At 54.7% G+C, this 57671-nt stretch carries 36 protein-coding genes (1 of these 36 only partly in view); 23 read left to right on the top strand and 13 right to left on the bottom strand.

Translation table 11 applies throughout. The annotated features are described in order from the left end of the window. From OSO_RS0124005 to OSO_RS48470, 5 genes are all read right to left on the bottom strand, one after another. A protein-coding gene (locus tag OSO_RS0124005) for an efflux RND transporter permease subunit (protein ID WP_010585617.1) crosses the window boundary here: on the bottom strand, positions 1-1232 show its 5' portion. The gene continues 1939 nt to the left of window position 1, outside the view; the window shows 1232 of its 3171 coding nt (coding positions 1-1232); it begins with the start codon at positions 1230-1232; its stop codon lies beyond the left edge, outside the window. Beyond that, entirely contained in the window at positions 1233-2162 is a 930-nt protein-coding gene (locus OSO_RS44885) for a cation diffusion facilitator family transporter (protein ID WP_050986183.1), read from the bottom strand. Positions 2163-2324: 162 nt separating this feature from the next. Next, positions 2325-3779 (bottom strand): efflux RND transporter periplasmic adaptor subunit, encoded by a 1455-nt coding sequence (locus tag OSO_RS0123995; protein ID WP_010585615.1) that lies wholly within the window; start codon positions 3777-3779, stop codon positions 2325-2327. Positions 3780-4796: 1017 nt separating this feature from the next. Then, entirely contained in the window at positions 4797-5633 is an 837-nt protein-coding gene (locus OSO_RS0123985; protein ID WP_010585613.1) for a tetratricopeptide repeat protein, read from the bottom strand. Positions 5634-5867: 234 nt separating this feature from the next. Next, the gene (locus tag OSO_RS48470) at positions 5868-6953 is read right to left on the bottom strand and encodes a DNA polymerase III subunit (RefSeq protein ID WP_010585612.1); all 1086 of its coding nucleotides are present in this window, start codon (positions 6951-6953) and stop codon (positions 5868-5870) included. Between the two features lie 579 nt (positions 6954-7532). On the opposite strand from OSO_RS48470, the gene OSO_RS0123970 reads away from it, so the two are divergent. From OSO_RS0123970 to OSO_RS0123945, 4 genes are all read left to right on the top strand, one after another. Then, a complete protein-coding gene (locus tag OSO_RS0123970; protein WP_029247402.1) occupies positions 7533-10883 on the top strand; it encodes a DEAD/DEAH box helicase in 3351 nt (1116 codons plus the stop codon). Between the two features lie 515 nt (positions 10884-11398). Then, positions 11399-11638, top strand: coding sequence for a hypothetical protein (locus OSO_RS50950; protein ID WP_157605416.1), 240 nt, complete (start codon positions 11399-11401; stop codon positions 11636-11638). Between the two features lie 332 nt (positions 11639-11970). Then, entirely contained in the window at positions 11971-12969 is a 999-nt protein-coding gene (locus tag OSO_RS0123950) for a hypothetical protein (protein WP_010585607.1), read from the top strand. A 136-nt stretch (positions 12970-13105) separates the two neighbouring features. Then, positions 13106-14074, top strand: a complete 969-nt coding sequence (locus tag OSO_RS0123945; protein ID WP_010585606.1) for an aldo/keto reductase — start codon at positions 13106-13108, stop codon at positions 14072-14074. Positions 14075-14249: 175 nt separating this feature from the next. Here the strand turns inward: OSO_RS0123945 and OSO_RS0123940 are convergent, their stop codons facing one another. Together OSO_RS0123940 and OSO_RS44875 are read right to left on the bottom strand one after the other, a co-directional pair. Further along, positions 14250-16583: an HD family phosphohydrolase gene (locus OSO_RS0123940; RefSeq protein WP_010585605.1), complete on the bottom strand. Its 2334-nt coding sequence runs from the start codon at positions 16581-16583 to the stop codon at positions 14250-14252. A 79-nt stretch (positions 16584-16662) separates the two neighbouring features. Then, complete coding sequence (locus tag OSO_RS44875; RefSeq protein WP_010585604.1) at positions 16663-17859, bottom strand: PhoH family protein; 1197 nt, start codon at positions 17857-17859, stop codon at positions 16663-16665. A gap of 417 nt (positions 17860-18276) precedes the next feature. On the opposite strand from OSO_RS44875, the gene OSO_RS0123930 reads away from it, so the two are divergent. Then, entirely contained in the window at positions 18277-20403 is a 2127-nt protein-coding gene (locus OSO_RS0123930) for an ExeA family protein (protein WP_010585603.1), read from the top strand. A 2292-nt stretch (positions 20404-22695) separates the two neighbouring features. Here OSO_RS0123930 and OSO_RS50945 read toward each other — a convergent pair. After that, positions 22696-23094 carry a hypothetical protein gene (locus OSO_RS50945; RefSeq protein ID WP_157605415.1) on the bottom strand — a complete coding sequence of 133 codons (399 nt, stop codon included), beginning with the start codon at positions 23092-23094 and terminating at the stop codon, positions 22696-22698. Between the two features lies 1 nt (position 23095). Between OSO_RS50945 and OSO_RS44860 the strand changes: the two genes are divergently transcribed. The 16 genes from OSO_RS44860 to OSO_RS44840 all read left to right on the top strand — a co-directional run bounded on the left by OSO_RS44860 (position 23096) and on the right by OSO_RS44840 (position 45860). Then, positions 23096-28987, top strand: coding sequence for an RHS repeat-associated core domain-containing protein (locus tag OSO_RS44860; protein ID WP_157605414.1), 5892 nt, complete (start codon positions 23096-23098; stop codon positions 28985-28987). Between the two features lie 4 nt (positions 28988-28991). Further along, positions 28992-29597 carry a hypothetical protein gene (locus tag OSO_RS0123915; protein WP_010585599.1) on the top strand — a complete coding sequence of 202 codons (606 nt, stop codon included), beginning with the start codon at positions 28992-28994 and terminating at the stop codon, positions 29595-29597. 174 nt (positions 29598-29771) lie between these two features. Continuing rightward, complete coding sequence (locus OSO_RS44855; RefSeq protein ID WP_010585598.1) at positions 29772-30533, top strand: hypothetical protein; 762 nt, start codon at positions 29772-29774, stop codon at positions 30531-30533. 1165 nt (positions 30534-31698) lie between these two features. Beyond that, complete coding sequence (locus tag OSO_RS0123895) at positions 31699-32328, top strand: hypothetical protein (protein WP_157605413.1); 630 nt, start codon at positions 31699-31701, stop codon at positions 32326-32328. 238 nt (positions 32329-32566) lie between these two features. Further along, positions 32567-34057 (top strand): autotransporter outer membrane beta-barrel domain-containing protein, encoded by a 1491-nt coding sequence (locus OSO_RS0123890; RefSeq protein ID WP_010585594.1) that lies wholly within the window; start codon positions 32567-32569, stop codon positions 34055-34057. Between the two features lie 1033 nt (positions 34058-35090). Then, on the top strand, positions 35091-35732 hold the full coding sequence (locus tag OSO_RS0123885) for a hypothetical protein (protein ID WP_157605412.1): 642 nt from the start codon (positions 35091-35093) through the stop codon (positions 35730-35732). A gap of 192 nt (positions 35733-35924) precedes the next feature. Continuing rightward, a complete protein-coding gene (locus OSO_RS0123880) occupies positions 35925-36479 on the top strand; it encodes a hypothetical protein (protein WP_157605411.1) in 555 nt (184 codons plus the stop codon). Positions 36480-36574: 95 nt separating this feature from the next. Then, positions 36575-37315, top strand: coding sequence for a hypothetical protein (locus OSO_RS0123875; protein WP_010585591.1), 741 nt, complete (start codon positions 36575-36577; stop codon positions 37313-37315). A gap of 346 nt (positions 37316-37661) precedes the next feature. After that, positions 37662-38423: a hypothetical protein gene (locus OSO_RS0123870; protein WP_010585590.1), complete on the top strand. Its 762-nt coding sequence runs from the start codon at positions 37662-37664 to the stop codon at positions 38421-38423. Between the two features lie 181 nt (positions 38424-38604). Next, complete coding sequence (locus tag OSO_RS0123865) at positions 38605-39243, top strand: hypothetical protein (protein WP_010585589.1); 639 nt, start codon at positions 38605-38607, stop codon at positions 39241-39243. Positions 39244-40130: 887 nt separating this feature from the next. Beyond that, positions 40131-41162, top strand: a complete 1032-nt coding sequence (locus OSO_RS0123855) for a glycosyltransferase family 9 protein (protein WP_040592613.1) — start codon at positions 40131-40133, stop codon at positions 41160-41162. A 180-nt stretch (positions 41163-41342) separates the two neighbouring features. Continuing rightward, the gene (locus OSO_RS44850; RefSeq protein WP_010585587.1) at positions 41343-41837 is read left to right on the top strand and encodes a class I SAM-dependent methyltransferase; all 495 of its coding nucleotides are present in this window, start codon (positions 41343-41345) and stop codon (positions 41835-41837) included. Between the two features lie 161 nt (positions 41838-41998). After that, positions 41999-44011, top strand: coding sequence for a glycosyltransferase (locus OSO_RS0123840; protein WP_010585586.1), 2013 nt, complete (start codon positions 41999-42001; stop codon positions 44009-44011). Positions 44012-44388: 377 nt separating this feature from the next. Continuing rightward, positions 44389-44583 carry a hypothetical protein gene (locus tag OSO_RS50020; protein WP_010585585.1) on the top strand — a complete coding sequence of 65 codons (195 nt, stop codon included), beginning with the start codon at positions 44389-44391 and terminating at the stop codon, positions 44581-44583. 81 nt (positions 44584-44664) lie between these two features. Beyond that, a complete protein-coding gene (locus OSO_RS48465; RefSeq protein WP_157605410.1) occupies positions 44665-45474 on the top strand; it encodes a hypothetical protein in 810 nt (269 codons plus the stop codon). A gap of 176 nt (positions 45475-45650) precedes the next feature. Further along, entirely contained in the window at positions 45651-45860 is a 210-nt protein-coding gene (locus tag OSO_RS44840) for a hypothetical protein (protein ID WP_010585583.1), read from the top strand. Positions 45861-45963: 103 nt separating this feature from the next. Here the strand turns inward: OSO_RS44840 and OSO_RS0123820 are convergent, their stop codons facing one another. From OSO_RS0123820 to OSO_RS0123800, 4 genes are all read right to left on the bottom strand, one after another. After that, the gene (locus OSO_RS0123820) at positions 45964-47466 is read right to left on the bottom strand and encodes a sulfatase family protein (RefSeq protein ID WP_010585582.1); all 1503 of its coding nucleotides are present in this window, start codon (positions 47464-47466) and stop codon (positions 45964-45966) included. A 436-nt stretch (positions 47467-47902) separates the two neighbouring features. Beyond that, the gene (locus tag OSO_RS0123815; RefSeq protein WP_010585581.1) at positions 47903-49696 is read right to left on the bottom strand and encodes an arylsulfatase; all 1794 of its coding nucleotides are present in this window, start codon (positions 49694-49696) and stop codon (positions 47903-47905) included. 197 nt (positions 49697-49893) lie between these two features. Next, positions 49894-50334 carry a hypothetical protein gene (locus OSO_RS44835; RefSeq protein WP_010585579.1) on the bottom strand — a complete coding sequence of 147 codons (441 nt, stop codon included), beginning with the start codon at positions 50332-50334 and terminating at the stop codon, positions 49894-49896. 91 nt (positions 50335-50425) lie between these two features. Then, positions 50426-51517: a DUF1559 domain-containing protein gene (locus OSO_RS0123800; RefSeq protein WP_010585578.1), complete on the bottom strand. Its 1092-nt coding sequence runs from the start codon at positions 51515-51517 to the stop codon at positions 50426-50428. Between the two features lie 1113 nt (positions 51518-52630). Between OSO_RS0123800 and OSO_RS0123785 the strand changes: the two genes are divergently transcribed. Further along, positions 52631-53029, top strand: coding sequence for a hypothetical protein (locus tag OSO_RS0123785; RefSeq protein WP_029247393.1), 399 nt, complete (start codon positions 52631-52633; stop codon positions 53027-53029). A gap of 156 nt (positions 53030-53185) precedes the next feature. Here OSO_RS0123785 and thrS read toward each other — a convergent pair whose 3' ends face one another. After that, complete coding sequence (gene thrS, locus OSO_RS44830; protein WP_010585576.1) at positions 53186-55387, bottom strand: threonine--tRNA ligase; 2202 nt, start codon at positions 55385-55387, stop codon at positions 53186-53188. Positions 55388-55751: 364 nt separating this feature from the next. On the opposite strand from thrS, the gene cobA reads away from it, so the two are divergent. Next, on the top strand, positions 55752-57290 hold the full coding sequence (gene cobA / locus OSO_RS0123770; RefSeq protein ID WP_010585574.1) for a uroporphyrinogen-III C-methyltransferase: 1539 nt from the start codon (positions 55752-55754) through the stop codon (positions 57288-57290). Positions 57291-57671: the final 381 nt, after the last annotated feature.

The raw sequence follows: 57671 nt of genomic DNA, 5'->3' as shown, positions 1-57671 counted from the left end.
TTTTCGATGTCGACAATGGCGTCGTCGACCAGCTCGCCCATTGCGACGGCCAGTCCGCCCAAGGTCATGACGTTGATGGACAACCCGGTCCAGTGGAACACAAGACCTGTGATGACGAAGGACAGCGGGATTGCGGTCAGCGTGATGAACGTCGTTCGAAAGTTCATCAAGAATAAAAACAGGATGATGAAAACCAGAATTGCCCCGTCGCGCAGGGCCTCGAGCACATTATGGATCCCCAGGTCGATGAATCGCCGCTGTTGGAAGATTGTAGGGTCGATCTCGACATCGGCAGGTAACGATTGTTTCAAGTCTTCAAGGGCCTGCTCAATCTGTGCCGTCAAGTCGCGCGTGTCGGCATTCGGTTGCTTGCCGATGGTCAGCACAACCGACGGATGCCCGTTGACGGACGAGTCACCACGTTTGATCTGCGGTCCTTCGACGATTCGAGCGACATCGTGTAGTAGAACCGACCGAGCGTCGGTGGTCTTCACGACCGTGCTGGCAAGATCATCCACGCTACGGATCCGGCCGATGCCTCGGACCAGGAACTCCATCGAGCCTTGTTCGAGAAATCCGCCTGTCGCATTCTGATTGGATTCTCGCAGTGCCGTTTCCACGTCCTCGAGTGTTACACCGTAAGCCAACAATGATTCCGGATTGACGAGGACTTGAAACTGTTTTCGTCCACCCCCCATCGTGACGACTTGCGAGACACCGGGAATGGTCAATAGGCGTCGACGAACCACCCAGTCGGCCAGCGTCCGGACTTCCATCGGTTTGGTTGTCCCGTCACGGCTGTACATTCCGACCATCATGATCTGGCCCATGATCGAACTGACGGGGGCGAGTTCAGGTTTGATGCCAGCTGGAAGGCTGCCCGTGACCGTCGCGAGACGCTCGGTCACGATTTGCCGAGCGACGTAGATGTTGGAATTCCAGTCGAATTCGACATAAATCACCGACAGGCCAATTCCCGAAGTGCTGCGCACGGTCTGTACGCCTGACGCACCGTTGAGCGCGGTCTCCATCGGAAGTGTGACAAGTGTTTCGACTTCCTCGGGCGCCAACCCCAGGCATTCCGTCATCACGACGACGCGGGGCTTGGTCAGGCTGGGAAAGATATCGATCGGCAGCCTGGCCATTGTGATCGAACCAAGCACGAGCGTCACAAGCGACAGGCAGACGATCAACAGGCGGTTATGCAGCGAAAAGCGGATTAATGCATTCATCTAGTGGGCTCTATCTGGAGGGTGATCAGCGGTCGATGTCGTGATGCTGCACGGGTGGTGACAGTCACAGGCTTCGAGCTGGATGGAGGCATGTTCAATGTGGAACTGGTCGTGTAGTTCGTGCCGGATTCGGTCGAGCAGCGCGTCGTCCAACTGACCATCGGGTTTAACGAGATGGACCGTCAATGCCGCTTCTGTCGAGCTAAGCGCCCAAATGTGAAGATCGTGAAAGTTGGTAATTCCCGGAATGGAACGGAAATAATCCGTCACTTTCGAGGAATCGATTTCCTTTGGAACTCCGTCCAGGGCGAGATGGACTGATTCCAGAAGCAGGTCCCAAGTGCTGATGGCGATCGTCACGGCAATCAGCAGGCTGACAACGGGGTCGACCCACGTCCAACCGGTATAGAGGTAGATGACGCCGGTCAGGACCACCCCAAAAGAGATCGCTGTGTCGGCGAGCATATGCAGAAAGGCACTTCGCACGTTCAGATCGTGATGGTTGCCGGCAAGTATGAAGGCGGTGATCCCGTTGACGATCATGCCAATCAATGCGACGACAATCACGGTCATGCCGCTGATCGGAGTCGGCGTCATGATCTTGTGAATCGCCTCGACGCCAATCGCGCCGACGGCAACGAGTAGCAGGATGGCATTGAGCAGTGACGAAAGGATCGTCGACCGCCGCATCCCGTACGTCTTCCGTTCCGTCGCCGATGATTGCGACAGACGCACGGCACCCCAAGCGAGCAGTAACCCCAACACATCGCTGAAATTGTGGCTGGCGTCCGCGACGAGCGACATTGATCCGATGGCGAGCCCGAACGCACCTTCAACAATCACATACAACATGTTGAGGATCGAGCCCGCTGCGAGTAGTCCTGAGAGACGGCCAGAAGTGGGGGCATGATGGTGATGATGATGTGACATGGTATTTGTGACTCGTAGGACTGACTTTCACTTCCGCCGCACAATGAAGGTCGACTCGTGGTACTTCAAAGCGGAGTCGACACGTCGATGACCTCGTCGCGAGCAGGGCCGCAAACCTGCAGGCGATGCTCGCGAATATGCCCGTTCAGAGTGGCTGTGGCACTAATGATTGTGTCCTTCATGGCTATGGCCGCCGCCTCCGCCACCCTGGCTTTTCTTCAGCGCCAGGTTGAGTTGATACGCCTGATTGAACGCGACGAAATCGCCCGGTGCGAGTGACCTGTCACGTTTGAGCACCGCTTCGCGCGAGTCGAGGAATTCAAGCTGAACTGGGACTCGTTCCAGCAATTTGCCGTTGACGCGGAACACGTATGCGTCGGCGCCTTCCTTCACCACGGCATCTGCGGGAAGCACGATCTGTTGTTTCAAGTGCTCGAGCGGAACCATCAAGCGGACCTTCTGGCCAGGTTTGAAACGCCACGATCGATAAACGATTCCGTGGTCACCTTCTTGATCGCCCATCACTTCGTTGACCAGAGGAATATGAAACCGCAAGGTTCGCGTCACCGTATCGATGGTGTTCTCGGCGAATCGAATCTTCAGGTCCTCCCGAATCAGAGGATCACCGGCCGTCACTTCGAAGATGGCACGCACCGGCCAGCGTTCCTGAATCGCATGGGCGATGATCGGCGCTTCCTTTTCGAATGCGTTTCCGACAATGTCGAGTTTGGTATGCAGGGCAAGATCGCACAATTCGTCGCCGGGCTGAACGAGCTTCCCAGGAAAGGTTCCGATCGCTTCAATCGTGTAGACGAGTTTCGACTCGTCCGTGCTTTCCTGGTCCGGTAGATGCTTCAGCAGGCCAATCGGAATCACAGAACTTCGACTGCCGGGACTGAATTCTCGCGCTTCTGCGTCGATTGTCTGTCCGCCGGGAACACGGATTGTAAATTCGCGGATCAGTGTTTTTGTTTCGATGATGTGTGTGATCTGTTCGGGGGCCAGTCCCCGAACAAGCAGTTCTTGCATCTGGATCAATCGCTGTGACTCTAGCCGCTTCTTTTCGTAGTCTTTTTCCAGTTTCGCTTTGGCCGGCAAGGCGTTGCTTTCGACCAGCGGGGTGATCCGCTTCATTTCGATTTCAAGCAGTTCCAGTTCCTGCAGTGTTCTCAGGAGTGATGCCTGGGTCGTTGTCAGTAGTTCTCCGGTCAACTGCAACGAGAATAACGGGTCTCCCGGGTGAACCGTTTGTCCTGGAAAGACAAATACCTTTCCAATGATCCCATTCAACGAGGTTGTAATCCGACGTTCACTGTGTCCTGGTTGCTCGCTCACAATTCCTGGAATGGGAATCGATCGCCACCAGTCTTGCAGCTCGATTTTGCCCGTTTCGAGGCCTAGGTTCGTTCGTGCCTGTTCCGATAGGGAAAGACTGCTCTTCTCGTGATCATGATGGTCGTGCCCCTCGTGATCGTGAGCGTGTCCGTCGTTTGATGACGCGGTTGCGGCAGCAGAATGATTCAGCAGTGGAAGCCACGAATCACGTGTCGCGGCAGCAACGCCGCCCACGACAAGGATTCCGGTCGCGACCGCCGCGAGCTTGAGTTTGTGTGACATGAGGGCGAGTCTCACTAATTTAGATTCGAACAAGAAAAGTCTGTATTGGCGATGGTCAACGGTGTTTGTCGTCACGGAAGCCTGTTAGATCGAGGGATGATCGAACGATCGCCGCCAAATAAACCTGTCAACCTGGTGGCAAAGCGAGCCGTCAGAACCTTTGGGTAGTGTCACACGGAGATCGCGCGATGGTGTGTCGCTCGCGATGTCCGTGTTGTATTCAGAAACGTGTCGTCCTGGATAACACGACAATTTGTACGGTCGAAACGGGTCCGATCGCCCATTAAAGGGAGCTCAACACCTCAATTGACACGTCGAGGAAACTCGTCGAGAGCAGATCCGCGAGCGCCATCGGCGTGACTCGCGAACCAGTCAGGACAGAGTGGCTGCGCCACTAGATGCGGTAGACACCGAGCAGCGAACGCTCGTGGCAGTGGGAACTCACGTGATCCATGTCGACCAAATCTCGACAGGATGCAACAGACTTCAGCAGTTTCCGACAGCGTCCGTCGGGAGGCAGAATGAGTTCGCCGCTCGAGAGTTCAGACGGTGTGACCATTGCCCTCGAGGTTGCGTTGAAGACAATATGGCTCGCGAAGCACAAATGGTGCTGCGAACCTTCCTGCGAGTGATCGCCGCGATTGCGTGAGGGTGCGGCAGTGTTTTTTGACTGCGCCTGTGTGTGTCGATCTCGATGCTGCTGGCAACAGTGTCGACGCGGACACGGAACGTTGTCGGTCCTGGAAACATTCGTGGCCGCAACCGGTTTTTGAGGCGCATTGCCACAGCCGGTGCAACAACACGCAAAGTGCTGTGCCACGAATTGGATGAGCATCAAAATCGCGAACAAACGATTCACTGGCATTTCCCGTTAGACACGATTCAGGATTGTGTCGGATTACTCGGGAGTGTCAATCGCAAGTTCGCCAGCAGCCCCTTCCGTAGTATCGATCCGGACCCCGTTTTTGTCCTCATTCTTCGGAGGCGCGCAAGGGAAATCGGGTGCGATCCTGCGATTCAGGCTCGCAGAGCAGCGGCTGAGGTCGCCTGCCGCAGACCGTCTGTTTCGAGCAAATACTCTTGGATCAAGAAAGACGACGAAAATCGTGCTGTGGGGCGCTCGTTGACGGAATGGCGATCGATCCAGACTCGACAGGCATGTGCGCGGACCCAGTCATTCCCCGATTCGAAAAGGCGAGCGAGTCGTTCGAGGCAACACGGGCAGGTCAATTGCTCGATCTGTCGAGCGGACAATCCTTGAATCCAGGCAAACGCGGCGCTGCGGTCTCCCGTACTCAACAACAAATCCGCAAGGCCCAATCGATACGAAACCTGGTCGGGTGCGAGTGAAATGGCCTGCTTCATGACGGCTGCGACGAGCTGTGATGCGGTGCCGAAGCGACTCAAATAGTAGCCGAATTCAAAGATGGATTGCGCGTTCTCGGGTTGCGCGGCCGCGACTCGACGGGCGGCATCGACCGCTTGGGCGACAGCCCCGATTTCATCTAGACGCAGAGCACAGTATTGCCAGAGCCGTATCGAGCTTTGATCAAGCGTCACAACGTGCGCGTACAAATCCTTCGCGAGTGCGTTTCTTCCGAAGTGCCGATACGCGTCCGCGAGGCCACATGATGCGGCCGGGCGCAGGGGAGTGAGCGTTTGAGCCGTTTCCAGTCGGCGCTCGCACGAGTCCGGATCACCCTTGGCATGATCCAGCAGGCCCGCAATTTCCCACAAGCGACCATCGTCGGGGAATTTCACAAGCGATTCAGCAGCGAGTTCCCGTGCAGCCTGTAGCGCGCCGCGAGAGGTCATGGTTGAGAGTTGTTGCACAATCTCGATTTGTGTTGCCATCCCGATTCACCTTTTGTCCGAATGGTGCTTGAGGGTTTCTCGTCGTGCCTTCTTCGTCGAGGCATCCCGAAATCGCGTTGAAGCTGGCTGGCGTCGCCTGTGCTGGCTTGCTTTTGTTGACACTGAGACTCAGTCTCAGTTTTGTGATGGTAGTCGGGGGCCTGCTGATTTGCAAGTCCTGCGATCCGCGTGAAAACGGCTTCGCTAACCCAGAATCCGTTCGCAAGCCCAGAATCAGACTGGGGATCGAGTGGGTTGCGAGCGGCGGCTCAGGCGGGCCAAATCGTCGAACAGGCTGTCCAAGCTTAAGGCGACGGGTACGTTGGAATCGATGTTGAGCGACGCGTCGACGGCACGATCGATCGAGGCCCCCAATAATTCCCAGGCGTTCGATTGCTCGCTCAGGCGTTTCGCGAATTTGGCGATTTCTGGATCAGTCGGCGCTGAAGAGGACTCAACCGCTTGCAACTGCCAAAGTGCCGTACGGAAAAACTCGACCGCAAATCGGATGAGCCACTGACCGTTTCGTCGTTGTTCGGCCGTGTCGCTGCTGATTTCAGACAGCCCTTCTTGAAGCTGTTTGGAAAGTCCCAGCCCGCTGAAGTCCGTTTTCGCGAGTTGAGCAAACAGGAGAGTTCTGAGTTTTCGCAATTCAGGTTCAATTAACTGCCGTGCCGTGAACAGGCTGCCTTCGCTCAGTTCGGCGGCGAACCGGGCGTCTTCCATAGATTGAACCAGGTCCTGCTCAAGCAGCAGTGCCTGGACATCTTCCGTTGTCAGCGGTGAGAAGCGGACCAATTGACAGCGCGAGCGGATCGTGGGCAGCAGCGCATCCAGGTTTGAAGCGATCAAGAGCAGGATCGCGCGATCGGGCGGCTCTTCAAGCGTCTTCAGGAACGCATTGGCACTGGACTCGTTCATGGTGTCTGCGTCATCAACGATCGCGACTTTGCGTGACCCCGGTAGCGGCGCCAACGAGATGTCGTGGCAAAGCCCTTCCTTACCCCGGCGCTCTTCGGGACCGACGAGTTGAGCAATAGGGAACTCGCGCTTTCCTTCGGGGCAGCCCACGTACAGAAAGTCGGGATTCGCCCCCGCAAGAAATGGTTTGCAGCCGGCGCATTGCCCACATGGTTCCAAGGGATCCTCGCCACGCCGAAGGCAAAGCAGTGCGTGCGCCAGTCGTCGTGCAAATTGGTGTTTGCCGACCCCGGCTGGTCCCACGAACAGGTATGCTTGTGACAATCGCCGACGTTCGATGGTCCGGCGAAACATGTCTCGCTGTTCGTCATGCCCGCGTAGTGAAGACCAGATCGACATTGATGTTTCCGAGTCGTGTCAAAGGGAAGCCGTTCCGTTCGAGTTCCATTGCCAATTAGGAAATCGATATGCATCTTGGACTGGCACAGAACAAGGTCTGACGATCGTAATCTGTGAAGAAATCAACACGCCACACACATGCCGAATTCCTGCACGATCTGCGATCCGTCGAAACGATATGATACAATAACGGTTCAGGAAAATGGCTGGACAAAGATGTGCGACAGCTTTCGTGATCGGAATCGGCGTTGAATGGGAAGAGATCTTCCCTGAATGGGCCGGATTCAGGAAGTTGCTTCACGCAAACGAGGCCGAACATTTTCCTGACGCATTTTCGGTCGCTCGTGGCGAGCCGAAGTGCAAAAATTGGCACCTTATTTTCGTCCCGCACCGACAATTGGGCTTGCCAGAATTCGCGAATTGAGTCAGCGGACCTGATCACACGTTTCCAGCGTGGTGTCATGACTACCCACGTTTGACCGGATCGGTTAAGTTGCCTTGCTCGCGCGAATTGTTGACGCCGAGCGCCAGCGTGCGAAACGGACACTCGTATACTTTGATCGGGACAGGGACGCGTTCATGACGTTGTCGGAACTGCTGGAAGGCAAGTTTCGCGGAGATATTCGTTTCCGAGGGGCTGCATATATTCAGGCGGAACGAGTTGCTGTCATCCGCGTGACAAGCGACCATCTGTTTGCAGTTGTTCGGGACGGAGTTGAGTATCAAACACAGCTCAGTCGCGACAATGGCGCACTCAAGATGTCGTGCAACTGCGTGGGGACAGACGCCAATAAGAGTGGCAACCCGCACTGCAAGCATCTTTGGGCGACAATTCTTGCGGCGGACGCGGGGCACTACATCGGCGGGGCGGCCAAGCAGGGATACATTCCCCCGTTTGCCGTTGAAGAAGACCCGCTCGATTTCGGTCTCGATGACTGGGACGAAGACGACGAAGAAGCGTACACGTCGAATGGATCGGGCAACAGTCGTTCGCAGAAACGTGCCGAGCGTGAATCCATTCGTGCCGAACTCGAAGCCGCGGCCGTGCCGCGCCTCCGCGAGTGGGAATCACGGCTCAGCGAACTACGCAAGGCCATGCAAGGCGAAGACGCCGCCAGCACGTCTGTCTCCGCCGGTCGCGAACGGCAGATTTTTTATGAGATTGACGCCGTCGCCAGCGAAGAGGCGGGTCTGGTCATTATTCAAACCTCACATCGTCAGCGCCGATCGAACGGTGAATGGGGCAAGCTAAAGCCACTCAAGCTGAAGCCCGGCAAGTTCGAAGATATCGATGACGATGAAGATCGCCGAATTCTCGCTCACCTGGTTGGTGGGACACCGGACCGCAGCACGATGACGGGGCCCGTGACGGACAGTCTCGCGGCGCATCGCTATCGGCTGCCTCATGATCTGTGCCAATTGCTTCTTCCCGCGATCTGTGCGACCGGACGTATTCGGCTGCTTGGTGATGACGAACGCGTGACCGAGACGCTCTCCTGGGACGAAGGCGGCTTGTGGGAACTGTGCCTCACAGTGGCATTTGAACCCGTCGAGAATGTGTGGAAACTTCGTGGCTCGCTGCGCCGCGGTGAAGAACACTTGTCTCTGAAAGACCCCGCGCTGGTTGTACCTGGCGGTTTGGCGATTACGCCGACATTGGTTCATCCATTTCAGGATTTCGACGCGTATCCATGGGTCGCGTTGCTGCGCCGCTCGGATGACTTGAAAGTTCCTGCGGGGGAAGAGCACGAGTTGGTGGACCGTTTGCTGGACATGCCGGCCCTGCCCCGCCTGGAATTGCCGCCGGAACTGAAGCTGACCGAAGTCATCCTCGAACCAAAGCCGATATTGATCGTTCATGCGCCAGGAAAATCACGGTGGCACAGCGATCGCCTGAAGGCCGAAGTGCAATTCGATTACGACGGGCTTCCCATCCGGGCCTCGAGCAGCCAATGGGCCATCGTTCAGCGGTCGGCCAGCCGCTGTCTCGTGCGTGACAAAGTGCGCGAGTCAGAAGCGTGGTCACAATTGATGGACTATGGATTCCGGCGTTTGCTGGATCAGAAACGCGGCGCGCACGATGCCGAAATCGCAGCTCGCGATCTTGCGCCGGCGGTCCGTCGCCTGATGGCTGAAGGCTGGCAGGTGCGTGCGGATGGAAAACAGGTCCGTCAGGCAGGCGACTTGAAGTTCCAGATCAAATCCGGGATCGACTGGTTCGAACTGCACGGCAACGTCAATTTCGATGGAGCCAGCGTCACGTTTCCAGAATTGCTGGCGGCGCTGGCACGTGGTGACGGTACGATCGTGCTGGACGATGGGTCGCTGGGGATTCTTCCCGAAGACTGGCTCGAGAAGTACGGTCTGCTGGCAGGACTGGGCGTCGCGGAAGGCGAGCATCTCCGATTCGGCGCCGTTCAAGTCAGCATCATTGATGCATTGCTTTCGTCGCGAGAATCTGTCGATTACGACACGAAGTTTCTCGAGACGCGTGAGCGCCTGGCGGCATTCGACGGGATCAAGACCGAACGTGAACCACCGACATTCCAGGGTGAGCTGCGTCCCTATCAGCGTGAAGGGATTGGCTGGCTGAAGTTCCTCGAAGAATTTGATTTCGGCGGATGTCTCGCGGATGACATGGGTCTCGGTAAGACCATTCAAATGCTGGCATTCCTCGAAGATCGTCGACTGCGCGTCAAGCGGCGAAATCCGTCACTGGTTGTTGTGCCGAAGTCGCTGTTGTTTAACTGGAAGCACGAGGCCGAACGCTTCACGCCTGGAATCAAAGTCTTGGAGTACGCGGGGCTGGATCGTGCCAAGTTCCGTGATGACTTCACGAAGTACGATCTCATTTTGACAACGTACGGAACGCTGCGGCGCGATGTGTTGTTGCTCAAGGAATTGTCGTTTGACTACGTCATTCTCGACGAAGCTCAGGCGATCAAGAATTCAACGTCCCAGGTGGCGAAGGCCGTGCGTTTGCTTCAAGCCAAACATCGCGTTGGCTTAAGCGGTACACCCATCGAAAACCATCTGGGAGACCTGTGTTCGATCTTCGAATTCTTGAATCCCGGGATGCTCGGACGCAGTTCTGCCTTCAAACAGCACGCCGCCGATCCGACCAATCAGGAAACGCGACGTGTGCTTGCCGAAGGTTTGCGGCCGCTGATCCTGCGACGTACCAAGCAGAGTGTGGCCAGTGAATTGCCAGAAAAGCTGGAACAGACCATCTTCTGCGAAATGGGCGACGAACAGCAGCGGTTGTACAACGAATTGCGAGATCACTATCGCGAATCGCTGCTGGGACTGGTTCAAGAACAGGGGATCGCGAAGACACGCATGCATGTGCTCGAAGCGTTGCTTCGACTCCGTCAAGCGGCGTGCCATCCCGCCCTGCTCAATCGTTCGATGCCCGAAGATGCCAGTGCCAAGCTGGACGTTCTGATTCCGCACATCGAAGAATTGCTCGAAGAAAAGCACAAAACGCTCGTCTTCTCGCAGTTCACCAGTATGTTGTCGATTGTCAGACATCATCTGGACAAAAAAGGAATCGTCTACGAATACCTCGATGGTCAGACACGCGATCGTAAAGAACGCGTCGAGCGATTCCAGGCGGACGAGAACTGCGGTGTGTTCCTGATCAGCTTGAAGGCGGGCGGACTGGGTTTGAACCTGACCGCGGCCGACTACGTCTTCATTCTTGATCCGTGGTGGAATCCGGCTGTCGAAACGCAGGCGATCGACCGAGCACACCGTGTCGGACAGACAAGACAGGTCTTTGCCTACCGCTTGATCTGTAAAAATACGGTGGAAGAAAAGATCGCTGAGCTGCAGCAGGCCAAACGAGAACTGGCCGATGCGATTCTGGAACAAGACAACTCAATCATGCAGAATCTGACGACAGACGATCTGCGTTTGCTGTTGTCGTAACTTCACACGATTCAAGGGAATCGCGGATAAGGTCCAGGCCGTGACCCGCTGGCGTAATGGATAGAGACTCGATCGGGGCTTGCGAAGCATTCGCAAGTGCCCGGTTCGCAGTCTGCAAGTGCGTCGTTCACAGATGTGCGGTGCCGCAAATGCAATCAAGGTGTCGACTCCCAACGGGCGTCGCCACCTTAATTATGTCAATCAGAGAAGCGAGCGACGACAGAGAGGATTCAAGCTCTGAATCACTGTCGTCGCGAGAGTCAAGTCGAGGGAAGTGGTCAGCTTCCCTCGACAAGGTCTCACGGTCCCGCAACCGACGCCATCAGCACTGAAGTCTAATTTTGTCATGCGGCGGGGATTCGATCGTCAATCAGTTGCAGCAGCTGGTCGCAGGAGCGGCACAGCTAGGAGCACAAGGTGCTGCACAGCTAGGAGCACAGCTCGAGGTGCCACAGAGTGAACCGCAACGTGGTCGGTGCAGGCGAATCTTGGGGCAGCAGAGCTTTGGCATACGGATGCGATGGCAACGTGGCTTGCAGCAGCTGTTGCAGCTGTTGCAGCTCGAAGCGACTGGAGCACAGCACGAAACAGGAGCTGGAGCAGCACAAGCTGGAGCACAGGTCGTGGCAGGAGCTGCACACGTTGGAGCACAAGCAGCAGGAGCGGCACAAGCAGGAGCACAGGCTGGAGCAGCACAGCTTGGAGCACAAGCAGGAGCGGCACAGCTAGGGGCAGCGGAACAACAGCTGTTGTAGTGATGGAACAGGCCAGCTTGAGCGCTGTTCATGCTGGACAAGGCGACCAGCGCGGCGGAAATCCAAACAAACTTCATTGCATTCTCCAGGTACATCATGGCCGAGGGAACGTGAGGAACTGTGGTAACTCCGATCAAACACCACGTCTGGCGGACGCCACAGTTCAGGGGAGCGAATTCGCGTCACACCCTTTTTTTCGACTTTCATCGTTTCCCGAACGCACCCAAACGTCCCTCGTTTTTGAATCTGCCGATGACCGTCGACCAAGATGCCAGATACGATGACTCTGCGGAAGATGAGGGGGATGATAGACTGTTCGCGGGCGACGACTTGTGACGTTTCTGCTGGGTAAACACGCCTTGAACAGCTATTGGCACATCACGATTTCGCTGGGTTTGCTGCTTGCTTGGCGTTACGTCTACCACGGACGCCACTGGATTCGTGGAACCACACTGCGCGGCGCCTGGTCGTGGAGCCTGCTCGTAGCGACTTTATGGGTTGTGACGTGGTTCGCCGATCAATGCCTCGCTGCGATCTCGTCTGAGGCCGCAGATCATGCCTGGTATGCCATTTCGGTTTTATCCCTATGTCCTGCAATGACTGTTTTGGGGGCCAGGCGTCCAGGGACGCGTGTCTGGAACGGATTTATCATCCTTCCCATGCTTCTGGTGCTTGGTTGGCCCGTCATCACGCTGTGGACTCAAGGAAGCGAATTGCACGGATTGCACCTGGAAACACCGCAGGTGGCGGCGTTTTGTCTGGTGCTCGTCATGGGGCTTGGGAATTATTGCGGTACTCGCCAGACGCTTCCCGCGATTCTGTACGGATGCTCGCTGTGCGCCTTGGTTCTGTGCAGTTCGTCCTCAAGTCCGAATTGGCTCTCGAATCGAACGGCGACACGTTTTTATTGCACCCTCCTGATGGTCGTGTCGGTCGCGATCATCAGGTTTTCTGGTCGTTCGGTCGCGAAAACGGGATTTGACCAGGTCTGGATCGATTTCTTCGATACATTCGGAATTGTCTGGGCTCGCCGAATCCAGGATCGCGTGAACTTCATGCTGGCAAAAGAGCGGCTTCCGGTAAGACTGCGTCTTGAAGGATTCGTCTGGGGTAAGGACGCATGTCAACCAGTCGGCGGCACCGCGAGCGCGGATGTGACTGGAGACGACCTGGCTTTCGACGCGCAATCGCGTGACGCCGCATTTGTTACAGCGCGCGTCGAACAGGTTTTGCGCTGGTTACTTCGTCGCTTTGTCGATCCCGAATGGATCGATCAACGATTGGGAAATTCGTCGCCGCAAGAAACCGCGAGTTTGCCCGTTGATTCCTGAATGTCGCCAGGCGATTACACGCGTCGAATCTCATCGGGAATACTGTGGACGTTGAACGGCGACCGTCGTTGCCACCCGGCAACTTGAGTGTCCGCCACGGAGTCGAATCAAGTCTTCACTTTGGAAGGGAATTTTAATGGAGTTCGCGCTGCGAGAAATTGGTCGAACCGGGATCCAGGTGACACCCCTGGCAATGGGGTGCTGGCCCATTGCCGGAATTACCAGCATCAATGTCACGGAACAGGACAGCCTCGCGACGCTCCAGGCGGCCGCTGATTGTGGTCTCAATTTCTTCGACACGGCTTACTGCTACGGCTATCACGGTGAGAGTGAGTCCATGATTGCGAAAGTCCTGGGGCCGCGTCGCGATCAATTGGTGATCGCGACGAAAGGGGGAATTCACTACGAAGGGTCGGTTCAAGCAAAAGATGCTCGACCCGCGACCTTGTTTCGTGAGTGTGATGAGAGCTTGCGGCGGTTGCAGACGGATCGGATTGACCTGTATTACCTGCATGCGCCGGACCCGAAGACACCGCTCGCCGAATCGGCCGGTGCCTTTAGGAAGCTGCTCGAGTCCGGAAAGATCCGCAGCGTCGGTGTCTCGAATTTCACTCGTGACCAGCTCGTCGAATTCCATGCGGTTTGCCCGATCTCGGCCTATCAACCGCTCTACAACATGCTGCAGCGTGAAATCGAAGCGTCGCAGTTGCCCTGGTGTGTTGAGAACGGCGTCTCGGTGATTGTGTACTGGCCGCTGATGAAAGGATTGCTGGCCGGTCAACTTGATCGTCGATTCGAGTTCGATCCCAAAGACGGTCGCCGCAAGTATCCGATGTTCTCGGGAGAGGAATGGGAACAGAATCAGGATTTCATCGATCGGTTGCGGCCCATTGCCGTGGACTGTGGGAAAAGCGTCGCGCAAGTCGTTCTCAATTGGACGATTCAAAGGCCGGGCATCACTGTCGCTCTGTGCGGTGCCAAGAGAACGGAGCAGATTCGTGACAATGCGGGCACTCTCGATTGGAAATTGACGACTGGTCAAATCGACCAGATCAATCAGGCCATTGTGGATCGAGGTCCCATCGTGTCGCGATCAGCGGTTTAAGGAAGCAAAACCGGAACCGTTCACAGGTCGGGGACTGGCGCATTTTCCCGCGGCAAACGGAAGGGGTTGCTTCGGTCGACGCACTGCGGATTCCAATGGACCGGGGAATTGTGCCTGTCCCCGTCTCTTCAAACAGCAAACGCGATCGGAAGTCCAATCGCGTTTGCGGATGCCGTCAAGCCGTTTTCTGTTCCGGATACTTGATACGTCCGTGATGGATGCCGATCAGAGATTTCGTCAGTGAATCTTCGATCGTCGCCAGTTCGCTGAGCGTCAACGAGCTCTCTTCAAACTGTCCGTCAAGTAATCGCTTCATTGCGATTTCGTGAACGAGAGTTTCGAGTCGCTTCGGGGTCGGTTCGGCGAGCGTGCGGCTGGCTCCCTCAACGGCATCGGCCACCATCAGCACGGCCGCTTCACGTGTTTGCGGCTTTCGACCGGGATAACGAAATGCCGATTCTTCGACATCGAACCGATGATCAGGCTGCGATTCTGCTTGTTTCGTTGCCGCGTGGAAAAAGTATTCGACCAGCGTTGTTCCGTGGTGCTGCTCGATGAAGTCGATCAGCGGTTCGGGCAAGTTGTGTTGGTGTGCCAGTTCGACACCATCCTTGACGTGGCCGATGATGACCAGGGCACTCATGGCGGGATTGAGGGATTCGTGTCGACTGGTTTGCCCCGCCGTCATATTCTCGACGAAATAGTGGGGCTTCATGATCTTACCGATGTCGTGGTAGTAGGCACCGACGCGACAAAGCAGGCCATTTGCGCCAATGGCATCGGCCGCAGTCTCCGCGATTGTGGCGACACCGTTGGAATGGCTGTAGGTCCCAGGGGCCTTCTGAATCAATTCTTGCAGTAACGGGTGCGAGACATCGCTCAGTTCCAACAAGCTGATATCGGTGACAACCCCGAACAGGCTCTCAATGAACGGCAGACTTCCCGAGACCAGAAATCCGGACAGGAAGCACCACCCTGCCCCGCGGAGAATATTCAGCAGGAATCGCTGGTCCGGATCGGACCAAAGACGACTGAGCTGCTGAGTTTCAATGATGCCCGTGCCCAGCGAAACAAACAGAAACGTGATGGCCGCACCAAATCCCACACGAACCAGCTTCATGCGGTTGGAAACCTGATTCAGCGGCACGACGGACGCCGCAATCGCACTCATCAGCACCACGAACTGACCAAGCCCGCCGCCAATGGCGAGCGTGAGCACCAGCGTCATCGAGAATCCAGTCAGCGCGGCGAGCACTTGATTGTACGCGATCGCCAAGACCATCACGGTGCACAGCAGGGGGACGACCTGGGCTCGCCATGGATCGAATGACAGCAACCGGCTTAGTGCGATCGACGTGGTGATTGCGAGCAGGTAGACGGTCAGCCGGCCGACACTGGCGGCCAGTCGTCGCTCGTTTCGAACCAGATAAAAGCCGTTCAATCCGGCCAGGACGGTCAGCAACAGGAAGACCGAAACCATTCGAACGATGCGTTCCGAGAACGTGACTTTGCTCTCGAGCTCATCGTACTGAGCGTGCAACACATTGAGCTCTTCGCTCTTAATGATACTGCCTGGGGCGATCAACAGTTGTCCGCGCTTATACTCATCTTCGACGGGCTCGGTTTTCTCGTTCGCTTCGGCGATCTTGATGTTCGTTGCCGCCTGGTCAAACTCCAGCGACGGGATTGCTCGATTCTTGAACCATCGCTCAAGAATTGGCTGCAAGGGAAGCAGCGATGGAAAGGATTTCCACTGACTGCCCAAGATCCCCGTGGCCTTCAACAGTTCGTCGAGTACGGCATCGGACGCGGAACGTGTCAGCGGTTTATCCGTTTCGTTTTCCACGATGTTGATTTCATCGTCCAGGCGGATTTTCTGCAGCGGTCGCGCCAGCTCCGAAATATCCAGGATCCCGACTTTCTTGACGGGAGTTGTCAGTTGCGAGAACTCACCGACCAGTTCGTCGATTTTTCGTTCGGCGGATGCAATCGGCCCAATCGCTTCGCGGAGTGTGTTCCATTCCGCCTCAAACTTTTGAGTCAACGGATCGATGGCACTGGGCCCAGGAGCAACCCAGCCGAACGCAGCCCGCGTCTCGGCGGACAATTCGCTGAATTTGTTGACTTCGACCAGTTCAAACAGATGCCGCCGTAGATCGTTCGGCAGGTTTCGCAATCGTTCTACGCCTGCGGGCAGAACGCGAAACACGGGCGGAACACGACTGACCGCTTCAATGCGCGCGACGTCGGTCTTGCCTTGATTGACGCGCTTGAAGTCGACGCGCGCCACCATACCGTTGGGAAAGTCGTCTCCCAGGCGATACGGGAATGGAGCCTGCCAGGACTGCAGCGACAGCATCAATCCGGCCAGCACCACAAAGCAGATCGACAAACGCAGGGACACGTCGGTGCGACTGAGTTGATCACCGAGACGCCCCGACCATGACGTGCCGACCTTGTGGACCGACAGTCTTTGAAATCGACTTCGACGAGGAGAAAAAAAGATCATAGGAAGGTTTCTGAGACTCGATTCGCGACAGACCACAGATTCCGGCAGTTGCATGTGCCGCTAAGAATTCTGTTTGAGATCATGGCGAAGGGAAATTCCTGTCTCCCGTGGTTGTGGAATCGGAATCAATGGCGGGCCGTGGCGCCCCAAACGAACCATTCCCGCTTTGGGATGTTTCTTCCGCGTCGGACGCCTCGTTTTGCGAGACACTCCCAGTGTTGGCGGAATTCTCGAGAGCTGTTGGTCCGTTGTTGTCCCCCTCGGTCAGGTGGCCGTGAACCGGATGCCCCCCGTTCACGGAATGACCGTTGTGAGGCTCATGGCCGCTTACGTTTCGTTCCAGCCGACGGTCGTCGTAAGCGGCGACGATTCGACGGACCAATGGATGGCGAACAATGTCTTCGCCGGAAAGTGTCACGGTTGCGATACCTTCCACATTCCTCAAACGGACAATCGCGTCATTCAGGCCACTTTCGACGCGATCAGGCAAGTCGGTTTGCGTCCCGTCCCCCGTCACCACGATCTTGGAGTGATGACCCATGCGGGTCAAAAACATCTTCATCTGCGTGACGGTGGTGTTCTGAGCTTCGTCCAGAATCATGAACGTGTTGTTCAGGGTCCGTCCGCGCATGTAGGCCAGCGGAATGATTTCGATCACATCCTTGTCCAGATAACGCTGGACCTGGTCAAAATCGATGAGGTCGCCCAGAGCGTCCAGCAGCGGACGCAGATATGGATTCACCTTGGCGAGCATATCGCCAGGCAGAAAACCGAGCTTCTCGCCCGCTTCCACGGCGGGACGAACCAGCACGATCTTACGAACCTGCTCCAGACGCAGGGCGTTGATCGCCATCGCGACTGCGAGATAGGTTTTTCCCGAACCGGCGGGCCCCTCGCAAATCACCAGATCGTGTTCGCGGATGGCCTTGATGTAATGCCGCTGTCCCGAGCCCATGGGCCGAATCTTGCGGGCTTTGTGAAAGACGTCGATGATTTCGTCAGACGTCGCGTCGATCGGATAGTGGCCACGCTGCAAGACACGATCAAATTCGTGCTCGTCCAGCAGCCCCTTCCGTTCGATGATCGAACGAAGCTCCGAAACGATTTCGGTGCCAAGTTCGACTTGAGACGGATCACCGTGTAAATGCAGTTCATCTCCACGAAGAACCACATCGAGATGCAGAACATCCCGCAATCGACGTAAGTTCTTATCACGAGACCCAAACAATGTTCGAACGTCATCGTGATTGCGGAACGTAACTCGTCCTTCGGACATAACCTTTTCCTGCGATCACCAGTCGCAAATCGCCTTGGCGAACCAAAGCGTCCATTCGAAAATGGACTCTGACCGACTGGAAGTCTGCGCCACCGACGGTCGCGCAACTAAATTTAATCTAACGTGTTCCCTGCCCGCCCGCAAAACAACGGCCCCGCATTCTTCCATTCTGGCCTGCAAGCGTAGCCCAAACTGCCGATAGTGTGAAAATTCGCTGGCTTAACCGATTTCGTTCTCGCTACGGTTAATACCGGTTGTGCTCAAGCCAACGACCTTAATCGTTCGATCAAGTAATGAAGAAGTCAAATTCTGCATCGGTGTGGGCATGCCGTTTCGCCGTGATTTGACGTTCTGGGGGGAGTCGGGCACCTGGTCCTGCGATTTGCCTAACGTGGGCCGGAATACGGAAGTTCACCGATGTATGAAGCCAGTTTTGGATTAAAGCGACGTCCTTTTGCGGCGACACCCGATGCATCTTGCTTTTTGTCGGCCGGACCCATTCAAGGAGCCTTGGATGAACTGGTCGTCTGTGTCGAGCAAGGACAAGGAATCGCAGTCCTGACCGCTCCCGCTGGAACTGGTAAAACATTACTGTGCGAGCGGTTGCGATCAGAGCTTGACGAACGCTACGAAACCGTTTTCCTGCGGCATGCCAGTTTCCTGACCCGTCGTGCCCTGTTGCAAACCGTTCTCTGTGAACTGAATCACGCCTATCATCATCCCAGCGAACAAGAACTTCGCCTGGAGCTCTTCCCGGCCATTCGGGCCTTACAGCCCAAGCGTGAAGCTCTCGTCCTGATTTGCGATGAAGCGCATCAGTTGACCGACAGTCTGCTGGAAGAATTACGGATTCTCGCGGATTTCGCCGAGCATGGTCGTCCCCTGGTGCGGTTGGTGCTTGTCGGACAACTGTCGCTGGAAGAAAAATTGGCCCAGCCCAGTATGGAGGCCATCAATCAGCGCATTCGTGCACATGTCAGTGTTTCGCCTTTCGATCATGCCGGTTCATTGGACTACATTGATTACCGCCTGACCTGGGCGGGCGGACGCACCGAAGAAGTCTTCACTCCCGAAGCACTCGATTTGATTGCGCGCGCCAGCGATGGAATTCCCCGTTGCATTAATCAATTGGCCGATCATTCACTGCTGCTCGCCTTCGTCGCCGAACAACATCCCGCCGAGGCGGACCTCGTACGCGAAGCGCTCAACGATCTTCGCCAATTGCCATTGCACTGGAACGAAGTTCCGCAGTCGTTGGGCTCGGCCGATCACGTGGAGCGAATCGACCATTCCAGCGAATTCCAACCCGCCCCCTATTCAATCAGTCGCGAATCGACGGGGTATCTGGCCGATTCGACGTCCAACCCCATGACCTATTCGTACGAACCCGAATTCAACGGTTCGTCGACGTCCGAGACTCACGAGCACGAGACTCCAGTTCCTCGACCGGTTCCAGAAGCTCTGGAGATTCTGGAGAGTCTTGCTGCGCATGAGATCAGTTCGGTCGAAGTGGGCAGTGAAGATTGGCGTCAGACGATAGAGGCCTTCACGCCTCGAACTACCGACATGGACCTGGACGATATGCTGGCGGAACTGGCATCGTCCGAGCCGGACGGCGAAATCGACGAAGAGTTTGAGGCGAAATTGTCACGTCGGCTGCAGTTTCATGATCTACTCCAAGATGCATACGAGGCCGCAGCGGAAGCCAAAATGAAATCGTCTTCCGCTGACATTGATTCGGTTGTCGAGTTCGTCGAAAGCGTGGATCACTCGCCGATTTCGCAATCCGAGCAAACCCGCGAAGTGGCTCATGCCAGTATCGGGCAAACGCCAGCCGCCCCGGTCAACATCGCCCCGCCCACTTCCAGTTTTCAGGAAGAAATGATCGTCGATCGTTACGCTTCGATCGACGCGGGATTCGCACCGCCGCCGGTTTCGTTTCCTGACACACCTTCCTTGGCCGATGTTCGCACAGAACCGGTGTTTTCTAAGGAAGTTTCGCAGTTCGAACGACCCGCGGCCGAACCTGTGAATCAACTGCATCTCGCGGAAGAATCGTCGACGGCCATTACGGGCGCTGAAGAGGTGGATGCTGAACCGCAGTTCGTCGATCACGAGTTCGCGGCTGAGGCTGCGGACATCGAAAGTTCCTTCGAACTTGCAGAAGCAGCCATGGTGGACTCTGAGCCCGCAGCACCGATCGCAACCTATGAAACCCCCGTCGCGTACCCTGCGATGGGACGACGCGATACGCTTTCTGCTGACGTCAACGAAGTGGCGAGCGAAGTCTATTCACTCGGCCAGTCTTTGCGACCGACCGGTGTCCTGAGCGCAAACAGCGCGGCGATTCTCCATTCGCTCGGCTATGAAATCGGCGAAGTGGTGATTCCAGGACAAAAGGTCAATCCCCCCGTTGCCGAGATTACGCCGGAACCAGTCTGGGAATCGACCGAAACCCCCGCCGTGGCCCCACCAGCAACCGAACAAAGGCCGCTGCGGTTTCTGTTCAGTATGCTCCGCCGCAAACAACAGGGGCTTTCCTGACCCGTCGCGTCCTCCCGTAGTCTGTTGACATAACGGGGGCGGGCTCTCACCAGCTTAAAAAACGGCGCGACATCGTCAACGCCAAGGTGCCTGTCCCCCTGACTTCAGCAGGTTGCTATGCGCGCTCGATCACAGTAAGCGGCGGCTCTCATGCGTCTTTGATCGTACAAACGCCGTGAATCATCCGGCTCGGTACTCGAATCCGGTGCAGTGGAAAGCATGATGGCGCTGCGTGTCGGGCTTGATCGCCTTGAGTCAGCGGCCAATCTCGCTTTGCCCAGAGAAGCCTACAGCCTGTTGGAATAGCCCGTAACCGTTCACAGACCGGGGACTGGCTCATTTTCCCGCGGTAAAGGGAAAGCTCACCCTTGTCGATGCACTGGGAATTCCAATGGAACCGGGAAAATGTGCCTGTCCCCCTCTCTTCAGTCTGTGAACGGTTACGAATAGCCCTCGTTGGCTCCGTTCCTGACGCAATGAGTCCCAGGGCCTCGTGAACGCCGGGCGGTTTCACACACAGACACACGCGCACACACACACTCTCTCTCTCATATCAACAAGTTGCTCAGAAACGATCGTTGATAGATATACAAAAATGTTCATATACACGCCGTTGCATCGGTGTGTATACATTGGTGCATGTCGCGACAGTGTTGTGAGTGAGTGCCCAACGCTCGCCACCCGTAAGTCTCTTCGCTGCAAATCTCGATAAGTCCTTCAGGCATGGATTGCTGCGTAAAAAGAGCCGTGTTTTCGAAGAGTCTCGGGCTTCCTGGTGGATTCTGTCGAGTCGTCATTCGGATGGTGATGCGAAATCGCATTGATTCTGTTTGATTCGAAACATTGGGGTAAAAACATGCATGTTGCGACTTGACAGAAAAGACGACAGACGGTTGAATCGTCCTCACAAGTGACGTCAAATCTGTAATAAAACATGTTAATAATCGACGTCATGAATTGCTGCAGACAGATGTTTGCACTTCGTGTTTCACTTTGCGTTTTCGCGACGGAGTTTTGTAACCGTTCACAGTTCGGGGACTGGCTCATTTTCCCGCGGTAAAGGGACGTCTTACCTTTGTCGGTGTACTGTGAGTTCCCGTTGAATCGGGAAAATGTGCCTGTACCCTTCTCTTCGGGCTGTGAACGGTTAACTGAGTTTTGTTCTCGGCGTTTTTCTTTGTGGTTGTGGTTCTCGTCATTGCGAGGACTCTCTTTCTTGTTTCGCTACCTATTGAAATCGCGAGATCTGGCACTGTGCAGATTTGATCGCGGCTTGACAGCGTGTTTAAGTGGCTGCGCGGGCTTTGTTCTGATGAATAAACGCCAAAAAGTCCTGGCGGCCAAGGTGCATGTCCTCCTGGCTTCAGCGGTTTGCGTAACGTTGTCGTTACAGCGTTGACTGTTCTTGTTGTTTCAATGTGTGTTTATCTGCTCCGTGGCTTGCCTTGTCGTTGCTACCGTTTGTTGCTGTCGATTGTGGTATGCAAATGGACTGCGCGAACGTTGCGGTGCACGGGTGTTGGCTTGTTCGTTGAGTGATTCGTTTGCAGTGCGTGCGTTTAGCAGCCTGCTGAAGTAACGGGGGCTGGCTCCGATCGGATTGAAAACCGACATGACATGGTGAACGCCAAGGTGCCTGTCCCCCTTACTTCAACAGGCTGTTAGGGTCGTAGAGGCCAGATATTCGTGCGTCAGTTGGGCGGGATTCTATCGCAGCGAGTCAAGTGGATCGTTGGTGAGATTGTCACTGGTGTGATGTTCCGGTGGCGCGTGAGTCATTGCGTTCGGTGTCAAGGAGGACGGGTTAATGGCGAGTCAATTGGGAAATCCGGGCAGTGTTTCGAATCAGGGTTCAGGTTCGGTTGCCTGGGATATCACTCTTGCGCCCTCGTTTGTCGATGCCGGGGCAACGTTCAGCGGCAGCTCGGATACACGATTTCTGACATTTACGGGATTCGGATTTTCGATTCCACTCAATGCGACAATCACCGGGATTCAGGTCGCGATGCGACGTGATGGCATGGATGGCGTAACGCAATATGTGCTCGACAAATCGGTGAAACTGACGAAGGATGGGACGTCGTTTACCGGATCTGAGCATGCCAGCGGCACGAAATGGCGTGACCGCCCCACGAATGTCACCTACGGAGGGGACGGTGATACGTGGGGCGCAGGTTTAACGCCTGCGGAAGCGAATGATCCCTTGTTCGGAATGGGGATTCAGGCTGCATACACATCCGACACATCTGGGGCATTCACGGCGTACGTCGTGAGTCTGCAGATGACGATCTACTACGTCATCGGCTCGTCATCGAGTAGTTCATCGTCCGGTCCGTCGGCGTCCAGCGCGAGCAGCGGCAGCTCATCACAAGGCGGTGGGTCTTCGAGCAGCTCGTCATCAAGCAGTTCATCCTCCGGAATAAGGCCATCCAGTAGTTCCTCGTCGTCGAGTCGTTCGTCATCCGGCGTCAGATCGTCGAGCAGTTCCTCCTTCGGCAGTCTCCCACCAAGCAGTTCCTCCTCGAGTGGCCGTGTTCCGAGTAGTTCCTCGTCGTTGAGCGGTACGTCGGGAAGTAGCCGTTCGTCGTCCTCAAGCGGTGGCTCTGGAGGCGCGGGGTCAAGTTCTTCTTCGGGGGCGAATCCCAAGCAGCCGACCGTGCATGGGCCGTGTGAGACGTGTGGGGATGGCAATGTGTCGTCAACGGGGGTGCGCTATTCGAATGGCGAGGTCGTCCAATCTGGGATGGATGTTTCCTCGGGTGGCTACGGCATGCCTTGGGGACACACGCGAACTTACACAAATCAGACGGTCGGCGATTTTGACGTCGGCAATGGCTGGAACTGGAATAGCCAGGATTGGCCGTATTTGCTGAAAACGACCTTTACGGGCGGCCCGATCGCACTGTTAGGAGCCTACGGAAAGACCTGGTTCCAATATAACTCGGGAACCGGCCAGTACAGCTCCGAATTCGGTTCGCTGTCGACGCTGACGCACGATTCAGGCAATCAGAAATTTGTGTTGAGTGACGCGGATGGCACCGTTACGACATTCAACGATTTTACGGTCACGTCCAGTCCCGGATCGTTCCTGAGCCAAACAACCCCAGGCGGCACGACGACGCAGGTGACAAGCCAGACCGGGGCATTGATTCAGGAAGTTCAGCGCGCCTACACCTCCGGGGCAGACACGATCACTGAAGCGTATCAGTATTCCTATTTCACCTCGGGCAATCACGCCAATCATTTGCAGAGCTGCACGCTTCGGCGAAACACAAACGGAGGGAACTGGCTGCCTGTATTGAGGGCGGACTACACCTACTACGACGTCGGCTCCAGCTTCGGTAGCTTGAATGACCTGCAGTCGGTCACGCGATCGGCCTGGACGGGGCTCTCATGGAATACCCTGTCCGTGGACGAATGGAATGCTTTAAGCGTCGGCGACTGGGATCTTTTAAGCGTGGACAATTGGTACTCCCTGGGGACCACCGTCTATCGCTATTGGCAGACGGGCGCGACGAACGGCTTCGCGCATGGCTTGCAGTACATTGTTCGTCCCGAATCGTATGCCAAGATGCTGGCAGCCTCGATTGATCCGCTCACGGCCGCCAATTCGGTTGTCGCCCAGTTTGCCGACTTCTATTACGAATACGATTCGAAGCGACGGGTGACGAAGGAATCGATCAACGGTGCTTCGCGAACATTTACATATGCGTATTCTGACAACCCCAACTACACGAATCAGCAGGACTATAACTTCTGGATGCGGAAAACGGTCGAAACGCTTCCAGATTCGACGCAGAACGTGGTTTACAACAACCCATTCGGGCAACCGATGCTGTACAACGTGGTGTCCGGCACAAGCACCTGGTCGAACTTCACGCGGTACGACGCGGCGGGGCGTGCGATTCTCGAGGCCAACCCGTCGGCCGTCAGTGGCTTCAGCGAAACGTACAATGACCTGCTGAATTACAACTCCGGAACTGGCCAGTTCCAGTACCTCAAGAATTCCAGCGGCTTGATCACGTTGCACGAATTCTACGCGACCACAGGTGGGGTTGGCGCGGCGGGGTACCCGCAATATCAGAAGATTCAACAGGGACAGACAGGAACAAAAATCCTGCTTCGCGAATGGCAGTATGCCAATTCTCATACGGCCGGGGGTGTGACCGTCTACCCGATGTCGGCGGAGATCTCGTACCCGGACGGCAGCAATGCGGCCATCAAAATCCAAACCTCCTTCGCCTACACCTACTTCTCGGGCACCAATCAGGTCAATCAGCAAACGACCACGCTGCCCGTCATTTCGACCAGCCAGAATGGATCGAATTCGGCCAACAGCTTTGCACAGACCTATGATGCGTTTGGGTATCCGTTTTGGCGGAAGGACGAACGCGGCTTCTTGACGAGGACGACATACGATCCCACCACGGGCACGTTGACCCAGCGGATCGAAGACGTCGACACGACGGTCGTGTCTGGGGCTCCTTCTGGTTGGACGACCCCTTCAGGCGGCGGCTTGAATCTGACAACCGACTATACCTACGACGATCGAGGCCGGATCACTCAGCAGCTCGGCCCGGCACACACGATCGATCTAAATGGTGTCGCGACTGTCGTTCGCCGGGCAACCTGGACAGTCTATGCCGAAGATGTGTCGACCAACACGGTTCGTACAGGGCAAGGTTATCAGAAAGTGTCAGACGGCACCTTCACGCTGATCAATCCAGTGGCGATCACGATTTCTGACAAAATAGGGAACACGCTGGAACAAATCAGCGCCACGCGAAGTTCGACGGCGGGGCGTTTGCTGCCCACCGACTCGTTCACTCAGTCCAGCTATGTGCGTTGGACAACCACTCAGTATCTGGACTGCTGCAAAGCAGTTTCGCAGCGTACATATAAGCTGATTCCCCCATCAGGCGTTGGGACGCGCGGTACCAACTACGACGAAACAGATTACGGCTACGACCTTCGGGATCGGCTGAATCGAGTCCAGTCGCCGGGCGGGACGATTATCGTGACCACGTTCGACGCCAGAAGTCTGGCGACGCAGATCCAAATCGGCACCGACGATTCTGGGTCTGGCACGGATAATATGGTGACCGTCACAACCAACGTGTATGACGGTGGTGTTGCTGGTGGCGACGGCAATCCCACTCAAGTCACGCAGTCAGTGGATGCAATAACGAATCGCGACACTGTCTATGTATACGATTTCCGAAATCGTCGAATAACCACGGACGGCGAGGTCGATTTTTTTCAATCTCTGACTTATGACAATTTGGATCGCGTTACGAAAGTTCAACGATATGACACGACCGCGTCCGGCAACTTGATTGCACAGTTGGTGACAAAATATGACGATCTAAGCCGTGTTTATCAGTCCATCACCTACGCGGTCGACCCCAGCACGGGGACTGTCGGCAACAGCTTGACAGACAACAACTGGTACGACGCCTCAGGAAACTTGATCAAATCGTTCCCTGCCGGATCACAACTGTTCACCAAGATGCGTTACGACGGAGTGGGGCGTTCGATGGTCCAGTATTCGGCGTATGGACCGGATTCGACCTACGCCGACGCGTCGAGTGTTGTCAACAACACGGTCCTTGAACAGGCGGAAACGGCGTACGATCCGGCCGGGAATGTGATCCAGTCCACAACGCGGCAACGTTACCACAACGCCGTCGCAACACAGACCGGCGCCCTGCAGGATCCGAACTCCAATCCCAAGGCACGTGTCTCCTACGTGGCTCAATACCCCGACGCACTTGGTCGGACAATTTCAAACGCGAACTACGGGACGAACGGTGGCAGTGCATTGAGTCGTCCCGCCACGGCCCCTGCCCGGTCGGATACCGTGCTTGTCGCAACAATGGTGTACGATGCCGCCGGGAATGTTCTGCAGACGACCGACCCTGCAGCGATGGCCACTCGCTTTACCTATGACGACCTGGGGCGAAAACTGTCGGTCACCGAGAACTATATCCCAAGTAGCAGTTCGTCCTCTTCGTCGAGCAGTTCATCGTCTGGAGGAGGAGCCTGCGCGGCATCGGACGACAAGAATCGAGTGACGCAGTACACGTTTTCCGCCGATGGGCAGATCGCAGCCCTCACGGCTCAAAACGTGCGAACAGGCCCGCAGGTCACGACCTATACTTATGGCACGACATTGGCGGACTCTCAAATTGCCACGTCGAATCTGCTTCGCTACGTCGACTATCCCGGCTCGGTCAGCGGTTCGGATCGGGTGGCGTACACCTATAACCGGCAACAACAGCAGGCGTCATTGACCGATCAGCGGGGCTGCGTGCATCAGAATGTCTACGACCTGCTTGGCCGTTTGACGAATGATTGCGTGACGACCCTTGGGGCGGGTGTGGATGGAGCGGTTCTTCGGCTATCGATGGCGTATGAAGTGCGAGGAATGGTGACGCGCCTCACCAGCTACGACAATGCGACGGTGGGAGCGGGAAGTATCGTCAACGACGTGGCGTTGGCGTACAATTCGTTCGGACAACTGGTCTCAGACGCGCAGTCTCATAGCGGCGCGGTTGGAGGCAGCACCCCGAAGGTCCAGTACGCGTACACAAATGGGTCGACGAACATGATTCGCCCCACCACGTTGACATACCCTAATGGACGCGCAATCACGATCGGCTACGGCACGTCCGGCGGGATCAATGATTCGGCCAGCCGTGTGGACGGCCTGATCGATGGTGGCACGACGACTCTGGTCAATTACTCGTACTTGGGAATGGCATCTGCTGTTCAGGTCACTTATCCCGAGCCCAGCATCCAATACACGTTGCTGGGATCGTCGAGCGGCAATAGTCCAACGACCGGGGATATCTATTGGGGGCTGGATCTGTTTGGGCGAATTGTCGATTCCCGGTGGTACAACACAGGGACCAATGCCGATGTGGATCGCATCCAGTACGGATATGACCGAGCCAGCAACCGCATCTGGCGAAAAAACCTGGTTGCGACCGCCGCTGGAAAGCCGTTCGATGAGTTCTATCACAACGACGGCTTGCAGCGCCTGAAGGACATGCAGAGGGGAACGTTGAACGGCTCCAACACGGCGATCGGAACCGCAACCTTCGGTCAATGCTGGACTCTCGACCCCACGGGGAACTGGCGTGGCTTCAATGAAGCCTCCACAGGTGGCGCCTGGACGACAGTGCAGACCCGATCGGCCAACACTGTCAACGAAATCACGGGGATTTCGACGACCACCGGGGTCTCCTGGGCGTCACCAGCATACGACGCTTCGGGGAACATGACGACAATTCCTCAACCGGCAAACACGACAACAACCTATACGGCAACATATGACGCGTGGAACCGTTTGGTACGTCTTATCGACGCATCGACGAATGAAGTCGTTCAACAGAGTTGGTACGATGGAAGAAACTTCCGCACGGTTACTTTGGGCTACGCGAGTGGCATCTTATCGGAGACACGTCATTACTACTTCACGGATGACTGGAAGTGTGTAGAGGAAAGAGTCGGAACATCGACGGCATGCGACCGACAATTCACTTGGGGCATGCGTTACGTTGACGATCTAATTCAACGCGACCGAAATTCTGAAAGATATTACGCGTTACAAGACGCCAACTGGAACGTCACTGCGATCATCGACTCAGCTGGCGTGCCTCAGGAGCGGTATGTCTTCACGCCCTATGGAGAGTCGGCGGTTCTCACTGGGCTTTGGGGGATTCGCGGTCAAAGTACTTACGCATGGGAGACGCTATATAGTGGATACCACCATGACGCTTTGACTTCATTGTTTTACGTTCGCAATCGGTGGTATAACCAACTCCTTGGCGTTTGGGTGTCAAGAGATCCTCTTGAATATGAAGATGGCTTAAATTTGTATGCTGTGTGGTTTCCATTGATAGCAACTGACCCATACGGACTAAAAATCTGGTTGTGCTACCGGCAGTTTGGTGCAAATGACCCCCGAGAAGAGGAGCGTCGACGTAGAGCATTTAACAGTCGTACCTACCTCGGAACGCTTCCAAGGATGGCGCACGCGTATATTAAGATTCAATCCTCTGGTGGACCGGTGCGGACGTATTCTTGGCATCCCAATGTATGGCCAAAACAAAATGATTTGAAAGACGCGGATGAAGCCCGTCCAGCGAGAGTCTGGGTCGACGATCCAGCGGATAAAGATCTGAAAAGCACTTGCCAGCGTGGCACGCAACTGTCAGGAGAGTGCTTTCAAGTTACTGACAACGACCAACACGATGCCGCAATGATAGCGTCAATCGTGAAATGGATTAAGCGAAATCAAGTAGGATACGAAGAGGGAGAGCACATACCCGACAGGAAAAACAAAGACAACACAGTAAGCGCAAAACACCAAGATCCTGTTGCGGGATGCGAGGAGTATCGTGTTTCGAAAAATAATTGTGCCTGGTGGGCGCACCAAATGATTGAAGATCAGCTAAAAAAGGGCGGTCTTGAATTTCCGCCAGAAGTGTTAAGGAATATGAGGAAGTACAATGATAATACCGGGCCTGCGATGAGCGACCGAAGAAAGCTTAAAGATGCCCTAAGCAGGGAGCCATGACGTCATGAACGAGTCTGCTAGTCGAAAGTTCTACGGAAAATCAGCGCGAATCATAATTTTCGCGTTAATAATTATTGGGAGCATATGGAGTTATTTCGCCTTTGTTGTGGACGACGACAATAGTGAAAGGCTGTGGGCAATCGCTTCATTGCCTTATGGCGTGGCTGATAGGAATCGGTATTTCTGTTTGCTGGAGTTGTATCCTGACTTGGGGATTGTGTATCTTCCCGTCTCGAATTGCCCGGAAACCTTGGATCGCGAAAAATCTCTTATTAAGCGAGCTATTCAAGAAGCAAGAGTTCACTTTCACCGTCAATTTATGGAAAATCGACTAAGAACGTTTGGCGATGTTCGTGGAGAACGAAAAGAAGTTCCCTTTCGCCCAACTCAGATTGTATTCATGTTCCCGAACAAGCGTCCTAGTGACGATTCAGGTGTGGCGTATCTCTTCAATGCGAACGATGTGCTTGGGGCCGTTGATATTGGCAAATGTATGATAGGGGGGTGTCGGTCAGAAGGTGGGTGGACGGCCGCGAGTGTCGGCGACAGTACTAGAACGTTTGTTTTCCCAGTTCTTCAGAAATGTAAAGACGCAAAGGCCAAAGAGTAATAAAGTTTAGGGGTGCGTAATAAAAAAGGTATCAGCGACGGTATAAGTTTTCGTCAATAGCGGATTTCGGTGGCCGAAAAGGTGTCAGGAACCAAATCGTGGAAGAGGTGCCTGACTCCGTTGCGATCATTCCGATGGAGGGAGTGATGTCAATGACGTTGAGCGGATAAAGAAATGTCAGTTAACGTCTCTCGACGAACAGTATTCGCGCTCATCGCCGTCGCGTGCATTCTATCGTTTGCCGCGGTTGATCATCACTGGCGTGTGATGCGCAGTGAAAGAACACGCCGGTCGTTCCGGCAGTTGTCAATGTGGCTTCATGATATAGGTACACCATTCGCCGATATTGAATGCAGCGATAATAAAACGCCTTGTATTAGTTGGCGTGGGCATCTCGTTGATTGGGTCGTGCCGAAGCCGACGCATTTGAAAAGAACTGAGTCCTGGTCGCAACCTGATAATTTGCTTCTTGGCTATTGGGGGCCACTTACGCATTTATCGAATGAAGCGCAGGGAGCACCAATTGTCTGGAGAGTCGTTGGGCAAGGGACGGCGTTTGTGGCGAGCTCCGATCGCGAGTTTGATAGTGAGCTAAAGCAACGGTTGAGAAAGAGTGTGGTTGTCTTCGTTGAGACGGAAAAAGGCGATGAGCACTGGATGAAGCCGGGTGATCTATCGGTTGAAAAATTGATTGAAGCCCAGGGCACGCCCATGCACAATTTCGTTGGTGGGCCGTCTGATGGTATCGCGTTCCATGTGGGGTTCTCCAACGGCGATGTTGTCAGGCTGCGTTCGTCAATGCCCGCGTGCGAATTTGCCAAATTGGCCCAATACAAGACTGCAGGCGTCTCATATCACAATCAAATTATTGCTCCGTATAGGTGCGATCTAGTTGCGGCAGAGTTGCATGAATTCACGCGACTTGTGCCGAATTAGGCCGGATGGAATCAAGTGCGACAGGGTTTGGGAAATGGGAAATGCGTCAGAAGTGAATGCGCGTAGAAGGTACTTGACACCGTTGCGATCTCACCCGGTGCGGTCTGTCGGTGGATGGCGAGGTGATTGAAAAGGTGTCAGGAACCAAATCGTGGAAAAGGTACATGGCACCTTTGCGACCTTTCGATGGTGATTATGAACGCACGGCTAAATAGCACCCAGTTACCTACGCTAATCATGTGTATTTCTGTGGCGGCTGCTGCATTACTGACGCTGTTCGTAGGGCAAGCGATAAACTGGGAGACCGTGAATGAAATTGAACGTAGGTCAGTGCGGTTCCGACAATGTTTGTCAGGGATGATTGAATGTGGCGAAGAATTGCCGCAGCTTTGCGACCTAACATTGCAAGGATCTCCAAGTACGAGTTGGAGATTTCGAACGTCGTTTTGCATGCATATTCCTCGCGAAGGAGTCGATTCGTCGTTTGAGACTCCATGGACTGACGCTGAATACGCCAAATTTCGCATGCAACATCCCGCCTGGCTCTGTTACGCCGGGACGCCTTATGCTTCGGTAATGGCCGTTGCAGGCGAAGGCACCGTGTTTGATATTCCTAGGCAGCGAGTCGACAGTCTCCGTCAAGATTTACTACTCGTCGTTGAGGTAAATCAGAGTAAAATCCACTGGATGGAACCTGGAGATTGTGACGTCTCAGCTCTCTCGCTTGTCGGGTCTCCAGCCGACGTCCGTCCGTCTAGTAACTTGCGAGGTGGATTCTTCGTGGGTTTTGCGGACGGATCTATTTGGAGATTGCGGTCAGATGTGCCATTGCAGGTGCTACTTGACTTTGCTGCTGTGGCAAGACCCCCGAGCAAGTCTCGCAAAGAAGCTTTCAAGGGGTATGTACTTGAAGGGCCTAAAGAGTCTGAGATACAGGATGAACGAGAAAAGAAGTGGGGTCGAACTCCACTTTGACTGGGAAATTAGAAGGTGCCAGGGTGCGCCGGCAGAAGCCGGAGGAAGGTAGCGAATGGAAGTTTCGCACAAGGTTAGATTTAGCCGGTGGTAGTAGAAAAGGTGTCAGGAACCAAATCTTTAAAAAGGTCTCTGACACCTTTGCGATCTTCCGGTAAGTATCACATGTGTGCCGGAAAAGAATCACGAAATGAGCATTACCATGACAAAAGTCGCGTATTCCGCTGTGTTCGTGCTGTCGGCATTTCTTATAATTGTGACTATATGCATTGCATTTAATACAATTCAATATCGTGACGGAACTCGCTTTTCTGAACAAACGGCGTGGCAGTCGGGATTTTCAGCACAGTGGGGAGTGCATTTTAACTGGTATCAGGCGGAGGCCGAGTTTCCACAAATCGGGTTCGTGTTGGTGCGAACCGGCAGGGCGCAATTGTATGAGAAAAGCGATCGACAAGTAATCTCAGGTGCGTTGCATCAATTGCGGGCCGAGTTTGGGACGGCGTTTAATCGCTCTGAGATTCGCGTGTGGGAGAGTGGCGATTCGGAAATGACAGTTCGCCCTTTTCTGATCCGCTCGATAGTCGTCATTCTCATCTGCGACCCAGATCCTCAGACCGGCGTAGTACATTCGCTTGGTAGTGTGTTTCGAGCGAGTGATGCGTTTAATACTCACATATCTATAGATCACCTGTCGGAAAGCGTTTCTGTGTATCCCGATTGCTTTACAGAAAAAGGAATAACGGATGCTAACAGAGTGTTCCGTTCAAAGTGGGTATACGATTCCACAATGATACAGAGTGCCGAGGCCATGGAGTAAGGGGGGGGCGGTGAAGTGGCGGTAACTGAATCGCAGGGTGGCTTGATTGACTGTTTTAGGGCTACCGCGGTGATATAGCCAAGAGAGATAGCGAAGTAGATCGGCATTGGAATGGGGTAGGTACCACAAACCAGTCGGATCATTCACTCTTCGCTCAGTATTTGCCACTTGGATATGAATGTGCTTGCGTCAGTCGATAGTTGAAGATCGATTTACCCTGCTGGAAAGGCCCAAAACAATGGCGACCCTAACAAACTATCGTGGTGTGGAAATCATTGATGGCGGACCGACAGGAGCGGGCGGGGCGGCGATTCAAGACAACTTTGTGTCGCTCGTCGACTGGAATCCTCGCTGTGTCTGGAATCAATCCACCAGTCCGACGTCGAGTGACGATCAGACGCAGAACTTCTATCCGGGTTCGTTCTGGCTACAGACTTCCACTTCACCGTCAAAGCTGTTTCTGCGTCAGTCATCGGCCACTGGTGCCGCAGTGTGGGTGCAGGCGAATTCTGGTTCGGTCTCGTCTGTTGCGATTGCCAATTCAAATGGGATTGCCGTCAGCGGTTCACCGATCACGAGTTCCGGAACGATTACAATCGGTCTCGCGCTTTCAGGGGACGTCTCCGTGGCGTCTGGTGTCGCGACCGTGAAGTCGCTTCATGGGCATGCGGTCAAGAATGTGGCCCCGACGAATGCTCAGTTGCTCTTGTGGAATTCGACCAATACCGACTGGGAACCGGTGTCACTCAGTGGTGACGGGACGATCTCGAACGCAGGGGTGATCTCGGTCAATTCGTTCCATGGGACGGCGTTTGGTACGGCGGCTCTCGCTAGTGTCGGGACGAGTGGTGTCACCATCCCCTTGAACAATGGGGCCAATGACTTCAACGCGAACACCGTCGCGATTTCCGGCAATGGTGCGGCGTCCGTGTCGGCATTGGCGCTGACCGGAAGTCCGTTTACGGGGACCGGGACGACGTCGACTCCGCTCGTGTACATCAACAATGGTGCGGCCCCCACGAACTGGTCGTCGTCTGGCACCTGCCTGGGAATGAATGCGAGCAGCTGCTTTTTGGGGAATGTTCTTGATTTGCGGGTGAACGGTGGTGTGTCTCGATTTGCGATCAATATCAATGGGTCGATCGTGAGTACCGGGAACAACACGTTTGGCGGGACGAATACGTTTTCGTTTGGCGCGACGGCGAGCAATGCGGCGATGCGGCTCAGTGGGACGCTTTACGTGGGTGGAACGGGCACCACGACGTTCCCTCAGTATTTGGCACAGACGGCTGCCGCAACGGCGGTCACGAGTTGGAGCACTTCAGGGGCGTATTTCGGGGTTAACGCAAATTCCGGTTTCGTCGGGAATTTTATTGACTACCGGGTAGCGGAAAAGGTGTCAGGAATCAAATCGTGGAAAAGGTTCCTGACACCTTTGCGATCTCTCGAGAGACATTCTCCGAACAACCAGTGGCACGCGGTCTACCTAAGTTTTATGCGATTTCAAGATCGCATACGCATTGTCACATATGTGTTACTACTGTGCTCAAGGTGCTGGAAACAGTTGTGCCGTCTTGCGAATCGAAAGATCCCGAAATGCCCATATTGCCCACGCCGCCACAATTGCGTGTACTTACCGTTGTTAGTGCGGTACTGCTTACCTGTTCCGCATGTGTTGACAGCTCGCTGGCTAAAACGGCCGCCAATCTTCCCGGCGGTTATAAGTTGAGCGTTAAGTCAAGCCACGAGTTTGATGTTACATTAGGTGATAGACTGCCTCCGAAAATCGCGGGCAATGTTCGAGAACTTGGGTGGAATCGTCAGATAATTGCGGCCATCGTCAATCCGATGATTAGGCGATCACCTAGTGACCCAAACGATACCGCAACCGTGCCAGATAAGTCTAAAGAAGAGTACTGGGTAATACTATTGAGTAGCAACTCTGTTGTTGGACCCTTAACAAAGCAAGAATATCGACTATTTGAGGCCGATAACTCCCCTTCGCCAATTGCGTTCCGCGACGCTCAGTACATTCTTGTCTCGATGGGAGAGTGAAAGCACGGGGAATTGAAGACGCGTCAGGATCCAACTTGCGGGAAAATGATACAGAGTGCCGAGGCCATGGAGTAAGGGGGGGTAACTGAATCGCAGGGTGGCTTGATTGACTGTTTTAGGGCTACCGCGGTGACATAGCCAAGAGAGGTAGCGAAGTAGGGTAGCGGGGTAGCGGAAAAGGGGTCAGGAACCAAATCGTGAAAAAGGTACCTGGCGTCGTTGCGGACATTCCGAGGTTTTTGCGACGGAGCGTCCGTACGGCAATCGCAATGTATTGGCAATTGCACGCTAGTGGCACTCGATGCTGTAACTGCGCTTAGCATCTAGAGGGTATCGTATTCATGTTGTCATATGAGCGAGATGTGTACGATATGTACGACACGGTTGCGCGGGTAGCAGGTAATGGAAAAGGTGTCAGGAACCAAATCGTGGAACGCTCTTAGCGTTGGCCCCCCCCAGGGAAAAGAGCACGATACGACAATGGGGCAACGCACCGGCAAAGGAATGTGGACGAGAGGGGGGATTCATTTTAATGTTGTTGTCAAAGATGCTAAGGGTAATGCAGTGCGAGAGTCAAAATCCGGATCTGTTATTTGCTGCGTGTGCTGCAAGGATACACCGATAGGTCCCGTTGGGGGACTCGGCTGTAATGTAAATGCCGGCTGGGACTGGAAGATAAAACGTTAGCGTGAAGGGGACTTGTTGCAATGTTGGATCGTACGATAAGGAGACGGCTGCTTGAATTGCGATTGACTGCATTTGATTGGGTATTACTTCATGAGCTTACTGTCCTAAATAGCAGGGATCTTGAGTGGATCGCGTCAAATATTGCACATTCGATTTGTGCTGATAACGGATGCTTTCGCGGCGTCCGCTTTGGTGCGATGACGTTTCAACAGGTCGCAAGACTGATAACGCGTTTTATGAAGCGCAAGTATTTCGAAACCATTACGCCCGATATTGCACGCAGAATTATTGAGGAGAGGTTATCTGGGCAAGGAGAGGTGGATGTTGATCCAGAATCGCTTGTCGGGTTCTATATCATGACGGAAAAGGGATTCAAGGTATTTGAGTACATTGAGCGTCGCCGAGATGGAAACCGCGGGATTCGATCTCGGGAACTTCTAGCCGGCAGATGCGTGTATCGGGATGAATTGAAGTTTCATCTCAGAATTGCCTGCCCTGCGCACTGCGATGCCATCTCAGGGTCTGATCCGAAGAGTCAGTTATGTCGCGAACGTGGTTGTCGGTTCGAACCGGTTGGGCCCTGGGTGATTCCAGAACATTTTGTCGCCCTACGTGGATGGCGTTTAATTTGCTTTGGAGAAACGCGAGACACAACCAGCTAGGGATCGCAGACAAGCCTTAATACAACTCCAATGAACAAATCAAAGTCCCGGGCACCGATTCGAGTGATGGCCCTGGTTGCCTGCTTTGAGGCTAACGGGCTGGTGAGGCCACACGAGGTGGTGAATTGGAGGGACATTCGGGTGGCGGCAAAGGTGTCAGGAACGAAATCGCGGAAAAGGTCCCTGACACCTTTGCGACCTTCGATCAGCTACGGCACGTCCGGCGGGATCAATGATTCGGCCAGCCGTGTGGACGGCCTGATCGATGGTGGCACGACGACTCTGGTCAATTACTCGTACTTGGGAATGGCATCTGCTGTTCAGGTCACTTATCCCGAGCCCAGCATCCAATACACGTTGCTGGGGTCGTCGAGTGGCAATAATCCGACGACCGGGGATATTTATTGGGGGCTGGATTTGTTTGGGCGAATTGTCGACTCCCGGTGGTACAACACAGGGACCAATGCCGATGTGGATCGCATCCAGTACGGATATAACCGAGCCAGCAACCGCATCTGGCGAAAAAACCTGGTTGCGACCGCCGCTGGAAAGCCGTTCGATGAGTTCTATCACAACGACGGCTTGCAGCGCCTGAAGGGCATGCAGAGGGGAACGTTGAACGGCTCCAACACGGCGATCGGTTCCGCAACCTTCGGTCAATGCTGGACTCTCGACCCCACGGGGAACTGGCGTGGCTTCAACGAAGCCTCCACAGGTGTGAGGATCGTCCAAATGGGGCCGAAATAGTAAATAGGTGTCGTTGCGGGCTCCGAACAGAAGATCTGGACGATTTACTTTTTATGTAATGCGGCGACTCACGTTCTATTCAGTCGAGGTGACTCATGTCGCACATTCGAATTGATGCTCTTGGTTTCTGGATGTTGGACGCGGTCTGGAGGTTTCCTCTTTCGATGCGATTCTTTTTCTGTGACTATCGCGTCTTGTCTGAACATGTCAACCTTCGGATACCGAATTCGTCTCTTGAGTATCGTATCAATACTGCCGTGTCGTTTATCGGAAAGGGGTTGTTACAAATCGTCGATAGCAACGACAATCTTATCTCAAACGAATCGGTAAACGACTATCTTACTGCACCGCTTCGAAATGGATCATTAAAGATAACGTCACTAGGTGGCATGATCTGGGAGCAAATCGCAACTCCCGATTGGCAGAGGTATAGCGAAGTTGCTCATTTTGATCCCCGCGACGAATTGCCGGAGAGTGCGAATGCTGTAGCGGATGAAACGATGGGTTCGAGTGGCGAAATGTTCACGCTTACGGCTGCGAACCTGGATCGCATCATAGAGATGCACCAATATTTATGTTTAATTAAACTGAAAGAATATAAGCAACAACTTATGATTGCAGAAGGACTTGATCGCCCTTGGCAGATTTCATCTTGGAAGCAACTCCCTGTTGCGTACTGGCGTCGAATCGAATTCCGTGTTCGTAGGGCGGTTTCTCAGGGGCTAGATGATGCTGATAACAAGTCCGCATGTCGCTGGCGCAGACTTGGATTCAACAAATCCGAGTGCGACACGCTAGTGGGAGATTTCTGGCACACCGAATTGAATGTCGAGTAGGGCAACTAGAAAGTATCTGACACCTTTTAGTTGCCCCGTGCTCATGAGCAACTGAAATGGCTAACAAGACTAATCGCGTGCGGAAGAGCTTGGGGATATTTGTGCTGGCCTGCACGTTGGCTGTATGTGGCTGTTGGATGCGAAGTCTCTCTTTAAATGATTTAATCACTTGTCGCCACAATAGTGATATGTGTTGTTTGTGGTCTACAAGAAATTACATTTCGCTGAGTCATATATTCGGGGAAGTGAAAAGGTGTTAGCAACCAAATCGAGGAAGAGGTGCCTGACTCCGTTGCGATCATTCCGATGGAGGGAGTGATGTCAATGACGTTGAGCGGATAAAGAAATGTCAGGCAACTTCTCTCGACGAACTGTATTCGCGCTCATCGCCGTCGCGATCATTCTATCGTTTGCTGCGGTTGAACATCGCTGGCGTGTGATGCGCAGTGAAAGAACGCGCCGGTCGTTCCGGCAATTGTCAATGTGGCTTCATGATATAGGTACACCATTCGCCGATATTGAATGCAGCGATAATAAAACGCCTTGTATTAGTTGGCGTGGGCATCTCGTTGATTGGGTCGTGCCGAAGCCGACGCATTTGAAAAGAACGGAGTCCTGGTCGCAACCTGATAATTTGCTTCTTGGCTATTGGGGGCCACTTACGCATTTATCGAATGAAGCGCAAGGAGCACCAATTGTCTGGAGAGTCGTTGGGGAAGGGACGGCGTTTGTGGCGAGATCCGATCGCGAGTTTGATAGTGAGCTAAAGCAACGGTTGAGAAAGAGTGTGGTTGTCTTCGTTGAGACGGAAAAAGGCGATGAGCACTGGATGAAGCCGGGTGATCTATCGGTTGAAAAATTGATTGAAGCCCAGGGCACGCCCATGCACAATTTCGTTGGTGGGCCGTCTGATGGTATCGCGTTCCATGTGGGGTTCTCCAACGGCGATGTTGTCAGGCTGCGTTCGTCAATGCCCGCGTGCGAATTTGCCAAATTGGCCCAATACAAGACTGCAGGCGTCTCATATCACAATCAAATTATTGCTCCGTATAGGTGCGATCTAGTTGCGGCAGAGTTGCATGAATTCTCGCGACTTGTGCCGAATTAAGCCGAATGGAATCAAGTGCGACAGGGTTCGGGAAATGGGAAATGCGTCAGGAGTGAATGCGCGTAGAAGGTACTTGACACCGTTACGATCTCACCCGGTGCGGTCTGTCGGTGGATGGCGATGCAGTGTCAATGAAGGTTGGAGCTTGAGAATTAAGCCACGGCAAAAGTAAATCGAATCAATGTTGGATCGTACGATAAGACGTCGACTTGCCGAAGTGCGACTGAGCCCTTTTGATTGGGTTTTGCTTCACACATTTCCCCTGCTTTACAGGAGCGCGGAAGATGTCGCATCGACGATTGCACATTCGATTTGTGCCGACAATGGCTATTTTCGCGGTGTTCGCTTTGGTGCAATGACGTTTCAGCAAGCGGAGAAAATGGTGGTTCGCTTCATGAAGCGTGAGTACTTTAAAGCTGTTACATCTGAGATCGCGAATATAATCGCGGAGGAAAGACTGATTGGCCAAGGTAAGGTCGATGTCGATCCGGAGCACCTTGTTGGATGTTACATTATGACAGGGAAAGGCTTTGAGGTGTTTCAATATATCGAGCGGCGCCGTGGTGGATGTTCTGGAATTAGATCCCGTGAACTGTTGTCAGACCGATGTGTCTATAGAAATGAGTTCGAGGTTCCTCTTCGATTTGCCTGTCCGGAGCACTGCGAGTCGATCGATGATGCAGACCCGAAAGGCAGGCTTTGCAAAGATCGTGGCTGTCGATATGAGCAGATTGGACCATGGGCAAGGCCAGAACAGTTCGTTATGCCAAGCGGATGGCGTTTAATCTGCTTTGGCGAAAATCGTGATACGACCAGCTAGAGTGGTCGCGAAAAAGTTCCTGGTATGAATGGCACTTCCGCTGGTTGTGCAAGTCGTTAGGTCGACGGGTACATGATTTGAATAGAGAGTGGAAAAGGCGTCAGGAACCAAATCCTGGAAGAAGTACCTGACATCTTTGCGACCTTCCGGAGCGTCCGAGGCGGAGCTATGCGTGAGCGGTGGAGTTTTGTTGTTTTGTCGTGTTATGTGATTACATGCGCGTTATGTATTGAACTTATGAATGTAGGTGCTGGCTGGCCTCTCCCGCGTAACGGAAACAGCAAATGGCGAATAGCGGCAGAGCGGTTTGATAAGGATGGGGCCCCAGAGTTGTTTGAAGAGAAGCGTCGAGAGAAAATTAGTGAAGCAAGCGACTCAGCATATTCGCGCCGGAAGCGATGGGAAAGTACATTGCGCTTTACTGTGAGCACGTTTGGACTGTTTCAGTATGTCGTTTGAGCGCTTCTGGTCGCCTGTGGATTTTGGAGTCTTCTTGATGATGGATTCAAAACTCGAGCTGGGTGCCTTGCATGTAGCTTCGTAATCGGAGCAGGCCTCTTTGCAGAAGTAGCCGCATTTTACCGTCGATACTTGGGGAGCCTCGGCTGGTGATTCGGCAGAGGAGAGAAAAGATGACAGGGTGCGTCTGCAAAGGCCGGGGAAAGGTTGCGAATGCAAGGGGCGTACAGGGTAAGACTGAGCCGGTCGCCTTGGCCCCAAGTGATGCGTTTTGTTGAGCAATCGATAGGACGAAGCGTTCACAGGGGTACAGCCGGGCTGTGTATTGAACTCCGAAAACATTTATCTGCGGTGGCCACGCTTGTCCTTACAAGGGGAGGCTCGCCTGCAGAGCGATATGAAAGTACTAGAGCAGAGTGGCGTTGATCATGGATGACCGGTTGATCCTGAAGTGTGCGCTCAGTCCGGGTGATGTCGTGACTTTGACGGCGGCCGTGCGTGACTTGCATCGGGCGTATCCGGGCAAGTTCCAGACAGATGTGCGGACGCCTGCGCAGCAACTCTGGGAAAACAATCCGTATGTCACTCCGCTCGACGAGCGAGATCCCGCGGTGCGAACGATCGAGATGGAGTATCCGTTAATTCATCAGTCGAATTCGCGTCCGTATCACTTTCTGCATGGATATACCCAATACCTGGAGGAACAGCTTGGTCTGCGAATTCCTGTGACCGAGTTTAAGGGGGATATTCATCTCAGCGAGCAGGAAACGGGCTGGATGTCTCAGGTTCAGGAGCTGGGGCACGAAGGTCCGTTCTGGATCATGATGGCGGGCGGGAAATTTGACTTCACGGCCAAATGGTGGAACCCTGCCTGGTATCAAAACATCGTCGATCATTTTCGTGGGCGGATTCAGTTCGTGCAGTGCGGCGAAGCGGACCACTGGCACCCGCGATTATCCGGTGTGATCGACTTGATTGGTAAGACCGACATCCGGCAGTTTGTCCGGCTGATGTATCACGCGGAGGGTGTTGTCTGCCCCGTGACGTTTGCGATGCATCTTGCGGCCGCTGTCGAAACCAAACATGCCAAGCCGAAGAATCGTGCGTGTGTCGTGATCGCAGGAGGCCGCGAACCGTCTCATTGGGAAGCGTATCCTCATCATCAGTTCTTGCACACGAATGGTGCCCTTCCCTGTTGTGATGCCGGGGGATGCTGGAAATCTCGCTGCCAGCGCGTCGGCGATGGGGATCACAAAGACCACGACCTGTGCGTCGAGCCCGTCAAAGTCAGGGAGGATCTGCAGATTGCAAAATGCATGCACATGATCACGCCGCACGATGTGATTCGAGCGATCGAACGGTACTACGAAGGCGGGGCCTTGAGTTACGCCAGGGCGTCCTCTGCTCTGTCTGATATCGGCGATGACCAGAGGGTTGAACGTGCGTATGCGGGGGTGTGAGACCTTGGATGGTTGAAGGTCTTTCGTGGATGTCCGTGCTGAGAGACAGAGTCTGGATGCGGTGCTTAGCAGTCTGTTGAAGTGAGTGGGGACAGGCAGCAGAGGCGTTACCAGGCGGGAGCTTGGTAACGAGGTGAGCGATTGGGATTCGATGACAGGTTTTGACGAAAGGAGTCGTGAATGCATGAATCGAGTCTGGAGCGATGCAAAGATTTCATCAATCAGTATCTGACAAATCGAGCGACGTTAAACATCGCCGATGTTGGCAGCTATGACGTGAATGGCAGCTATCGTTCGTTGTTCGAGCGGCCTGACTGGCAGTACACCGGCTTCGACGTGGCCGCTGGTCCGAACGTCGATCATGTGCTTCCGGAAGGCGAAGACGCCGAGTGGCCGTTTGTCGGGCAGTTTGATGTCGTCATCAGCGGGCAATGTGTCGAACATGTTCGCAAGCCGTGGAAATGGATTCGACAGGTTGCGTCGCTCGCCAAACCCGGCGGCCTGGTGTGGATCACCGGTCCGAATACATGGGTGTTCCATGAGCACCCGATTGATTGCTGGCGGATCTGGCCGGATGGAATGAGGGCCCTGTTCGATGAAGCGGGCCTGCATGAGATCGCTTGCGGCTATTGTGGGCCTGACACGGTGGGAATTGCGTTCAAGCCTTCGTCGTAAGGGGATGATTGCTTGAGTGCCTTGGGATGGGACGGATTCTCGGAGAGGGAACTGCAGCGGACGTTACCAACCGGGAGCTTGGTAACGAGAGGAACTCTATGAAGAGCTTCACGATGAAGAGCTTCATTTGACGCGATAGCACGAAGAGAAGATTTCGATTCATGGTTCAGATTCTCATCGTTTTTCGTCACGGGTTGGGCGACTGTGTGCAGTTCACAGTTGTCGTCCAGCATTTGTTGAAATGGCATCCTGATTGGATGATCGACCTTCAGTTTGTGGATGCTGGTAAAGGAAGTCTCTTTCAGGGATTCGAACGCGTGCGTGTGATTGCACGTGATGAAGATCGAAAGCCGCACTACGACGAACAGTACGTGCTCGACTGGTGGGAAGCCGATTCCGTTGAAAGCGATGCCGTTCCCGCAACGAAAGCAGAGCAATGTTTGCGGCGAATTTTTGGAATCGAACCAGAACCGGATCTCTGCGGTTATTCATTTCCGGGTAAGAGCAACACGTCGAAGCAGGTTGAAGAATACCTGCAAGGGATCGCGGGTGGCCGGCTTGAGGGTGGGCGATTTCCCGTTGTCGTTCTGCATTACCAGGGGAATTCCTCTCCTGACCAGAAGAATCTGACGCACGATGTTGCCGCGCGACTTTGTGCCAAGGTCGTGGCGCTGGGCTACGTTCCTGTGATCTTGGACTGGGACCACCGATCACCCTTGCCTGACGATGCTTCGATTCATTGTCCGACGTCACGACATCCAATCTGGCAGGGTTTGGGGACAGGCGACGCCGCCACGATCGCGCAATTGATCGAAGCAAGCACGCTGTTTATTGGAATCGATAGCGGCCCTCAGAAAGTCGCCGCCACCACGACGACGCCAATGATCTGCGTCTGGCGGCAGATGCACCCCGTTCACTATTTCCCATTTCGACGGCGACAAGGTGCGGCCAGCGAGGAATTGGTTGCGACCCGGCACCTCATCCCCAGCAGCCACCTCCAACATCTTCGCGGCGATCACGAGCGCGGTTTGAGGTTACTGGCGCGGTACGACTTCACGACCTACGACGCGTCGACGTTGTCCTCGCAGTTGATTGATGAAGTGGCAAGCCGATTACCAGCACGTCTGCAACGCTCGAAACGTGAGGATTCGATTTCGGCCGACGATTTGAGGAAGGTCGTGCCCGAACGGCGGTGGCTGTATCGTCGCGTCGGACTGGATGAACGCTGGATGACGCTCACTTCGAATCCGTTAGGAGGAAACTTTCGGATTGAAGAGGGGCAAGCGGATCGCGAGCGTGTCTGGAATGTGGAAGAGACGGCAACAACAGCGCTGCTGACGGTCTGGGGCGATCATGGGGGGCCTACGTTTCATGCGGTGTGGCGCGGCGAGAAGTTTGTCGGACGGTGGCTTAGTGACGAGCGATGCGAGGTCGAACTGATTCCCGACCAACCGCTCGACATTCTCAATCCGACCACGCGATGCACGGAACGGCGGGATCTCGAACCGTTTTTTGTCGGCATTCCCACCTACAACTGTTACGACCTGTGTGCGAATCTGATCGATTCCGTCTTTCGTAATACGGCCTTGCCACAGGTTGTGTATGTCATTGACAACGGCGACGGCCCTGCCCGTTTTCACTACGACCATCCGCAAGTTTCGATCTTCCGTCCTCAAAGAAACCTGGGGGTGTCTCGAAGCTGGAATCTGCTTCATCGGTTTGCGGCTCCTTACCCGATTGTCATTTTGAATGACGATATTGAACTTGGCCGGAACTGTCTGGAACGGCTCGTCACGTGTGATGGTCTCGCCGTTACGATCGATGGCAGTCATGCCTATGAAGCATTCATGATGCGCGAAGAGGTCTGGCAGACGATCGGCGACTTCGATGAAGCATTCTTTCCCGCCTATTTCGAAGACAACGACCATGCGCGTCGGCTGGAATTGGCGGGGATCGAGATTGTCTGCCCCACCAATGACGGCGTCGTGTCATGTGGTCGATCGAACACGAAATCACGCCTGACACCGGACGCGACACAAGCGCTGCACGGCTTCGTCGCCAAGAACCGCGACTATTACCTGACAAAATGGGGCGGCCTTCCGCACCAGGAACAGTTTCTTAAACCATTTGACTCGAACAATCATGTCCAACAGTCGTTGCACCTACGCGATTAACCGTTCGCGGCAGTGAGAGAGAGGAACAGCTCCGTTCTCATCGCGAAGTGTCGTTTGGTTGCGATAGCAATCGTTCACAGTCCGAAGAGAGGGGGACAGGCACATTTTTCCGGTTCAATTGAAATCCACAGTACATCGACGAAGGTAAGCCTTCCTTTTACCGCGGGAAAATGAGCCAGTCCCCGGGCTGTGAACGGTTACGAGGCGACAGTCCGAGGCGGTGTGACGCGTCTGCGGCGATGAAAAGGAATCGATCCTCAACGTGAGAACGGCTACGAGTGCATGCACCGTCGAAGCGCTGGCCCCGAACGAAGTAGAAGACCGAAGAAGCGTGTTCCCGATCTGGTTTGGTTGACACTATCTCGAAAGGATTCTGTATGACGTCACTTGTGAACTATATGGGATTGTCCGTCCTGTCGCCCGACCCGACGGGTGATGGAGGCAAGGCGATTAATGATGACCTCAAGAGCCTGGTCACATGGAACCCCAAAAGCAACGTGAGTAGTTCTGCGTCCCCCGGCGTATCGGACGATAGTAGCTCTCCGAATTACTACTATCCGATGTCGATGTGATTGAAGACAAATCCGACGTCGCCGCAGCTTTGGGTGTGCCAGAGTTCCGCGGTCGGCGCGGCGGTGTGGTCGCCAGTTCTGATGAGTGTTCGACAAGATACAGCGCCGCAGCTCGGCGGGAATTTGAATTGTAATGGATTCAGCGTATCGTCGCTGACACTCGGCAACACCATGAATGGGAATGCACAGTCGATCAGTAATGTGAAGAATCTCGGCGTTGGAGTGTCCGCCAATCCCACGATGGGTGTGTACGTCGCGGGAACCTATTCAGGCGGAATCACGGCACGAGGGTTGTTCTTTCAACCCTCCTTCGGAACGGATGTGACGAATCCGATCTGCATGAACGGAGGTGGGGCAATGACATCGGGAGGTTCCACTGCCAACAATGCGTATACGTACCGCGCGGACGATTGGACGACAAACGGAGTGACGATCTCCAATCTGCATGGATTTTATTGCGCGAATCTCGCAGGTGGCACGAACAATTACGCGTTTCGAAGTCTCGTCAACCGGAACGTCGGGGCGGGGACAAATTACAACCTGTATTTTGAAGGAAACGCACCCAGTTACATGAGTGGCAACCTGCTCATTGGAACGACCACCATCCCGTCCGGAGTCGTGAGCAATTTGATTCTGGGCGACACCGTCGACATCTCGCTGGGGACCGGCGCCGGAACGAAAGTCGGGGCTTCCAGCAGTCAGAAGCTCGGATTCTGGGGTGCCACGCCGACAACCCAATACTCCACCACGGGAACGACAACCGGATTTAGCGCCGGCACCGGCACCGCCGTATTGAGTGGTTCGACGTTCACGGGAAATACGGGTACGAGTGCGTATACGATTAGTGATTTGGTTGCCGCACTGAAGAAGAGCGGAATCATTGCTCAATGATCGAGGGGAGCGTTGAAATACGGGGACGGATGCCCTGATCTTGACGGTGTCCCGGCAATTGTGAACCGATGCGGAGCCAGCCCCCGTCATTTCAACGACCCGTTTGTGAACGACGTGAGGTTTGAGTCGAAACACAGGTCATCCGTGATCCATCACGCGATAGAGTAGGAATGGCGATGGAAGGATTAGACGATTTGAAGCTGAACTTTCAGTTGACGCTGAATGAGGTCAACTTAATTTTGGCGGCACTCTCGGAATTGCCGTTCAAAGTGTCACACGGGTTGATTCAAAAACTGAGGCAAGAGGCTGAACAGCAAGTCACGAATATTCGTGGCCTGGCGACGGATGGACCGCCTTCGATGCCAAGTCCAGAAACTTCGCTCTGAAGTCGATTCGAGAACGAAGACTGTGGACCGACTGTCGAAATGTCCGGCAACTGCACAGCACACTCTCAACTTGATCACGGCTCGGGTGGGCCGTGATCAAGTTTCATTTGGGTTTGAGCAAGTCCGCCTTTTGCTCCCATGGAATCGCTCGGTCGAAGAGTTTGCCGTATTTGGGATATCCGTGATCGGGAACGACTTTGGTGCGAAGGGCCACCAACTCGGCGTCGTAGGCCAAGCGAAGAGAAGTTCGTAAGTTTGTGTGTTGTGGTGATGACGCCAGGTTCGCCATTTCCAATCGATCGTGGGTCAGATGGAACAGTTCTTCCGTCGGTTGCATTTGGTCGCCGTAGTACCAATAGATGTACTTCCACTCGGGTGTGACGATGGCCATTGATTGCGCCGAAGGAATGCCCCAGAAGCTAAAAAGAGGCAAGACGTCACGCACATTGCCGTCGGGATTCCCTAAGAGCGGTGCCAGGTTTATCCCATCGATGTCCGATGGGGAAGGAACATGAGCCAGAGCGAGGATCGTCGGTGCCATATCGACGTTGGCTGTGAGTGCCGCACAAACGTGATTTGTTTGCAATTTCGGACGCCGGGGATCGTAGATGATTAAAGGGATCCTGGAGGCTTCTTCATACGGGAGAACTTTGTCTCCGAATCCATGGGCACCGCAGTTGTAACCATTGTCTGATGTAAAAATGATGACGGTGTTTTCAGCGAAACCCTCCTGCTCCAGTGCCTCGCGGATCATTCCGACTGCCGCATCGACCCCGCTGATTAAAGCATAATACGATTTGCATGTCTCATCGAAGTTTGTGATCCATTGACGATATTCTTTGGCTGCCCGGCTGGTGAGGGCCTGAGGCGAAAGGTGTCGTCCATTTTCGACGCCATCGTTAGGATGTCGGGCGAATTTTGTTTTGTGCTCGTACAGTTGGGAATCGATCGGGTCGGGTCGGAACGGCAGATGTGGAGCCTTGAAGCTGATATTCATGCAGAACGGGCGGCCCGTTTGTTTCGCCGCCTTCAAGAAATCTTTTGCCCATGCGGCGTAGGCACGCGTGCAGTGTGGGTACTGCGAGGCGTACTTCGCGAGACTCTGATTTTTGATCGTCTCATATTCTGTTTGGCCTGGACCTGCTGCCCATTCATCAAACTCCTGCTGAAGGGCCGCAAACGGTTCGCCTTTCAGCTCAAATCCGATTTTCCCTGCGAAGCCCGTGTAATATCCAGACGCTCGCAGTTTCGCAGGATACGACGCGGCAAAGAACTGGCGTCTCAAATCCCCGTGATCGAAATTGCAGCCATGGCGGTATTCGTACAAACCTGTCAGCACAGAACAGCGACTTGCCGTGCAGATCGAGGTCGTCGCATAGTGATTGCTGAAGCGCACTCCGTCCCGCGCGAGATTGTCCAGGTGAGGCGTGATGATTTCGCGGTTTCCGTAGCAACCGACAGCACCTGCCGCCTGATCGTCGGTCATGAGGAAAACAATGTTTGGCCGGACCACGTCGGCTCGATCATCGGCCACGACCGGAACCGCTGCCAGTTGGATCAGGGCGACAACGACGCTGCTGAACGGTAAGAAGAACTGTCGGTTCATACGTCATTGCATCCTTTGTCCATTGATGTCGGCAGGTCCCTCGCAACGACGTCGAGTGCGCGTGATCATCATTCTTTATCAGGCAACGCCGTGAAGGATTTTCAACGTTTAGAAACAGGCTTTTGCGGGGTGCTCTCTTGAGTCCCGCAGGGGCGTTCATTCCATCAGCCCGGGTCAAAGGCTGCCATCGGTAGCCGACAGCCCGGGATTCGGTCTCGGAAATGACGCGAAGGCCTGTATGGCCAGCCATTCGAAAGGGATGCGGATTCGGCGCAAGTGCATGGTCGGCCTTAGAGGCCTTAAGGAAGTTCGGGGGGCTTGCCTCAGCCCGTTGGAGTCCTGCGGCCTCGTTTGGGCTGGGCAGGTGGAATGGCTGGGCCTTTTGGCCCGCAGGATATACCACGGTTGGATCACATTTCATGAGCAAAAAAATCCCTCACGGCGTTGTCTTTTCGGGCAATGAGACTTTCTTAACATAGGCATAATAGGCACCGATTTCTTGGCCTTTTGCGGTTTGAAATCGAGCCGACAAACGGGTCAGACCGGCTTTGAGTGGAAGCCGGAAAATAACATCTTTCGCTCCCGGATCGACCTTTGTTTCCGCGCGTTGGCCTCCAACTTCGATCGTCGAATGGACGATGGGGACGGCCTTTCCCGGCGTGACTCGAAAAGCGGTGCCTCCCGGGACGGGTGCACCCGGCGGAAGTGGAGCATCCAGGGCCACATCAACGGGATCGGGCCATCGTCGCAACCGAAACTCATAATCACCATCTTCGAAGATTTTCACATTCCAGTACCCGGTGTTTTCCGCGCCGGCAAGCGCCCGCCGCGCGTCATTCTGATTCCAGGGTGTCGAGCCGCTTGTGATCCAGTCGTGTGACGTCAGGCTTGTTGGATTTTCGGCGGGATGGCCCAGATAGATTGCGGCGTCTTCGTGGAATGACGGTTCGAGTTCTGCCCACCAGGCGTCATAGAATTTCGTGAGTGTCGCGACGACTTCAGGATGCTGGCTGACGATGTTCTGCTGTTGTTTCGGATCGGTGGAGACGTCGTAGAGTTCCTGTCCATTGATCAGGCGCCACCGGCTGGTCATGACGGCAGTCTGCTTCCACTTGATTGGATCTTTGACGCGCTGCGAATCCGTTACCAGAATCCGGTCGGGCCAATCACTGGCTTGGCCTGAAAACAGTGGCTTTAAACTGCGTCCATCGAATTGGACGGATTCCGTCGGTGAAATTCGGCATAAATCAATCAGCGTTGGCAGAATATCGACATGGGCCGTGATCGGTTTGACATCGCGCCCGCCGGTCAACCCACCAGCTGGCCAATGAATGAAGAACGGAACGCGATGGCCACCGTCATATTCGCTGCCTTTTTTGCCACGCATGCCTGCATTGTGCACAATTTCACCTAACGCGGTTCCATTGTCCGTCGTGAAGATGAAGATGGTGTTGTCGGCGAGTCCTTCGTCGATCAGAAATGCGCGAAGACGACCGACATTGTCATCAATGTTGCCAATCATCCCGAAGAAGTTGGCCAAGTCGACCGGCAGTTGCTGATACGGGGCGCTGCTTTCCGGTGGGGCGTGCATGGGGCTATGCGGGGCGTTCGTGGAAATGTATGCCAGGAATGGACGTCCCGCGGTCTTTTGTGTCTTGATGAACTGGCGTGCTGCGTCGAAGAAAACGTCGGTACAAAACCCATCGACTTGTTTGAGTTTCGAGTTATGAAAGTACGATCCGCCAAAATAGGCGTTGTCCCAAACATCCGAGATCTGTCCGACGCCGCCCCCGCCATGCCGCAGGACTTCGGTGTAGCCCCGATCTTCCGGGCGGAAGGGATAGTTGTCGCCCAAATGCCACTTTCCAAACATTCCGGTCGCGTATCCCGCATCCTTGAAGACCTGCCCCATCGTGATTTGGTTTTCTTTCAGTAGGGATCGTCCGAGTATCGTGTGCCAAACTCCTGTCCGATTGGTCCAATGGCCGGTGAGCAGTGCACCGCGCGTTGGCGAGCATGTCGGGGCCACGTGATAATCTGCCAGACGTACCGAGTCCTGGTAGAGTGCGTCAATCTTCGGTGTCTTCAGGATGGGATTACCGTGGCAGCTCAGGTCGCCATAGCCCTGATCGTCCGTAATCACAAGAACCACATTGGGATGATCTGCCGCGGCCAGAGGTACGGCGGACCACAACAACAGATTGAGCGCGATGCAAAGAATGTTTCGCATGGGGAAAGGTTTTCTCAGTTGCATGGAGTTGGTTTGTTGGGCGATCCGATTCGACTTTCGGGACACGCGTCTTGAGCAGGAAGCATTCGCGAGCATCGGCCATCAGCGCGCGACAACGTCGACAACCTGCCAATGCGGGCCCGAGGCGTCACCAGCGGCGCTTCGCACGAATGGCGCGTGGTTGTCTTGAGTACAGACTATTTGGTCAGATCAAACTCGAAGTGGTTGGCTTTGCCGGCCACGACTTCGGCTTGAAGTGAGGAACTAGCTGAATCTCGATATTTTTGAGGCCACTTGCCGCGTGGAGGCGACTTTTCTTGCCCCAGATCGTCGACGGGGATCGGCGTATTCGGGGGCCATCCTTCCGTAATACTCACGGAATACGTTCCGAGCACCGCTCCTGTCGCGCCCGTCTTAGCCATCACAATCTTGGAGAATCGTCCCTCGGCGTCCGTCTGTCCGATGCAAGTCTGTCCGTTTGCAACCTTCTGGGGAAGGAAGAGGACCTTTGCATGCGGAACAGGCTGGCCCTTGAACATCACGACTCCATCCACAGGGGCGATTTTTGGTGCGTTCTTCGACGAGCATCCCGCGGAAACGATTCCTGAAACGACCAGCAAGAGTGTGATTCGCAACACGGTTTTAGGCCTCGATAAATGATCCTGAAGCAACCCGGAACCAGACACAAAGTCGCATCTGTTCGATTCGAGATCGGGGGCTGGTTGTTGATCAGAACTCACCAATGACTTCCCCTCCCTGGATCGTTCCGAGGCTTCGATACAGGCCCAAATCGATGTTCTGCGAAATGAAGCGGGAACTTCCATCGCACAACGAGAAATGCGCTCCACCGACATGCTGACTGCTGAATCCCTGCTGGTTTGGCCAGTCGGACCAACAGGCATTCCAGCCTTGGGCAAGCGGCAGTCCCAGGCCCGCAGCGCATTCCGCAGGGCGATTGAGTTGGAATGCGGTCGTGGCGAGAACTCCGTTGAACCAGAACCATGCCGAGAGGGCATTCTGATTGAACGAAGTCTCGCCCAGCATCAGAGAGTTCGAAGCGCCATCGGTGATGTCGCGAATTCGCGTTGGAATTCCCTGGCCGTCATTTCCGCGTCCCATGAATCCTGACGGGCAACGGAAGGGGTACTGGGCTTGAATGGTTGCCGAAAGTGTGTCATAGGGTCCGCAGAATCGGCTCGTGCCCCAGACACCAGACGTGACCTGGATCGTTCCGCTGACCCAGCTTGAACCCAAAACTCCCTGGTAGTTCGTGATCCCAATCTTCATGTCATTCGTGGCGGCAACGTTGAAGTTGATGATGCGTGAACCTGGAGAGACTCCGCCAACTGCCGGAGATGTCTCACTGGGGCAGATCAAAGCGGGAAGCCCTCGCCCGAGTAACCATGCATTACTTCCCTGCGCCGGGGCCGCGACCCCACCTGCCCCAATCCGTGGATCGGCCTGAACGCCATTCGCACCGGTGTTCCAGGTGTAATTACTATCCCAACTGTTGTAGATGTTTCCCTGATCAATCATCGGAAGGATGTTGTGAATCCAGCTCACCTGATTCAGAACACCCGGCAGATTGTTCAGTCGGTACTGAATGGGAAACGTGCCGTGAACATCAAGATAGTTGTGAAGCGCCAGACCCAATTGCTTCATATTGTTCTTGCATTGGGTCCTACGAGCGGCTTCGCGTGCTTGTTGCACCGCGGGCAACAGCAAGGCGATCAGAACGGCAATGATCGCAATCACGACCAGTAGTTCAATCAAGGTAAAGCCACGACGAAAACGGTAAGCACGAGACGATTGAGAATTCACGGACTTCTCCTTTGGGGATAATTCATCCGAACAGGAAATCGATCAGCGGCTGAATCGTTCGAGCCGCTAGGCATGATTGCGAATGGCTGATTCGAGGTGGCGCTGCGGATGCCGATCGCACTCGATTGATCTTGGATCAAATGGGTGACGACGGTCAGAACCGAGCCAGGTCGTGCTCGAATGGACTAAGGCCGACGTCAAGCGCGTTGAGGCCGGCGACGTTTCTTCGGAGGCGGATCAAGCGGTCCTGAGCAACACTTGCCGGGGCCCGCACAGCATGAGGGCGGCAACTCGATAAGATGGCACTGCCGAGGGAGGGGATTCGCGATCTGTTCGCGGATCAAGAAGAATGAGCGATTCACGGAGACCTCCAAGGTCCCTGCAAACACCTCTGGATTATCGCCAGTCAGCATTGCGATGCGATTGGGAATTTGTTGAGCGAATGCTCGTTTATATCACCTTTGTGGTGCATGTTGATTGTCTGCCAGCGGTATCCAAACGTCAAGTGTCACACATCAAAATTTGATCGTTTATTCATGTGACGAACCCGAGTGCTTCGATTGTGGATGAGCTAAAATCGTCGGCCATGCCTTTGATTTCAAGCAGAATCTGCCTTTAAACGTGTGCTGATGTGTGATGTTTGAAGCAGGCACATGACGTTAAAAGAATCTGAATTGCGAGCCAATACGTTGACGGAATGTTGAATCTTCATCATGTTAAATGCCGACTACGTGAGTGATGGTTATGTTCTTTCAGCATTTCTATTTCATGGAGTCGCGGCGAAACGCTGACCGGTTCATCCCGGAGGCACACATCGCACGGCAGAGACCGCACGATTTGTTTCGTGGTTCGTTCTCGTCTGGGATTACGAGTCTTCTCGATCCATCAGAGTGCGAGTTCGACAGTCGCCTCGCAGTTTTGAAGTGACGGCTCCAATTTCGACGTCCCTGGCTTCAATCGCCTGGACAATCGACTTGTTAAGTGCCTGTTTTGATCGAAACGGGGGCGACAAGAATTGCTCAAGCATTTCACTATTCGATTTCCAACTTTGTCACCATTGAGCGTTGAGTGACAGCAATCGGTATGTCTCTTTTGATCATGAAGGAAGCAGGCATGAAGCGACGTGAATTTTTAGTTTTCAGCTTGGTCTTGTTTGGAATGACGGGATCCTTGTTTGCGGCGGATGCCGACCCGACGGGGACTTGGAAGTGGTCCGTCACGAATCCCAAGAATAACAAAACACGTGAGCAGTCAGTGAAGCTGAAACTGGACGGGGGCAAGCTGACGGGAACCGTGCCCGGTGCCGAGGGAAAAGAAATTGACATCGAAAATGCAACGTACAAAGACGGCGAGATTTCCTTTTCGGTAACGCGGGAACGAAATGGTCAGAAGGTCGTCACGAAGTTCTCGGGAAAACTTGAGGGTGACTCGATCAAAGGGAAATTTGAAGGTGAGCGTGCGAACGGTAAGGGGCAAGGCCGCGACTGGGTCGCCCAGCGCGAAAAGGCCTGACGGCACAACGACATCGCGATCGGTGCGGCCTGCGCGACTCGCCGCGCCGAAATGAACGCAACCCCATGGACAGAGAGGGGCGGACAACTGGTCAAGCCAGTTCCCTTCCCTTTTCGTTCAATGGGGTTGCGGTCATTGTCGGGGCTACGAATTCAATCAGTACTCGTTTGCCGCTTCGCCTGCGTCGTCGAATTGCTGAAACTTCTTTTCGCTGACCTGGCGAATACGGCGTTCGGCGACTTCCTGCTGGAGCTTTTCCAGGGCGGCTTCCAGGGGCATCGCGCCGAGGTCCCCGTCGATGCGGTCTCGGACCGAGACGGTGCCGTTCTCGACGTCGCGGCCTCCGACGATCAGCATGTAGGGGATTAGTTCAACTTGAGCGTCGCGGACTTTGGCGTTGATCTTGGCCCCGCGCAGGTCACTGGTCACGCGGAATCCGGCCGCACGGAATCGGCTTTCGACCGTACGAGCATAGTCTTCGAACTTGTCGCTGATCGACATCACGCGGATCTGTTCCGGAGCCAGCCAGAGCGGGAACGCACCGGCAAAATGCTCAATCAGCATTCCCGTGAACCGTTCCATCGATCCGAACGGCGCACGATGGATCATTACTGGACGGTGAGTCTGGTTATCGGCACCGACATATTCCAATTGGAATCGCTCGGGCAGATTGAAGTCGAGCTGAACAGTTCCCAGTTGCCACTCGCGTCCGATGCAGTCACGAACCATGAAGTCCGTTTTGGGGCCGTAGAACGCGGCCTCGCCTTCGCGTTCGATGAATGGCATCTGCAGCTCGGTCAGCACCTGACGCAGTGCGTTCTGAGCGTTCTCCCAGCCTTCATCCGTGCCGACGTACTTCGATTTGTTTTTCGAATCGCGGCAGGACAATTGCACGCGGTAGTCGTTCAGTCCCACGCTGGCCAGCACGAACTTCACCAGTTCGAGCGTCGACTTGAATTCTTCGACAACTTGTTCGGGTGTGACGAACAGGTGCGCGTCGTCCTGGGTCAGCCCGCGGACACGCAGCATGCCGTTCAGTTCTCCCGACTGTTCGTGCCGGTAGACAGTGCCGAATTCTGCCAGTCGAACGGGCAGATCGCGGTAACTGCGCTGCTGTGCCTTGTAGATCTGAACATGGTGCGGGCAGTTCATGGGCTTCAAGAGATAACGCTCTTGCTGTTTTTCCCAGACGCGCAAGTAGTCTTTCCGCGCTTGCGGTGTTGACCCAGTGGGGTAACCCGAGAGATCGGCACCCATCAGGCGGGCGGAATCAGCCAGCTTACGTTCGTCGTCCGCCGAGAACGGAGTGTTATCCGTGATCTGGCTGTCCAGGCGACGGACCCAATAATCGACGAGAGCTCCTGCGTCGTGGCCGAAGATCGGTGCGAATTGGGATTCGCGGTAGTAGGGAAAATGTCCGCTGGTTTCGTACAGATCCACGCGACCAATGTGTGGCGAATAGACGGGTTGATACCCGCGGGCAATCAGTTCGCGCTTGATGAAGTCTTCGAGCGTGGCGCGGATAGTTGCACCCTTGGGAAGCCACAGGCAGAGCCCCTGCCCCACGTCCTGGCTGATCGCGAACAGATTCAACTGTTTTCCGAGCACGCGATGGTCGCGCCGTTTGGCTTCGTTGACCTGATCGAGATACGCATCAAGGTCCTTGGTGGAAAACCAGGCGGTTCCATACAGGCGTTGGAGTTGCTTGCCGCTGGCGTCGCCCTTCCAGTACGCACCTGCGACGGACAGCAGTTTGAACGCCTTGATACGTTTGGCATCGGGGATATGTGGACCGCGGCAAAGATCGACGAATTCCCCCTGTCGATAGAAGCTGACGGTGGGATGGGTCGCCAGACCGGTGTTGATATGTTCGACTTTCAGCGTCTGTGACAATCCGTCGACGAGTTTCAATGCTTCCTCGCGGTCGCAGATGAATCGCTCGAACGGTTCGCCCTGATCGACGATCTTTTGCATTTCCGCTTCAATGCGCGGGAAATCGTCTTCGCTGATCGTATGCGAGCAGGAAATATCGTAGTAGAAGCCCTGTCCGGTTGTGGGACCAAAGGCCAGCTCGACATCCGGCCACAAACGCATGACGGCGCGCGCCATGACGTGCGCACAGGAATGCCGCAGGATCGCCAGCGATGCCGCGTCTTTCTCGGTCAGCAGTTGAACCGGAACCGGACGTTCGGTCGTTGCTTCGGCAAGCGGACGCATCACGTCGGTGACGGTGCCGGCGACCACCGCGCCGATGGCTGCTGAGGCAAGACGAGGGCTGATCTTCGCGGCGACGTCGAACGCCGTTGCGTGATCGGGATGTTCCACGACGGAACCATCGGGCAATTTTACCTGAAGCATGACAGGGCAATCCTATACAAAGGGATTGGACCGAACTTTCCATCAAAAACCAGCTCGACAGCATGTCGAGGGCAGAGCCCGGCGGTTATAGAGATCGAACTCTATTCCGTCAACCAGTTTGCGTTCGTTGCTGTGTTGGAACAGGTTTCGTCGAACACTTCTCGACATCATCTGTTCCCACTTTCTCTCGTGATTCGTCGGCTTGAGATCAGGACCACTTGCGAGTCTGGCCGACGTGTGCCATCCTCCGCCCAATGAGACGAACTGTTTTACAGCGAGCGATTCAGGCTGGACATGAGAATGCTGGTCCGGGTTCGCTGGTCCCTTGAGAGAAGCGGGCGTTGCCCGCGAATGATGATTACTCATGTCCGATCTTCCGCCAAAATTGCCGATGCCTGGAACTGTTTATCTTGTGGGAGCCGGGCCGGGTGATCCAGGATTGTTGACGCTACGCGGTGCCGAATGCCTGTCGCGTGCCGATATCGTGCTCTATGACGGTCTGGTCAACCCGTTGCTTCTGCGTCATACCCATGCACGCGCGGAACGAACATGTCGCGCCGAAGGGCCACAGGGGCGAGTCATCCAGCAGGAAGAGATCAATCAACGGCTGGTTGAGGCCGCGTTGTCGGGTAAGACGGTGGTACGATTAAAGGGTGGTGATCCGTTCATCTTCGGGCGTGGTTCGGAAGAGGCGGCGGCGCTCGCCGCGGCGGGAATTCCCTTTGAAGTCGTGCCTGGAATTACTGCCGCAACGGCTGCAGCCGTTTACACCGGAATCTCGCTGACGCACCGCGATCACGCGTCCGCGGTGGCGTTTATCACGGGTCATGAAGATCCGACGAAGCAGAGTTCGCTTGATTATCGGGCTTTGGCCGCATTTCCGGGAACGCTCGTATTCTATATGGGGCTACATCGGCTACCGACGATTGTGCAGTCGCTGGCTGATGCCGGTAAGCCCACCAGTACGCCCGTCTGTGTTGTCAGTCGCGCCACACAGCCGCGGCAGCGGACCGTGACCGGTACCTTGGCCGAGATCGCGGGGTTGGCGAAGGCCGCCGACCTGCACGCGCCGTCGCTGGTCATTATTGGCGAGTGCGTCCGAGTGCGCGAGCAGGCGCATTGGTTTGAAGATCGGCCGTTGTTCGGTCAGTCGATCGGCATCGCGCGACCTGCCGATCAAGCCACCGAAATTGGATTGCGTGCAGTGGAATTAGGGGCATTGCCCGTCTTTTTGCCGACGATCGAAATTGCTCCGCCAGACGATTGGCAGGACGTTGATGCGGTTCTGCCGCGATTAGGAGAGTTCGACTGGATCGTGTTTTCCAGCGTCAATGGTGTCGAAGGATTGTTGGGGCGGTTATGGCAGACGGGACGCGATGTTCGGGCACTGGCCGCCGCGCGGCTGGCTGTGATTGGTCCAGGTACGGCGCAGGCACTTGAGAAATTTGCGTTGCGGGCGGATCTCGTTCCACCCGAATTTCGGGCGGAAGCGCTGGCCGAGGTTTTGCGTCCGCATGTTGCGGGCAAGCGAGTCCTGTGGGCTCGGGCGAGTCGTGGGCGCGACGTTCTATCCACGGCGCTCGTGGCTGCTGGAGCTCGGGTTGAAGAGCTGGTTGTCTATCAGAACCGTGACGTACATGAACTTCCCGCGGCAGCTTTACACGAGCTCGAAGCGGGGCAGCTCGATTGGATTGCACTGTCTAGTCCCTCGATCGCACGGAATCTGGCCCGGTTGGTTACGGACGCGGCACGCCATCACATTGGAACACGGACGAGACTTGTCAGTATCAGTCCGGTGACGACCGCGGCTGCGAAGGAAGTTGGCCTGCCGATCGCCGTCGAAGCGACAGAGTACACCTGGAACGGGCTGTTCGCGGCGATGATTGCCGCGGTTCACTCCTAAGGATCAGTGGTTCGGGCGATGGCTTGCTCCGAGATGGGGTCACCGTTGACGGGCCAGAGAGGGGACAGGCCCATTTGTTTTTCCCATCGCCAAGCGAAGTTCGACTCATGATAGTGTGCTGGGGGAATTCCGCTGCGTCGTTGGGGCCTGCTTTGAAGGGCTGTTTCAATGGCGGAGGTTGCGAGTAAGTAACGAGAAAAGATCCGATATTCATACCGCATTTCTCCAACTCGTCCGTGCTGTGATCTGTTGGAAGAGAATCAAACGAGCAGTAAGGTTTTGTTGAAGTGTCTTAATGTCGTCTATTCTCACTGAGCTTACGTAGCATACAGACGTACTGACCTCTTGAATGCTCCCCGGGTATCGCAATTTTAGTATTTA

It is taken from the genome of Schlesneria paludicola DSM 18645 (genome assembly GCF_000255655.1).
In the GTDB taxonomy this organism is placed as follows: Bacteria; Planctomycetota; Planctomycetia; order Planctomycetales; family Planctomycetaceae; genus Schlesneria; species Schlesneria paludicola.
The sequence above is the reverse complement of the archived record's forward strand: the minus strand, read 5'-3'. Positions and strand labels throughout refer to the sequence as shown.

Coding starts and splice junctions, on each gene's coding strand:
- OSO_RS44885 (WP_050986183.1), bottom strand. CDS start 2,162: ATGTCACATCATCATCACCATCATGCCCCCACTTCTGGCCGTCTCTCA.
- OSO_RS0123995 (WP_010585615.1), bottom strand. CDS start 3,779: ATGTCACACAAACTCAAGCTCGCGGCGGTCGCGACCGGAATCCTTGTC.
- OSO_RS0123985 (WP_010585613.1), bottom strand. CDS start 5,633: ATGGCAACACAAATCGAGATTGTGCAACAACTCTCAACCATGACCTCT.
- OSO_RS48470 (WP_010585612.1), bottom strand. CDS start 6,953: ATGTCGATCTGGTCTTCACTACGCGGGCATGACGAACAGCGAGACATG.
- OSO_RS0123970 (WP_029247402.1), top strand. CDS start 7,533: ATGACGTTGTCGGAACTGCTGGAAGGCAAGTTTCGCGGAGATATTCGT.
- OSO_RS50950 (WP_157605416.1), top strand. CDS start 11,399: ATGCGATGGCAACGTGGCTTGCAGCAGCTGTTGCAGCTGTTGCAGCTC.
- OSO_RS0123945 (WP_010585606.1), top strand. CDS start 13,106: ATGGAGTTCGCGCTGCGAGAAATTGGTCGAACCGGGATCCAGGTGACA.
- OSO_RS0123940 (WP_010585605.1), bottom strand. CDS start 16,583: ATGATCTTTTTTTCTCCTCGTCGAAGTCGATTTCAAAGACTGTCGGTC.
- OSO_RS44875 (WP_010585604.1), bottom strand. CDS start 17,859: ATGTCCGAAGGACGAGTTACGTTCCGCAATCACGATGACGTTCGAACA.
- OSO_RS0123930 (WP_010585603.1), top strand. CDS start 18,277: ATGTATGAAGCCAGTTTTGGATTAAAGCGACGTCCTTTTGCGGCGACA.
- OSO_RS0123915 (WP_010585599.1), top strand. CDS start 28,992: ATGAACGAGTCTGCTAGTCGAAAGTTCTACGGAAAATCAGCGCGAATC.
- OSO_RS44855 (WP_010585598.1), top strand. CDS start 29,772: ATGTCAGTTAACGTCTCTCGACGAACAGTATTCGCGCTCATCGCCGTC.
- OSO_RS0123895 (WP_157605413.1), top strand. CDS start 31,699: ATGAGCATTACCATGACAAAAGTCGCGTATTCCGCTGTGTTCGTGCTG.
- OSO_RS0123890 (WP_010585594.1), top strand. CDS start 32,567: ATGGCGACCCTAACAAACTATCGTGGTGTGGAAATCATTGATGGCGGA.
- OSO_RS0123885 (WP_157605412.1), top strand. CDS start 35,091: ATGTTGGATCGTACGATAAGGAGACGGCTGCTTGAATTGCGATTGACT.
- OSO_RS0123875 (WP_010585591.1), top strand. CDS start 36,575: ATGTCGCACATTCGAATTGATGCTCTTGGTTTCTGGATGTTGGACGCG.
- OSO_RS0123870 (WP_010585590.1), top strand. CDS start 37,662: ATGTCAGGCAACTTCTCTCGACGAACTGTATTCGCGCTCATCGCCGTC.
- OSO_RS0123865 (WP_010585589.1), top strand. CDS start 38,605: ATGTTGGATCGTACGATAAGACGTCGACTTGCCGAAGTGCGACTGAGC.
- OSO_RS0123855 (WP_040592613.1), top strand. CDS start 40,131: ATGGATGACCGGTTGATCCTGAAGTGTGCGCTCAGTCCGGGTGATGTC.
- OSO_RS44850 (WP_010585587.1), top strand. CDS start 41,343: ATGCATGAATCGAGTCTGGAGCGATGCAAAGATTTCATCAATCAGTAT.
- OSO_RS0123840 (WP_010585586.1), top strand. CDS start 41,999: ATGGTTCAGATTCTCATCGTTTTTCGTCACGGGTTGGGCGACTGTGTG.
- OSO_RS50020 (WP_010585585.1), top strand. CDS start 44,389: ATGACGTCACTTGTGAACTATATGGGATTGTCCGTCCTGTCGCCCGAC.
- OSO_RS48465 (WP_157605410.1), top strand. CDS start 44,665: ATGAGTGTTCGACAAGATACAGCGCCGCAGCTCGGCGGGAATTTGAAT.
- OSO_RS44840 (WP_010585583.1), top strand. CDS start 45,651: ATGGAAGGATTAGACGATTTGAAGCTGAACTTTCAGTTGACGCTGAAT.
- OSO_RS0123820 (WP_010585582.1), bottom strand. CDS start 47,466: ATGAACCGACAGTTCTTCTTACCGTTCAGCAGCGTCGTTGTCGCCCTG.
- OSO_RS0123815 (WP_010585581.1), bottom strand. CDS start 49,696: ATGCGAAACATTCTTTGCATCGCGCTCAATCTGTTGTTGTGGTCCGCC.
- OSO_RS0123785 (WP_029247393.1), top strand. CDS start 52,631: ATGAAGCGACGTGAATTTTTAGTTTTCAGCTTGGTCTTGTTTGGAATG.
- thrS (WP_010585576.1), bottom strand. CDS start 55,387: ATGCTTCAGGTAAAATTGCCCGATGGTTCCGTCGTGGAACATCCCGAT.
- cobA (WP_010585574.1), top strand. CDS start 55,752: ATGTCCGATCTTCCGCCAAAATTGCCGATGCCTGGAACTGTTTATCTT.